Source organism: Sabulicella glaciei (genome assembly GCF_026183895.1).
Lineage (GTDB): Bacteria > Pseudomonadota > Alphaproteobacteria > Acetobacterales > Acetobacteraceae > Roseococcus > Roseococcus glaciei.
In genome coordinates this window covers 56,064-111,384 of record NZ_JAPFQI010000007.1, presented here as the reverse complement: position 1 = coordinate 111,384, position 55,321 = coordinate 56,064, and the positions used below count along the sequence as shown (strand labels likewise).

55 protein-coding genes (2 of these 55 only partly in view) are annotated in these 55,321 nt (G+C 71.3%); 28 read left to right on the top strand and 27 right to left on the bottom strand.

Annotated features, from left to right (window positions below):
* Positions 1-671, bottom strand: partial view of a peptidylprolyl isomerase gene (locus OF850_RS11255; RefSeq protein WP_301590196.1) — the 5' portion only. It extends 382 nt beyond the left edge of the window; the window shows 671 of its 1,053 coding nt (coding positions 1-671); the start codon lies at positions 669-671; the stop codon falls past the left edge of the window.
* A 173-nt stretch (positions 672-844) separates the two neighbouring features.
* On the opposite strand from OF850_RS11255, the gene secA reads away from it, so the two are divergent.
* Together secA and OF850_RS11245 are read left to right on the top strand one after the other, a co-directional pair.
* Positions 845-3,574 carry a preprotein translocase subunit SecA gene (secA, locus tag OF850_RS11250; RefSeq protein WP_301590195.1) on the top strand — a complete coding sequence of 910 codons (2,730 nt, stop codon included), beginning with the start codon at positions 845-847 and terminating at the stop codon, positions 3,572-3,574.
* 4 nt (positions 3,575-3,578) lie between these two features.
* Positions 3,579-4,253 (top strand): class I SAM-dependent methyltransferase, encoded by a 675-nt coding sequence (locus tag OF850_RS11245; protein WP_301590194.1) that lies wholly within the window; start codon positions 3,579-3,581, stop codon positions 4,251-4,253.
* A gap of 18 nt (positions 4,254-4,271) precedes the next feature.
* On the opposite strand, the gene OF850_RS11240 is transcribed toward OF850_RS11245, so the two are convergent.
* Both OF850_RS11240 and OF850_RS11235 read right to left on the bottom strand, forming a co-directional pair.
* Positions 4,272-5,135 (bottom strand): hypothetical protein, encoded by an 864-nt coding sequence (locus OF850_RS11240; protein ID WP_301590193.1) that lies wholly within the window; start codon positions 5,133-5,135, stop codon positions 4,272-4,274.
* A 198-nt stretch (positions 5,136-5,333) separates the two neighbouring features.
* Positions 5,334-5,966, bottom strand: a complete 633-nt coding sequence (locus OF850_RS11235) for a DUF1194 domain-containing protein (RefSeq protein ID WP_301590192.1) — start codon at positions 5,964-5,966, stop codon at positions 5,334-5,336.
* Positions 5,967-6,019: 53 nt separating this feature from the next.
* Between OF850_RS11235 and OF850_RS11230 the strand changes: the two genes are divergently transcribed.
* The 4 genes from OF850_RS11230 to OF850_RS11215 all read left to right on the top strand — a co-directional run bounded on the left by OF850_RS11230 (position 6,020) and on the right by OF850_RS11215 (position 9,985).
* The gene (locus tag OF850_RS11230) at positions 6,020-6,982 is read left to right on the top strand and encodes a Bug family tripartite tricarboxylate transporter substrate binding protein (protein ID WP_301590191.1); all 963 of its coding nucleotides are present in this window, start codon (positions 6,020-6,022) and stop codon (positions 6,980-6,982) included.
* A gap of 79 nt (positions 6,983-7,061) precedes the next feature.
* The gene (locus OF850_RS11225) at positions 7,062-7,484 is read left to right on the top strand and encodes a CBS domain-containing protein (protein WP_301590190.1); all 423 of its coding nucleotides are present in this window, start codon (positions 7,062-7,064) and stop codon (positions 7,482-7,484) included.
* A gap of 122 nt (positions 7,485-7,606) precedes the next feature.
* Positions 7,607-9,283: a thiamine pyrophosphate-dependent enzyme gene (locus tag OF850_RS11220; RefSeq protein ID WP_301590189.1), complete on the top strand. Its 1,677-nt coding sequence runs from the start codon at positions 7,607-7,609 to the stop codon at positions 9,281-9,283.
* 36 nt (positions 9,284-9,319) lie between these two features.
* Complete coding sequence (locus OF850_RS11215; protein ID WP_301590188.1) at positions 9,320-9,985, top strand: DUF1194 domain-containing protein; 666 nt, start codon at positions 9,320-9,322, stop codon at positions 9,983-9,985.
* Positions 9,986-10,237: 252 nt separating this feature from the next.
* Here the strand turns inward: OF850_RS11215 and OF850_RS11210 are convergent, their stop codons facing one another.
* Positions 10,238-11,050: a glutaredoxin family protein gene (locus tag OF850_RS11210; protein ID WP_301590187.1), complete on the bottom strand. Its 813-nt coding sequence runs from the start codon at positions 11,048-11,050 to the stop codon at positions 10,238-10,240.
* A gap of 11 nt (positions 11,051-11,061) precedes the next feature.
* Between OF850_RS11210 and OF850_RS11205 the strand changes: the two genes are divergently transcribed.
* Positions 11,062-11,535: a MerR family transcriptional regulator gene (locus OF850_RS11205; protein ID WP_301590186.1), complete on the top strand. Its 474-nt coding sequence runs from the start codon at positions 11,062-11,064 to the stop codon at positions 11,533-11,535.
* Positions 11,536-11,670: 135 nt separating this feature from the next.
* Here the strand turns inward: OF850_RS11205 and OF850_RS11200 are convergent, their stop codons facing one another.
* The 5 genes from OF850_RS11200 to pdxH form a co-directional block, all read right to left on the bottom strand.
* A complete protein-coding gene (locus tag OF850_RS11200; protein ID WP_301590185.1) occupies positions 11,671-12,378 on the bottom strand; it encodes a pirin family protein in 708 nt (235 codons plus the stop codon).
* 96 nt (positions 12,379-12,474) lie between these two features.
* Complete coding sequence (locus tag OF850_RS11195) at positions 12,475-12,705, bottom strand: hypothetical protein (RefSeq protein WP_301590184.1); 231 nt, start codon at positions 12,703-12,705, stop codon at positions 12,475-12,477.
* 52 nt (positions 12,706-12,757) lie between these two features.
* Positions 12,758-13,636, bottom strand: coding sequence for a universal stress protein (locus tag OF850_RS11190; RefSeq protein WP_301590183.1), 879 nt, complete (start codon positions 13,634-13,636; stop codon positions 12,758-12,760).
* A 41-nt stretch (positions 13,637-13,677) separates the two neighbouring features.
* Positions 13,678-15,108 (bottom strand): bifunctional aminoglycoside phosphotransferase/ATP-binding protein, encoded by a 1,431-nt coding sequence (locus OF850_RS11185; RefSeq protein ID WP_301590181.1) that lies wholly within the window; start codon positions 15,106-15,108, stop codon positions 13,678-13,680.
* Positions 15,105-15,686: a pyridoxamine 5'-phosphate oxidase gene (pdxH, locus tag OF850_RS11180; RefSeq protein ID WP_301590180.1), complete on the bottom strand. Its 582-nt coding sequence runs from the start codon at positions 15,684-15,686 to the stop codon at positions 15,105-15,107. The genes OF850_RS11185 and pdxH overlap by 4 nt, the downstream gene beginning before the upstream one ends.
* A 102-nt stretch (positions 15,687-15,788) precedes the next feature.
* On the opposite strand from pdxH, the gene fabI reads away from it, so the two are divergent.
* Positions 15,789-16,619 carry an enoyl-ACP reductase FabI gene (gene fabI / locus OF850_RS11175; protein WP_301590178.1) on the top strand — a complete coding sequence of 277 codons (831 nt, stop codon included), beginning with the start codon at positions 15,789-15,791 and terminating at the stop codon, positions 16,617-16,619.
* A gap of 61 nt (positions 16,620-16,680) precedes the next feature.
* Here fabI and OF850_RS11170 read toward each other — a convergent pair whose 3' ends face one another.
* Complete coding sequence (locus OF850_RS11170; protein WP_301590177.1) at positions 16,681-17,487, bottom strand: transglutaminase-like domain-containing protein; 807 nt, start codon at positions 17,485-17,487, stop codon at positions 16,681-16,683.
* A gap of 176 nt (positions 17,488-17,663) precedes the next feature.
* Between OF850_RS11170 and OF850_RS11165 the strand changes: the two genes are divergently transcribed.
* Complete coding sequence (locus OF850_RS11165) at positions 17,664-18,701, top strand: PRC-barrel domain-containing protein (protein ID WP_301590176.1); 1,038 nt, start codon at positions 17,664-17,666, stop codon at positions 18,699-18,701.
* 42 nt (positions 18,702-18,743) lie between these two features.
* Here the strand turns inward: OF850_RS11165 and OF850_RS11160 are convergent, their stop codons facing one another.
* Together OF850_RS11160 and OF850_RS11155 are read right to left on the bottom strand one after the other, a co-directional pair.
* Positions 18,744-19,859, bottom strand: coding sequence for an NADH:flavin oxidoreductase/NADH oxidase (locus tag OF850_RS11160; protein ID WP_301590175.1), 1,116 nt, complete (start codon positions 19,857-19,859; stop codon positions 18,744-18,746).
* Complete coding sequence (locus OF850_RS11155; RefSeq protein WP_301590174.1) at positions 19,856-20,665, bottom strand: DUF2272 domain-containing protein; 810 nt, start codon at positions 20,663-20,665, stop codon at positions 19,856-19,858. Before OF850_RS11155 ends, OF850_RS11160 begins: the two co-directional genes overlap by 4 nt.
* A 54-nt stretch (positions 20,666-20,719) precedes the next feature.
* On the opposite strand from OF850_RS11155, the gene OF850_RS11150 reads away from it, so the two are divergent.
* Positions 20,720-22,186 (top strand): FAD-dependent oxidoreductase, encoded by a 1,467-nt coding sequence (locus tag OF850_RS11150; protein ID WP_301590173.1) that lies wholly within the window; start codon positions 20,720-20,722, stop codon positions 22,184-22,186.
* Here OF850_RS11150 and OF850_RS11145 read toward each other — a convergent pair.
* The 4 genes from OF850_RS11145 to aroA form a co-directional block, all read right to left on the bottom strand.
* The gene (locus OF850_RS11145; protein ID WP_301590171.1) at positions 22,141-22,863 is read right to left on the bottom strand and encodes a response regulator transcription factor; all 723 of its coding nucleotides are present in this window, start codon (positions 22,861-22,863) and stop codon (positions 22,141-22,143) included. The genes OF850_RS11150 and OF850_RS11145 overlap by 46 nt on opposite strands.
* Positions 22,864-23,176: 313 nt before the next feature.
* Positions 23,177-24,862, bottom strand: coding sequence for a 30S ribosomal protein S1 (gene rpsA / locus OF850_RS11140; RefSeq protein ID WP_301590170.1), 1,686 nt, complete (start codon positions 24,860-24,862; stop codon positions 23,177-23,179).
* 210 nt (positions 24,863-25,072) lie between these two features.
* On the bottom strand, positions 25,073-25,702 hold the full coding sequence (gene cmk / locus OF850_RS11135; protein ID WP_301590169.1) for a (d)CMP kinase: 630 nt from the start codon (positions 25,700-25,702) through the stop codon (positions 25,073-25,075).
* Positions 25,699-27,042, bottom strand: a complete 1,344-nt coding sequence (aroA, locus tag OF850_RS11130) for a 3-phosphoshikimate 1-carboxyvinyltransferase (RefSeq protein ID WP_301590168.1) — start codon at positions 27,040-27,042, stop codon at positions 25,699-25,701. The genes cmk and aroA overlap by 4 nt, the downstream gene beginning before the upstream one ends.
* Before the next feature lie 88 nt (positions 27,043-27,130).
* Here aroA and OF850_RS11125 point away from each other — a divergent pair, with 88 nt between their 5' ends.
* The 8 genes from OF850_RS11125 to OF850_RS11090 all read left to right on the top strand — a co-directional run bounded on the left by OF850_RS11125 (position 27,131) and on the right by OF850_RS11090 (position 34,306).
* Positions 27,131-27,454 (top strand): TIGR02300 family protein, encoded by a 324-nt coding sequence (locus OF850_RS11125; RefSeq protein WP_301590167.1) that lies wholly within the window; start codon positions 27,131-27,133, stop codon positions 27,452-27,454.
* A gap of 62 nt (positions 27,455-27,516) precedes the next feature.
* Complete coding sequence (locus OF850_RS11120; RefSeq protein ID WP_301590166.1) at positions 27,517-28,017, top strand: invasion associated locus B family protein; 501 nt, start codon at positions 27,517-27,519, stop codon at positions 28,015-28,017.
* Positions 28,014-29,207, top strand: a complete 1,194-nt coding sequence (rlmN, locus tag OF850_RS11115; RefSeq protein ID WP_301590165.1) for a 23S rRNA (adenine(2503)-C(2))-methyltransferase RlmN — start codon at positions 28,014-28,016, stop codon at positions 29,205-29,207. Before OF850_RS11120 ends, rlmN begins: the two co-directional genes overlap by 4 nt.
* Positions 29,204-30,361: an MFS transporter gene (locus OF850_RS11110; RefSeq protein ID WP_301590164.1), complete on the top strand. Its 1,158-nt coding sequence runs from the start codon at positions 29,204-29,206 to the stop codon at positions 30,359-30,361. The genes rlmN and OF850_RS11110 overlap by 4 nt, the downstream gene beginning before the upstream one ends.
* Positions 30,362-30,815: 454 nt before the next feature.
* Positions 30,816-32,051 carry an argininosuccinate synthase gene (locus OF850_RS11105; RefSeq protein WP_301590163.1) on the top strand — a complete coding sequence of 412 codons (1,236 nt, stop codon included), beginning with the start codon at positions 30,816-30,818 and terminating at the stop codon, positions 32,049-32,051.
* A gap of 150 nt (positions 32,052-32,201) precedes the next feature.
* Positions 32,202-32,897, top strand: a complete 696-nt coding sequence (locus OF850_RS11100; RefSeq protein ID WP_301590161.1) for a potassium channel family protein — start codon at positions 32,202-32,204, stop codon at positions 32,895-32,897.
* A 46-nt stretch (positions 32,898-32,943) separates the two neighbouring features.
* Positions 32,944-33,540, top strand: a complete 597-nt coding sequence (locus tag OF850_RS11095) for an FMN-binding negative transcriptional regulator (protein WP_301590159.1) — start codon at positions 32,944-32,946, stop codon at positions 33,538-33,540.
* Position 33,541: 1 nt separating this feature from the next.
* Entirely contained in the window at positions 33,542-34,306 is a 765-nt protein-coding gene (locus tag OF850_RS11090; protein ID WP_301590157.1) for a short-chain dehydrogenase/reductase, read from the top strand.
* On the opposite strand, the gene OF850_RS11085 is transcribed toward OF850_RS11090, so the two are convergent.
* The 3 genes from OF850_RS11085 to OF850_RS11075 are packed head-to-tail and all read right to left on the bottom strand — an operon-like array spanning position 34,296 to position 36,104.
* On the bottom strand, positions 34,296-35,057 hold the full coding sequence (locus tag OF850_RS11085) for an alpha/beta fold hydrolase (protein ID WP_301590156.1): 762 nt from the start codon (positions 35,055-35,057) through the stop codon (positions 34,296-34,298). The genes OF850_RS11090 and OF850_RS11085 overlap by 11 nt on opposite strands.
* On the bottom strand, positions 35,054-35,335 hold the full coding sequence (locus OF850_RS11080; RefSeq protein WP_301590155.1) for a PGPGW domain-containing protein: 282 nt from the start codon (positions 35,333-35,335) through the stop codon (positions 35,054-35,056). Before OF850_RS11080 ends, OF850_RS11085 begins: the two co-directional genes overlap by 4 nt.
* 31 nt (positions 35,336-35,366) lie before the next feature.
* On the bottom strand, positions 35,367-36,104 hold the full coding sequence (locus OF850_RS11075; RefSeq protein ID WP_301590154.1) for an aspartate/glutamate racemase family protein: 738 nt from the start codon (positions 36,102-36,104) through the stop codon (positions 35,367-35,369).
* 28 nt (positions 36,105-36,132) lie between these two features.
* Here OF850_RS11075 and OF850_RS11070 point away from each other — a divergent pair, with 28 nt between their 5' ends.
* Positions 36,133-37,263: a M20/M25/M40 family metallo-hydrolase gene (locus OF850_RS11070; RefSeq protein ID WP_301590153.1), complete on the top strand. Its 1,131-nt coding sequence runs from the start codon at positions 36,133-36,135 to the stop codon at positions 37,261-37,263.
* A gap of 26 nt (positions 37,264-37,289) precedes the next feature.
* On the opposite strand, the gene OF850_RS11065 is transcribed toward OF850_RS11070, so the two are convergent.
* Positions 37,290-37,841 carry a sugar O-acetyltransferase gene (locus OF850_RS11065; RefSeq protein ID WP_301590152.1) on the bottom strand — a complete coding sequence of 184 codons (552 nt, stop codon included), beginning with the start codon at positions 37,839-37,841 and terminating at the stop codon, positions 37,290-37,292.
* Positions 37,842-37,927: 86 nt separating this feature from the next.
* Here OF850_RS11065 and OF850_RS11060 point away from each other — a divergent pair, with 86 nt between their 5' ends.
* Entirely contained in the window at positions 37,928-39,379 is a 1,452-nt protein-coding gene (locus tag OF850_RS11060) for a M81 family metallopeptidase (protein ID WP_301590151.1), read from the top strand.
* A 15-nt stretch (positions 39,380-39,394) separates the two neighbouring features.
* Here OF850_RS11060 and OF850_RS11055 read toward each other — a convergent pair whose 3' ends face one another.
* The 5 genes from OF850_RS11055 to OF850_RS11035 form a co-directional block, all read right to left on the bottom strand.
* Positions 39,395-39,694, bottom strand: coding sequence for a hypothetical protein (locus OF850_RS11055; RefSeq protein ID WP_301590150.1), 300 nt, complete (start codon positions 39,692-39,694; stop codon positions 39,395-39,397).
* 80 nt (positions 39,695-39,774) lie between these two features.
* Entirely contained in the window at positions 39,775-40,743 is a 969-nt protein-coding gene (locus tag OF850_RS11050) for a Bug family tripartite tricarboxylate transporter substrate binding protein (RefSeq protein WP_301590149.1), read from the bottom strand.
* A 53-nt stretch (positions 40,744-40,796) separates the two neighbouring features.
* Positions 40,797-41,786 carry a Bug family tripartite tricarboxylate transporter substrate binding protein gene (locus OF850_RS11045; protein ID WP_301590148.1) on the bottom strand — a complete coding sequence of 330 codons (990 nt, stop codon included), beginning with the start codon at positions 41,784-41,786 and terminating at the stop codon, positions 40,797-40,799.
* Complete coding sequence (locus tag OF850_RS11040) at positions 41,783-42,802, bottom strand: Bug family tripartite tricarboxylate transporter substrate binding protein (RefSeq protein ID WP_301590147.1); 1,020 nt, start codon at positions 42,800-42,802, stop codon at positions 41,783-41,785. Before OF850_RS11040 ends, OF850_RS11045 begins: the two co-directional genes overlap by 4 nt.
* Positions 42,803-42,806: 4 nt before the next feature.
* Positions 42,807-43,766, bottom strand: coding sequence for a Bug family tripartite tricarboxylate transporter substrate binding protein (locus OF850_RS11035; RefSeq protein ID WP_301590145.1), 960 nt, complete (start codon positions 43,764-43,766; stop codon positions 42,807-42,809).
* A 114-nt stretch (positions 43,767-43,880) separates the two neighbouring features.
* Here OF850_RS11035 and OF850_RS11030 point away from each other — a divergent pair, with 114 nt between their 5' ends.
* From OF850_RS11030 to OF850_RS11010, 5 genes are all read left to right on the top strand, one after another.
* Positions 43,881-45,638: a glucan ABC transporter ATP-binding protein/ permease gene (locus OF850_RS11030; protein ID WP_301590144.1), complete on the top strand. Its 1,758-nt coding sequence runs from the start codon at positions 43,881-43,883 to the stop codon at positions 45,636-45,638.
* 121 nt (positions 45,639-45,759) lie between these two features.
* Positions 45,760-46,197 carry a CBS domain-containing protein gene (locus tag OF850_RS11025; RefSeq protein ID WP_301590142.1) on the top strand — a complete coding sequence of 146 codons (438 nt, stop codon included), beginning with the start codon at positions 45,760-45,762 and terminating at the stop codon, positions 46,195-46,197.
* 251 nt (positions 46,198-46,448) lie between these two features.
* A complete protein-coding gene (locus OF850_RS11020) occupies positions 46,449-47,429 on the top strand; it encodes a TRAP transporter substrate-binding protein (protein WP_301590141.1) in 981 nt (326 codons plus the stop codon).
* 3 nt (positions 47,430-47,432) lie between these two features.
* A complete protein-coding gene (locus tag OF850_RS11015) occupies positions 47,433-47,969 on the top strand; it encodes a TRAP transporter small permease (protein ID WP_301590140.1) in 537 nt (178 codons plus the stop codon).
* 9 nt (positions 47,970-47,978) lie between these two features.
* Complete coding sequence (locus OF850_RS11010; protein ID WP_301590139.1) at positions 47,979-49,274, top strand: TRAP transporter large permease; 1,296 nt, start codon at positions 47,979-47,981, stop codon at positions 49,272-49,274.
* A gap of 21 nt (positions 49,275-49,295) precedes the next feature.
* Here the strand turns inward: OF850_RS11010 and OF850_RS11005 are convergent, their stop codons facing one another.
* Positions 49,296-50,150 carry an SAM-dependent methyltransferase gene (locus OF850_RS11005; protein ID WP_301590138.1) on the bottom strand — a complete coding sequence of 285 codons (855 nt, stop codon included), beginning with the start codon at positions 50,148-50,150 and terminating at the stop codon, positions 49,296-49,298.
* Entirely contained in the window at positions 50,147-50,476 is a 330-nt protein-coding gene (locus OF850_RS11000; RefSeq protein WP_301590136.1) for a hypothetical protein, read from the bottom strand. Before OF850_RS11000 ends, OF850_RS11005 begins: the two co-directional genes overlap by 4 nt.
* A gap of 77 nt (positions 50,477-50,553) precedes the next feature.
* Between OF850_RS11000 and OF850_RS10995 the strand changes: the two genes are divergently transcribed.
* The 3 genes from OF850_RS10995 to OF850_RS10985 all read left to right on the top strand — a co-directional run.
* Positions 50,554-51,486, top strand: coding sequence for an ArsR/SmtB family transcription factor (locus OF850_RS10995; protein WP_301590135.1), 933 nt, complete (start codon positions 50,554-50,556; stop codon positions 51,484-51,486).
* A 14-nt stretch (positions 51,487-51,500) separates the two neighbouring features.
* Positions 51,501-54,995 (top strand): methionine synthase, encoded by a 3,495-nt coding sequence (metH, locus tag OF850_RS10990; RefSeq protein ID WP_301590134.1) that lies wholly within the window; start codon positions 51,501-51,503, stop codon positions 54,993-54,995.
* A 79-nt stretch (positions 54,996-55,074) separates the two neighbouring features.
* Positions 55,075-55,321 carry the 5' portion of a cation diffusion facilitator family transporter gene (locus OF850_RS10985; RefSeq protein WP_301590133.1) on the top strand. Its footprint extends 641 nt past the window's final position, so only the first 247 of its 888 coding nucleotides appear in the window; the start codon lies at positions 55,075-55,077; the stop codon falls past the right edge of the window.

Here is a 55,321-nt window from a genome sequence, read left to right as displayed (position 1 = left end):
TTGCTGCGCCCCGCCGGATCGGTGGAGCGGCGCCGCGCCACCTCCTCGAAATTCGCCCCGCGCTGGATCTCCCCGATGATCGCGCGGGCCTCGGCCTCCTCGCGCACCAGGATGTGGCGGGCGCGCACCTCCTCCTCGGCCGGGCGGCCGGCGCGGTCGCGCTCCCAGCGGGCGCGCAGCGCCTCGTCGGTCAGCTTGGGCAGGATCTCGCGGCGCAGCAGCGCATCGCGCAGCTCCCCTTCCTCGAAGGCGCGGACGCGGCGGCGCACCTCCTCGTCGCGCTCCAGCCCCTCGCGGCGGGCGGCGGCGACCAGCACGCGGTCGGTCACGGCGCGGTCCACCAGCTGCTGAAAGACCGGCGGCGGCAGCAGGGCGCGCAGCGTCGCGGGGGGCACGTTGCGCAGCTCCGCCGGCAGGGCCTCGGCGGCGGTTTCCATCACCTCGCTCAGCCGGATCTCCTGCCCGTCCACCCGGGCCAGCACCGGGTCCGCCTCGGCGGGGCTGGCGGCGGGGGCCGGGGTGGCGGAGGTCGGGGCGGGCGCGGCGGTGGCGGGGCTGCTGCGCTGGGCCGGGGCAGGGCTGGTCGGGGCGCCGGCTGGGGCCCCGGTCTGGGCCAGGGCGGGCAGCGCGCAGGCAGCCAGAAGGAGGGCGACGGGGGGGAGGCGCGTCATGGCTTGGGAATCCGGGATCGAGGGCGGACAATGGCAGGGGGCCATCCCTCCCACAACCCGGAGCGCCGGTCGGGGGTTTGCCCATCGTTGACCCCCGGCCCCCCAGAGCCTACCTGTTCCCGCAAACGGCCCGCGCCCGACCCGGCGCCGCGCCCGGAGAGATACCTGCCCCCATGTTTGCTCGCCTCGCCCGTGCCATCTTCGGCTCCACGAATGACCGCGCACTGAAGCGCCACGAGAAGCGGGTCCCCGCCATCGCCGCCTGGGAGCCGAAGCTCGAGGCCCTGAGCGACGAGGCGCTGCGCGGCAAGACCGCCGAGTTCCGCGAGCGCCTGGCGAAGGGCGAGGCGCTGGACGACATGCTGGAGGAGGCCTTCGCCACGGTGCGCGAGGCGGCGCGCCGCGTCATCGGGCTGCGCCACTTCGACGTGCAGATGATCGGCGGCATGGTGCTCCACGAGGGCAAGATCGCCGAGATGAAGACCGGCGAGGGCAAGACCCTGGTCGCGACCCTGCCCGTCTACCTCAACGCCCTGCCTGGCAAGGGCGTCCACGTCGTCACCGTCAACGACTACCTGGCCACGCGCGACAGCGAGTGGATGGGCCAGGTCTACGGCTTCCTCGGCCTTTCCACCGGCGTCATCGTCCACGGCCTGACGGACGAGCAGCGCCGCGCCGCCTATGGCTGCGACATCACCTACGGCACCAACAACGAGTTCGGCTTCGACTACCTGCGCGACAACATGAAGTACCGGCTGGACGAGATGGTCCAGCGCCCCTTCCACTACGCCATCGTGGACGAGGTGGACTCGATCCTGGTGGACGAGGCGCGCACGCCGCTCATCATCTCCGGCCCCACCGACGACACCTCCGACCTCTACCGCCGCGTGGACGCGGTGATGGCCGAGTTCGTCAAGGACGAGACGCGCTTCGAGAAGGACGAGAAGCAGCGCACCGTCGCCATGACGGAAAAAGGCGGCGAGGATATCGAGCGCCTGCTTTCCGAGGCGGGCGTGCTGGAGGAGGGCAACCTCTACGACGCGCACAACGTCTCCGTCGTCCATCACGTCAACCAGTCGCTGCGCGCCCACGTGCTGTTCCGCCGCGACGTGGAATACGTCGTGCGCGACGACAAGATCGTCATCATCGACGAGTTCACCGGCCGCATGATGGAAGGCCGGCGCTACTCCGACGGGCTGCACCAGGCGCTGGAGGCGAAGGAGGACGTGACGGTCCAGCCCGAGAACCAGACGCTCGCCTCCATCACCTTCCAGAACTACTTCCGCCTCTACCCCAAGCTGTCCGGCATGACCGGCACCGCCGCCACCGAGGCGGACGAGTTCGCCGAGATCTACAAGCTGGAAGTGCTGGAGATCCCCACCAACGTCCCCGTCGCCCGCGTGGACCAGGATGACGAGGTCTACCGCACGGCGGAGGAGAAGTACGACGCGGTGATCAAGCTCGTCGGCGAGTGCCGCGAGCGCGGCCAGCCCTGCCTCGTCGGCACCACCTCCATCGAGAAGTCGGAGCGGATCTCGGAACTGCTGAAGAAGCGCGGCATCCCGCACTCGGTGCTGAACGCCCGCTACCACGAGCAGGAGGCGACCATCGTCGCCCAGGCCGGCCGCGCCGGCGCCGTCACCATCGCCACCAACATGGCCGGCCGTGGCACCGACATCAAGCTCGGCGGCAATGCCGAGATGCTGGCCCGCGCCGAGGTGCCGGAAGGCGAGGGCGAGGCCTACGAGGCCGCGCTGGCCCGCCACAAGGCCGAGGTCGCGGCGGCGCAGGACCAGGTGAAGCAGGCGGGCGGCCTCTTCGTCATCGGCACGGAGCGGCACGAGAGCCGGCGCATCGACAACCAGCTTCGCGGCCGCTCCGGCCGCCAGGGCGACCCCGGCAACAGCCGCTTCTTCCTGAGCCTCGAAGACGACCTGATGCGGATCTTCGGCTCCGACCGCATGGGCGGGATGCTGACCAAGCTCGGCCTCAAGGAAGGCGAGGCCATCATCCATCCCTGGATCAACAAGGCGCTGGAGAAGGCGCAGAAGAAGGTCGAGGCGCGCAACTTCGACACGCGCAAGAACCTGCTGAAATACGACGACGTGATGAACGACCAGCGGCGCGAGGTGTACTCGCAGCGCCGCCTGTTCATGGAGTCGAACGACCTGTCCGAGACGGTCGAGGAGATGCGCCGCGAGACGATCGACGGCATGGTCAACCGCGCCATCCCCGAGAACGCCTATCCCGAGCAGTGGGACCTCCAGGGCCTGGAAACCCAGGTGCGCGACACGCTCGGCCTCGACCTGCCGGTGGAAGCCTGGGGCAAGGAGGAGGGGATCGACGACACGGCGATCCGCGAGCGGATCAACGCCGCCGCCGACCAGCTCGCCGCCACCAAGGCCGCCAATCTCGGCCCCGACTTCATGCGCATGGTGGAGAAGTCCATCCTGCTGCAGATCTTCGACCAGGTGTGGAAGGAGCACCTGCTCCAGCTGGACCACCTGCGCCAGGGCATCGGCTTGCGCGCCTACGGCCAGCGCGACCCGCTGAACGAATACAAGCGCGAGGCCTTCTCGCTCTTCAACGTGATGCTGGAGGAGCTGCGCGAGCGCACCACCTCCCTGCTGCTGCGCCTGGAGTTCCAGCCCAACCAGCCCCTTCCCGAGCCGGAGCCGGTGCGCGTGACCGACATGCGCCACGCCGAGCCGGAGCTGCTGGTGGGCGCCGCGGCGATGGAGGACGTGCCCCCGATGGGCTACGGCGCCGCCACCCTGGCCGAGCCGCGCGTCACCCCCGGCGTGGACCCGGGCGACCCCGCCACCTGGGCCACGACGCCGCGCAACGCGCCCTGCCCCTGCGGCTCCGGCAAGAAGTACAAGCACTGCCACGGCCGGGCGTGAACGGGTGAGCGGGCTCTGGGCCGAGTTCCTCACCAACGGGGGGCGCAGTGTCCACAAATGGGCCCACTACTTCCCGGCCTATGAGCGGCACCTCGCCCGCTACGTGAACCGCCCCTGCCGCATGCTGGAGATCGGCTGCGCCCATGGCGGTTCGCTGCAGCTGTGGAAGCGCTGGCTCGGCCCGCTGGCGCAGATCGTGGGCGTGGACATCCAGCCCGGCTGCGCCGCCTATGCGGAGCACAACATCGCCATCCGCATCGGCGACCAGGGGGACAGCGACTTCCTCGCGAAGCTGCACGAGGAGTTCGGCCCCTTCGACGTCGTCCTGGACGATGGCTCGCACCGGCAATCCGACATCGCCACGTCCTTCGGCTTCCTCTACCCCCGCATGGCGCGCGACGGCGTGTACATGGTCGAGGACCTGCACACCGCCTACTGGCCCGAATATGGCGGCGGTCTCCGCAACCCCGCCTCCTTTCTCGAGACGTGCAAGCATCTGGTGGATGAGCTGAACGCGGTCTGGACCAAGGGCGCGCTGCCGCCCACGGAATTCACCCACACGACCCTGTCCATGCATTTCTACGACAGCATCGTGGCCTTCGAGCGCGGCGCCACCCCGCCCCGCGTCGGCCCGCAGATCCCGCCCGTCGAGGTCAAGGAACTCCGGCCTCCCGCCTGACGCGGCCCCTCCTTCGCCTCAGGTCCTGCCTTGCGCCACCAACTGGCGCGCACGGACCCGCAGCGGATCGTCGAGCGAGGGGAGGAAGCGCTTGATGCCGAAGAGCTGCGGGTCGGCCAGCACCTGCTGCATCTCCTCCTCCGTCGCGATCTGCTCCTCGGTTTCCGAGGTCGCAATCACGTGCTTGGCGCGGCGGAGCGTGCGCTTCCCGCAAAGGAACTCGACGCAGATCGAGAAGGCGTACTCCTCGATTGGGTAGATGGCCGCCATGTCGCGCATGTCCGCGAGGCTCCGATGCGCCAGCAGCGGATAGACCAGTTCGAAGAAGAGATCGGCGCGGAAGAAGCACCCCTCCGCCCGTGACTTATGGAGGCTGTCCATTCTCATGGCGCGCAGCATCGGCGCCAGCAGCGGGTCCGCGCGGATGGCGTCGTAGAATTCCGGCGTCGTTTCCGCGTCGATGAATTCCTGCCCGTCGCGTGTCTCGAAGGTGGCCGGCGTCTTCCATGGCTTTCCGAGGCCCAGGTCGTGGTCCCGGATGTGCCGGGCGATGCCAGGCTTGATGAGAAGATCGGAGGAGGTGTGGAAATAGACGTAGTCGAAGCGGCGCCCATCCGCCATCGCCGCCAGCACGGCCTGGAAATAGGCGTGCGCCACCTTGCCCCACTGGGTCGGGATGGCCGGGTTCAGGAAATGCAGGTTCCCGATGCCCGCGAGGTCGATCCCGGCCTGGCTGCGGCTTTCCTCGAACGAGGCCGCGCAGCCGGCATTGATGTTCACGTAGTGGAGCACGTCGCCATCGAAGGCGATGTTGTAATTCTCGACCTGATCCAGCAGCAGATCCGGGCGCTCGTGCCAGTTCGAAACGACAAGGATGGTCATTCACCGCTCCGCGAGAGGGAGATGAGGCACCCCGGCCGGCGCCCTGAGGAAAAGACGAAAGACGTGCCGCAGGCTCCGCAACCCTGGGCTGGACCTCCTCGGCACCCTTCCGGCAAGGCGCTCAGGGCCACGCTGCTCGCCCCGATGGGCGGTGATGGCCGTTTTGTGAGGGCGGAGCAACCTCCCGGGCTCCGCCCCTCACGCCAGCAACGGCGCCCCGCGCATCTCCCGCAGCAGCTTGCGCCGGATCGCCTCCGCGAAATCCCCGTAATCCGCGCATTCCATCGCGAAGCAGCCGGTCCCGCCGATCACCTCCGCCTCGTAATGCGCCAGCAGGTCCGCTTCCTCGTTCAGCACGGCAAGGCCGTTGATCACCGCCCCCGCCGCCACCCCCAGGTCCCGCACCGGCCCCGGCGGCCGCCCCCGGTTGGAACGCCCGTCGCCCGAGACATCCACCACCAGGCGCGGCGCCTCGGCCGGACAGCGCGCCAGCAGGGCCAGGGCGGCGACCAGCGCCTCGCCGATGGCAGTGGCGGCGGCGCGGGGCTGGCGCGGCGCCTCCTCCAGCGCGCGGGCCAGCGCCTCCGCCTCGGCCGGGCCGGCGATCCGCATCCAGGGCACGGCCACCTCCTGGGCCTCAGACCAGAACAGCACCGCGACGGCCACGGCTCCGCGCGGCCCGGCCGCCGTCGCCGCCTGCACCCCTTCGTCGCGAAAGGCGGCGGCCAGCCCGCCCAGCATCAAGGCGAACTCGTCGAAATCCACGCTGGCCGACACGTCCACCGCCAGCACCAGGGCAAGGTCCACCGCTTCCATCAGGGGCAAAGACATGTTGCGGCGCGGCGTGACGCATTCTTTACTTGGGTGAAACGGGAGTCATGACGATGCAACGACGCGCCCTCCTTGCCCTGCCCGGCCTGGCCCTGGCGGCGCCTGCCCTGGCCCAGTCGCCCTGGCCCAACCGCCCGGTGCGGGTGATCGTGCCCTTTCCGCCCGGCGGCTCCACCGACGCCATGTCGCGCACGGCGGCGCAGAAGCTCAGCGAGAGGCTGGGCCAGCCCTTCGTGGTGGAAAACCGGGCCGGCGCCAATGGCGCGGTGGGCGGGCAGGCCGTCGCCCAGGCCGCGCCGGACGGCTACACGCTCTGCGCCTCCGCCTCCATCCAGATGCTGGGGCGCCTCGTCATGCGCAATCCCGGCTACGACCCGATGACGGACCTGACGCCCATCATCCGCACCGGGCGCGGCCCCCTCCTGCTGCTGATGACGGCGAACCGGCAGCCCAACACCCTCCAGGAACTGCTCGCCGCCGTGCGCGCCAACCCGCAGAACTGGAACTTCGCCGTGTCCTCGCTCGGCGCGGCCGGCCACCTCGCCACGATCGAGTTCATCCGCCAGGCCGGGGTGGAGATCACCCAGGTGCCGTATCGCGGCACGGCGCCGGCCATCACCGACGTGGTGGCGGGCAACGCCCAGCTGGTCTTCGAGCCGATCCTGGCCACCTGGCCCCCGGCGCGCGACGGCCGCGCCAAGGCGTTGGCCATCACGGCGGCGGAACGGTCCCAGGCCGCCCCCACCGTGCCCACGGCGACGGAAGGCGGCATGCCCAACCTCGACATCCAGTCCTGGTGGGCGCTCTGGGGCCCGCGCGGCCTGCCTGCCGAGATCAGCAACCGCATCGCGGAGATCCTCCAGCCCGCGATGCGCGAGCCGGACGTGGTGGCGCGCATCGGCGGCCTGGGCATCGAGCAGGCCGGCGAGGCGGGGGCCGACTTCGCCGCCTTCATCCGCCGCGACTTCGAGCGGTCGCAGGAGCTGCTGCGGGTGGCGAACTTCCAGCCGGACTGAGCCTCGGCTTGCGGCGGCGCAAGCCGCCGCGTGATCATGCCGTGCTATATTCCTCGGACCACGCAGAGGAGGCGCATCCATGATCGAGCATTGCACCATGGCGGAGGTGGTCCGCCACGGCAGCCCCCTGGTCCTCCCCGCCGGCACGACGGTGCAGGAAGCCTGCACCGCCCTGCACGAGCGCCACGCCGGCGCCGTGCTGGTGATGGAGGAGGGCCGGCTGAAGGGCATCTTCACCGGCCGCGACGCCGTGGCTTGCCTGGCGCGCGGCCTGGACCCCGAGCGGACCCTGATCGGCCAGGTGATGACCGCCGATCCCTGCTGCCTGCCGCCCGACGCCACCGCCATCGACGCGCTGCGCCTGATGAACGATGGCGGCTTCCGCCACCTGCCCATCGTGCGCGACGGCGAGGTGGTGGGCCTCGTGTCCCGCTACGACCTGCGCGGCACCCCGCAGCGCCGCCTGGACGAGGAAACGGGGTTCTTCGAGGTGCTGCGCTAGGGCATCTTCGGGCCGAGCGGGATCGCTTGGCGGCTCGGAGGATGCGTCCAGCCTCCCAGGGGGCGACATCGCTTGCCCATCGTTCTAACCTCCGCCCCGCCAAGCGATCGGAGGAAGCGGCGATGCCGGATGGTGCGGGAATGGTGAAGCGGACGGGCGGGCAGCTTCTGGCCGACGCGCTGGTGGCCCAGGGCGCGAGCCATGTCTTCGCGGTGCCGGGCGAGTCCTACCTGGACCTGCTGGACGGGCTCTATGCCCGCCGCAACGAGATCCAGCTCATCACCTGCCGCTTCGAGGCCGGCGCCGTCCACATGGCGGAGGCCGTGGGCAAGATGACCGGCAAGCCCGGCGTCGCCGCGGTCACGCGCGGCCCCGGCGCCTGCCACGCCAGCATCGGCGTCCACGTCGCCATGCAGGATTCCACGCCGCTCGTCCTGCTGGTCGGCCAGATCCCCATCGAGGAAACGGATCGCGAAACCTTCCAGGAGGTGGATTACCGCCGGATGTTTTCGCCGCTCGCCAAGTGGGTCACGCAGATCGACGACGCGAAGCGCATCCCGGAGATCATGGCCCATGCCTTCGACGTGGCGGTGAGCGGCCGCCCCGGCCCCGTGGTCGTCGCCATCTCGGAGGAGATGCAGAAGGACGCGGTGTCCGTGCCCGACCTCGGCATCGCGCGCGTCCTGCCGCCGCACCCGGCGCCGGAATCCATCCCGGCGATGCTGGAGATGCTGAAGAAGGCCCAGCGCCCGCTGGCCATCCTCGGCGGCGGCGCGATGTGGAGCGAGGAGGGACGCGCCGACATCGCCGCCTTCCTCCAGGCCAACGACATCCCCACCGCCGTGTCCTTCCGCCGCCAGGGCCTGTTCGACGGCACCTCGCCGCTCTTCGCCGGCGACCTCGGCGTGGGCGCCGATGCCGGCCTCGTCCAGAAGGCCAAGGAGGCCGACCTCCTCCTCGCCTTCGGCACCCGCATGGGCGAGCCGGTGAGCCAGGGCTACACGCTGCTCGACATGGCCGGGCGCACCCCCATCGTGCAGGTCTATCCCGACCAGGCGGAGATCGGCCGCGTCTACCGCGTGGCGCTCGGCATCACCGCCGACGTGAACCGCTTCGCCCGCGCCATCCGCGACGAGCGCGTGGCGGGCAACTGGTCCGAGTGGCGGCAGTCCGTCCGCGCGGCGCGCGAGGCCCAGGCCCAGGCGCCCGAATACGAAGGCCCGCTCAACCTCGCCCGCGCCCTGCAGGCGCTGGAGCAGGTGCTGCCCGACGACACGATCTTCACCACCGACGCCGGCAACTTCGCCACCTGGCCGACGCGCTTCATGCACCTGAAGCCGAAGCAGGAATTCCTCGGCCCGACCAACGGCGCCATGGGCTATGGCGTGCCGGCCGCGATCGGCGCCGCCGTCGCCTATCCGAACCGGCAGGTGATCGGCTTCGTCGGCGATGGCGGCTTCATGATGACGGGGCAGGAGATCGCGACGGCGTTCCACCACAAGGTCGCGCCGATCATCATGGTCTTCAACAACGGCATGTACGGCACGATCCGCATGTACCAGGAGCGCGTCTATCCCGGCCGCGTGTCCGGCACGGAGCTGACCAACCCGGACTTCGCCCGGTTCATCGAGGCCTTCGGCGGCCATGGCGAGGTGGTGGAAGCGACGGACGAGCTGGTCCCCGCCTACAAGCGCGCCGCCGCCAGCGGCAAGCCGGCCATCATCGAGGTGCGGATGAACCCCGAGCAGGTGACCAACCGCGCCACCATCGCCGACCTGCGGGCCCAGGCGAAGAAGTAACGCAGCGGGGCACGCGGCGGCGCTAGGCTCCACGCCATGCGCCGCCGCCCTCTCCTTGCCGCCCCTTTCCTGCTCGCCGCCGGGGAGGCGGTGGATCTGCTGCTGGTCCTCGCCGTGGACGCTTCCGGCTCCATCTCGCCGGAGGAGTTCCTGTGGCAGCGCGAGGGCTATGCCGAGGCGCTGACCAGTCCCGCCGTCACCTCCGTCATCGAGGGCAAGCCGCACGGCATCGGCGTCGCCATGCTGGAATGGGGCGCGCCTGGCGGGGCGGAGGTGGTGGTGCCCTGGCACCGCGTGACGGGCCGCGCCTCCGCGCAGCGCCTCGCCGACGCGGTGCTGGCCGCGCCCCGCTCCCGCCAAAGCTGGAACGCCCTCGGCGACGCCTTGCTCGCCGCGCACGGCCTGCTGCGCGAAGCGCCCTTCACGGCTTCGACGCGCATCGTGGATGTCTCGGGCGACGGCCCCGACCTCCGCTCCCGCGTTCCCGCCGCCGAGGCACGCGACCGGCTGGTGGAGGAGGGAATCACGGTCAACGCCCTCGCCATCGCCGCCGAGGGCCAGGTGACCAGGGGCGGGCAGCCCCTGGCCGATCACTACCGCGCCGAGGTCATCGGCGGCCCCGGCGCCTTCGTCCTGTCCGCCGAGGACCGCCGGGACCTGGCCCGCGCGTTGCGGATCAAGCTGGTGCGCGAGATCGCCTAGTGTGTTGCGTGCCGAACCCGTGGTTGGCGCGGGATGAAGGCGGCCCGGTTCAGACGGCCGCCCTGAGCGGAGCCTGCGGCGGCCGCCGCCGCCTCCGGGATCTCCGCTGCAACAGCGTCGCGCTGGATGCCTTGGCAGCGCGACGTTCCCGACGGCGTCGTCCAGCACGAGGATGGGCTGGGCCGTCGCGATGACGAGAACTGGCAGGCGCGAGCCCGCGGCCACCCGGGAAGCCTCGAGCGGCGCTGCGCTTCACATCGCGTGGCCCGCGCCGGCCACCAGGCCGAAGGCGGCGAGCGCCATCCACACCGCCATGGCGATCATCATCAGGTTCTCGGTCAGCGAGACGAAGCCGAGGGGGACGTTGCTCGACCCGCCCACGCAGGCGCACTTGAGTTCGCGCCGGTCCACGTAGACGGCCTTGAACACCGAGGCCGCGCCGATGGTACCGATGAAGAGCGCGATCGGCACCGACAGCCAGGTGAGCGCACCCGCGACCATCAGCAAGCCGGCCAAGCCCTCCGCAAAGGGGTAGATGTAGGAGTAGGGCACCCACCGCTTGGCGAGCAGGTCGTAGTTGAGGAACATGGTGGCGAAGCCCTCGATGTTCTGGAGCTTCAACAGCGCCAGAACGACCATCGAGAAGCCGATGAACCACTCCGCTGCGCGCAGCGTGAAGGGGCTGCCCGCGACGGCATGGCTCGCCGCCATCGCCGTCAGCGCGGTCATGGCGAAGAGTGCGACGACCGGCCGGTAGCTGGTCGCCTTCGGGTCCGCGACAGGCTTGCCGAGGAACCTGCGCAGATCGTCATGCCCGCCGATGCGCGCGCCGCCGATGAAGATCTGCGGCGTGGTCGCAACGCCATGCTGCGCCTTGAAGGCGTCGGTCTGCTCGCGCGTTGTGAGGTGGTGGTCCTCCACCTCGTAGCCGGAACGCTTCAGCAGATCCTTGGCCTTGAGGCCGTAGGGGCAGGTGTGCTGCGGCATCACCATGCGGTGGATGACCGCCTTCTTCGCCGTCCCGGCGCGGCTTGATGGGGGGGAGGGGATGGTTGTGGCCGACATGTTCGGATTCCTTGAAGTCCGGTCGGCCCGGATATAGGTTCTGTACCATGGTACGGAGTCAAGGGGGCCGGCTGCCCTCCGGCGGCAAACCCGATCAGGCCGGATCACTGACCATCGGCGAGCTTGCCGCTGCTGGCGGCGTGGGCGTCGAAACGATCCGCTTCTATCAGCGCAAGGACCTGCTCAGGACCCCTGTCCGAGGAGGCGGCATCCGGCACTACGAAGAAGCGGATCTGCGCCGCCTGCGGTTCATCAGGCAGGCCCAGGCGGCGGGCTTCACCCTGGAGCAGATCAGGGAACTTCTGGACCTGGATGCCGGCGAGGATCGCAGCCGTGCCCGCGAGCTTGCGAAGGCCCGCATCGAGGCGCTCGACGGCAAGATCGCCAATCTCCAGCGCGCCCGGGACGCCCTCCGGCGACTGGCGAGGGAGTGCGCCGAGGGGAGCGCCGGGCCCTGTCCCATCCTCGCTTCCTTTGACATTTGAGGCTGGCGGGGCATCCACGCCGGCTGTCCGCATCACAGTCGCGATCCCCAAGCTCCGCCCAGGCCCGCATCACCCTTCAGGCCCCACGAAACCCGACTCGCGGATCTCGTGGGGACACCAGCCAGGCGGTGGCGCTCAGGCCGAAACCTCGACCATGACGATCTCGGCCTCCTCCTCCGCCACCAGGACGATCTCGTCCTCGTCGCGGATGGCGGCGCCGTCGCGGCGGTTGAGCGCCGCGCCGTTCACCGTGACGCTGCCCTTGGCGGGCACGAGATAGGCGGCGCGGCCCTCGGGCAGGCGGAAGCGCAGCTCCTGCCCCGGCGCCAGCGTCGCGGCCATCACCGCGGCATCGGCGTTGATGGGCAGCGCGCCCGCCGCCGCGTCGCCGGGGCGGCCGCCGGCCAGCACCTCGAACCGCGCGTCGCGCCCCGCCTTCGGGAAGGACTTGGCGCCCCAGTTCGGCTTCGCGCCCCCCACATCCGGGATGATCCAGATCTGGAAGATGCGCGTCGTTTCCTCCTCGCGGTTGTACTCGCTGTGGGTCACCCCGGTGCCGGCGGACATGATCTGCACGTCGCCCGCCTTGGTGCGCCCCTCATGGCCCAGGGAGTCGCGGTGGGTGATCGCCCCTTCGCGCACATAGGTGATGATCTCCATGTCGCGATGCGGGTGCGGGTCGAAGCCGGTGCCGGGCGCGATCTCGTCGTCGTTCCAGACGCGCAGCTTGCCCCACCCCATGCGCGAGGGATCCATGTAGTGGCCGAAGGAGAAATGGTGCTTGGCCTTGAGCCAGCCGAAATCAGCGCCGCCCAGGCTCTTGAAGGGTCGGATGTCGATCATGGTGGTGGTTCCCGGGCGCCGGTCTGTGGCTGCCCTTGGCCCATCCATATGGCGAATGAGGTGGCCGCTGCCATCGCGCCGCCCCGATGGCCTTCATCACCGCAGCTGATGAAGGAGGCGCCGCCCCTGCTCGGTCACCGTGACGCGCAGCGTCCCCGCCTCGTCCCGCCGGCAGGCGGCGAGGCCCTGCTCCATCGCGTCCTCCCACACGGTGAGGCGCGGGCAGGAGGTGCGCCAGGCCTCGATCGCCGCCGCGTAGCTGCGCGGCTCCCGGTCGAGCCAAAGCAGGAAGTCGCGCACCAGGCCGGAGATGTCCGTGTGGGACATGGCAATCCTCCACCTTTCCGGCGCGCGGCGTCCGATCAGGCCGCGCCGCGCCTCACCGGCACATCAGCACGGGCATGTCCGCATTCTCCAGCACGTGCCGCGTCACCCCACCCAGGATCAGCTGGCGCAGCCGCGAATGGCTGTAGGCGCCCATGCACAGCAGGTCCGCATTGAAGTCGCGCGCCGCGCCCAGCAGCCCGGCGCCGACATCCTTGGTCAGCGGCTTGAACTGCACCGCCTCGGCCTCGATCTCGTGCCAGTGGAGATAGGCGAGCACGCCCTCCACCTTCGGCCCGCGCCGCTGGTACTCGTCGGCGTAAAGGACCCGCCGCGCCTGGGCCTGGTGCAGCCAGGGCAGGGCGGCGGCCAGCGCCGTGGCGCTCTCGGCGCTGCCGTTCCAGGCGCAGCACACGCGGTTGCCAATGCTCGTCGGCGCCTCGCGCGGGGCGATCAGCACCGGGCGGCCGGAATCGAACAGCACGGCGTGCAGCGCGTCGGAGGAGGACACGTCCTCGTCCGCTTCCGGATGCGGCACCACCGCCATGTCGTAGAGGCGCGACTGCTGCGCCACGATGTCCTCCTCGCGCCCCGCGATGGACTCGAAGGACAAGGTCGGGCCGCTGGATTTCAGCGCCGTCTCGGCGGAATTGGCGATCGCCACGTCGCCCGAGGTGGCGGCGAAGCGCTCGAACAGCGAGCGCACGCGGCTGGCGCGGTCGCCGCTCTCGCGCTCGGTCGCGGCCATCATCTCCTCGATCATCGCGCCGGACAGGCCTTCGCCGGCCAGCGGTGCGACATCGCGCGCATCCACGCGCACGTGCAGGCAATGCACGTGCGCGTTCCAGACGCGCGCCACCATCAAAGCGGTGGCCAGCGCCGCTTCCCCGGCGGCGGTGCCGGTCAGCGGCAGCAGCAGGCGGCGATAGGCCATGGCTCAGTCCCCCAGCAGATTCGTTTCACTTCGTCCGATGCTTATGCCGGTCCGGTGCTGGGAAGGTCCAGCGCCTTGAGCGCGGCGCGCAGCGGGTCGGCCTCCGCCGGCAGCACCGTCCAGCGCATCGGGCCGGGGTCGCGCTTCGCCGCATCCTCCAGCACCGCCACCGTGGCGTCGGAGGCATCGCCGCGTCTCGCCGCGACCCGCGCCCGCAACACGTCGAGCGGGGCGTCCAGCCAGAAGCCCATGAAGGAAACGCCGCAAGCCGCGATCGCGTCGCGCTCCTCCGCGCGCCCGAACACGGCATCCGCCACCACCGCATGCCCGCCCTCCAGCGCCGCGCGCGCCATGCGGCGCATCTCCGCGAAGACCGCGTCGCTGGCCTCGGCGGTGTAGGCCGGGGCGGGCAGCCCTTGTTCGGGCAGGACGCCGTGCATCCGCTTGCGGATCTCGTCCGATCGCAGCACCAGCGCCCCCGGCGCGGGGCCGAGCAGCGGGGCGAGGCGCCGCGCCAAGGTGGATTTCCCCGTCCCCGGCAGGCCGCCCACCGCCACGAGGCGGCCGGGAACCGGCCGCAGCGCCGCCTCGGCGAATCCGAGCAGCGCTTCCCAGGCCCCGCCGCGCCGCCGCTCCACATGCGCGCGGATCATCGCCCGCAGCGACAGCCACAAGGGCAGCGCGGCGACGAGCCCGGCATCGTCGCCGCGCGCCACGTAGCGGTTCAGCACCGCATTCGCCGCGTCCCGCCCGTGCCGCATTTCCAGGTCCATCAGGAGAAAGGCGAGGTCGTAGCCCACATCCACCGTCGCCAGCGCCTCGTCGAATTCCAGCGCGTCGAAGGGGCAGGGGCGGCCCTCGATCATGCACAGATTGCCCAGGTGCAGGTCGCCATGGCAGCGCCGCACCCGCCCCTCCGCGGCGCGCCGCGCGAGGGTGGGGGCCAGGCGTCGGTGCAGCGCCTGCGCCGCCGCATGCCACGCCTCCACCCGATCGGGCGGCAGCCCGGCATCCAGCGCGGTCTGCCGGTTCTGCGCGATGACGCCGTCCAGCGCGCCATCGCCCGGCTGGGGCGGCGCGGCCTCGTGCAGCGCCCAGACCGCATCGGCCAGGGCGGCGGCGTCGGGCATGGGCGCGCAATCCAGAAAGGCATCGGGCGGCAGCCGCGCCATGCGCAGCACCCATTCGACGGCCTCGCTCTCGCCGCCCAGCCGCAGCGCGCCATCCGCCCCGCGCGTGAGCGGCTCCACGCCGCGATACATCCCCGGCGCGTGCGGCGCGTTCAGCGCCATCTCGCGCCGCAGCAGCCGCTCGCGCTCCCCGAGGCGGGTGAAGTCGAGAAAGCCGAGATCCACCGCCTTCTTCATCTTGAAGGCGTCGCCGCCGGCCAGCGCGACCAGCGAGACATGCGTCTCCCGCACCGAATCGGCGAGGCCGCGGAGGAAGCGCTCCGCCTCCTCCTGCCCGCTCACGGAAACAGCGCCTCCTCGCCCCACGCGCCCGTGCCCTCGCGCGAGAAGACGCGGCGCTCGTGCAGGCGGAAGGGCATGTCGCGCCAGAATTCGATGCGGTCGGGCACCAGGCGGAAGCCCGACCAGTGCGGCGGGCGCGGGATCTCGCCCAGGCCGAAGCGCGCCGTGTGTTCCGCCACCGCCTTTTCCAGCGCCCAGCGCCCTTCCAGCGGACGCGACTGGCGCGACGCCCAGGCGCCGATGCGCGACCCGCGCGGGCGCGAGGCGAAATACGCATCCGCCTCCGCGTCGCTCACCATCTCCACCGGGCCTTCCACGCGAACGGAACGGCGCAGCGACTTCCAGTGGAAGCACAGCGCCGCGAAGCGATTGCCCAGCAGCTCGCGCCCCTTGCGGGATTCGAGGTTGGTGTAGAACACGAAGCCGCGCGCATCCTGCCCCTTCAGCAGCACCATGCGCGCCGAGGGACGTCCCTCCGGCGTCGCGGTGGCGAGGCACAGGGCGTTGGGGTCGTTCGGCTCGCTGCGCTCCGCTTCCGACAGCCACTCGGCGAAGATCGCGTGGGGGTCCTGGGTCATGCGGCCCTTCCTGGGAATGGTCCGGGTCTTGCCCGGCCATGGGGCATGTGCCACCACCTCCGCGCTCCCGCAACGACCCCGCAGCCACTTCACGGACCCGCGATGACCGAATCTCCCATCCCGACCGGAACGCTCATGCAGGGGCGGCGCGGCCTCATCATGGGCGTGGCGAATGACCGCTCCATCGCCTGGGCCATCGCGCGCGCCTGCGCGGCGCAGGGCGCGGAACTCGCCTTCACCTACCAGGGCGAGGCGCTGGAGAAGCGCGTGCGTCCCCTGGCCGGGTCGGTGGGCAGCGACCTCGTCCTGCCCTGCGACGTCGGCTCGGACGAGGACATCGACCGCGCCTTCGGTGAGATCGAGAAGCGCTGGGGCAAGCTGGACTTCCTGGTCCACGCCATCGGCTTCGCGGACAAGCAGTTCCTGCGCGGCCGCTTCCTCGACACCCCGCGCGAGGCCTTCCTGCAGGCGCTCGACATCTCCTGCTATTCCTTCGCCGCGACCGGCCGCCGCGCCGCCGCGCTGATGGGGGAAGGGGGCTCGCTGCTCACCCTGTCCTATCTGGGCGCGGAGAAGTGGGTGCCGCACTACAACGTCATGGGCGTCGCCAAGGCCGCGCTGGAAGCCAGCGTGCGCTACATGGCCGCCGATCTCGGCCCGCGCAACATCCGCGTGAACGCCATCTCCGCCGGGCCGATCAAGACGCTCGCCGCCAGCGGCATCGGCGATTTCCGCTACATCCTGAAGTGGAACCAGTACAACGCGCCGATGCAGCGCAACGTGGGGCTGGAGGAGGTGGGCGGCGCCGGCCTCTACCTGCTTTCCCCGCTCTCCACCGGCGTGTCGGGCGAGGTGCACCACGTGGATTGCGGCTACCACATCGTCGGCATGAAGAACCCCGAGGCGCCCGACCTGACGATCGAGAAGGGCTGAAGCCCTCTCGGGCCGAGCGGAATCGCCCGGCGCCCCGGACGATGCGCGCCGACGACGGCTCTCACCGCACCTCCTCGGTTTCCACCCGGAAGCCGGCGAGGCTGTGCGCGCCGAAGCTCGTCACCATCGCCGTGTCTGCCGCGTCGCGCCCGCGCGCCATCAGGATCCGGCCGATGCGCGGGCGGTTGTGCCGCGCGTCGAAGCTGTGCCAGGCGCCGCCGAGATACGCCTCGAACCACGCGCTGAAATCCATCGGATAGGGCGCGGGCGGCACGCCGATATCGCCCAGGTAGCCCGTGCAGTAGCGCGCCGGGATGTTCATGCAGCGGCACAGCGTGATGGCGAGGTGGGCGTAGTCGCGGCAGACGCCGCAGCCCATTTCCTGCGCCTCCCCCGCCGAGCGCGTGGCGTCGGCCTGATCATAGTTGAAGGCGATGCGACGGTGCGCGTGGTCGCAGATCGCCTGCACCCGCGCCCATCCCGGCGGCGTGTTGCCGAACATCCCCCAGGCGAGGTTCGACATCCGGTCCGTGTCGCAATACCGGCTGCCGTGCAGGAAGGGCAGCGTGTCGTCGGGCAGATCCTCCACCGGATGCTGCGCCGCATCGGGCAGAACCGGGTCGGGCGCGCCGCTGTCCCGCACCCGCACTTCGGAGCGGAAGGTGATCCGCCCGGCGGGGGCCACGAGGCGGTGCGCCGCATTGCCGAAACCGTCGCGGAACTCCCGGACCGGCACGGGCGGGTCGAGCCCGAGGCGCTGCTCCCCCAGCAGGTCGGGCTGGCGCGAGGGGTGCAGGCTCAGCAGCAGGACCATCGGCGTGGGCTGAGGACAGTCCAGCGTGATCTCGAATCCGGCCCTGATTTCCATGCGCAGCCTCCTGCGGCGCGGGCCATTCGACGCCCGTGCCGACTATGGCGAAACTTGGGCGAAGATGAAGGGTTGTTCATTTCATTCCAGTTGATGCGATTCGTCGCACGACTTGGCCTGGCCCATCCGGTGCAACGCAGCACGAGCGGCCAGGACCCCCCGAGGAGGAACGAGACATGACCCAGCGCATCCCCGCATCGCTTGTTGCCCTGTCATTGCTGGCGGCCGGCCCGGCCTTCGCCCAGGGCACGGCCCCCGCCCAGGGCCGCGGCAATGCGCCGGCCCAGTCCGCACAGCCGTCGCAGTCCCAGCCAGCCCCGGCGAACCAGCAGGCCCAGCCCCCCGGCCAGGCAGCGCAGGCGCAGAGCCAGGGCCAGGCCGGAGCGGAGAACTGCCAGGCCGAGGTGAACGCCTTCGGCCGCACCATGGAGGAGGAGGGGTTCTGGCTGGACGGCTACCGCCAGGGCATGGCCACCACCCCGGCCGCAGCCGGCGCGATGCCGCGCGGCACCGCGGTGCCGCCGGGCACCGCGCCCAACATGGGCCAGGGCGCGGGCGGGCGCAGCGACACGAGCACGGCGACGACCGGCCAGCAGGCGGCCCCGGCCGCGCAGCAGCAGGCCGCCCCGCGCGACCCCATGGCCCGCATGGATTGGAGCGCCGCCCCGGTGCAGTCGCTCCGCACCCTCTACGCCGCCGCGCACGTGCTGGCCGCCAATGGCAGCGACGCGGCCTGCCGCACCGTGCTGGCCGAGGCGCGCCAGCTCTACGGCGCCTACACCGCGCAGATCCGCCAGGCCGGCATCGAGCCCGGCGAGATCCGCAGCTACCGCCAAAGCCAGCTGGCCCTGGCGCGGCCGGTCACGGAGATGGGCCACGGCATGCGGGTGGACGAGATCACCGGCACCGATGTCCGCAACCCGCAGGACCAGCGGCTGGGCACGGTGCAGGACGTGGTCCTGGATCCGCGCAGCGGGCAGATCGCCTACGCGGTCCTGGGCCGCGGCGGCTTCCTTGGCATCGGGCGCGACTACGTGGCCGTGCCCTGGTCGCAGATGCGCGCCACGCCGGGCATGCGGAGCTTCGTGCTCGACGTCACGGAGCAGCGGCTGGAGCAGGCGCCGCAGGTGGAGCGCAACGCCTTCGCCAACGAGGCCGACTTCACCCGCCGCCGCGGCGAGATCGACCGCTTCTGGAGCGGCCGCGCCGGATAAGGCAGGACCCGTCCCGGCGCCGCGCGGCGCCGGGCGCGCGGGTCACAGCGCGGGAAGCGGCTCGCCCACCCCGCGCTCCAGCCCGCCGAACACGCCCAGCGCGCCCCAGCCGCGCTCGTATTGCGGCGGGATGCGCAGCGAAGCCTGTTCGCCCAGCGCGACGGCGGCATGGAGCACCCAGTAGGGGTCGCGCAGGAAGGCGCGGGCCAGCAGCACCATGTCGGCCTTGCCGTCCTGAAGCGCCGCCTCGGCCTGCCGCGCCTCGGTGATCAGCCCCACCGCCATCACCGCGACCCCGGCGCCGCGCCGCACCGCCTCCGCCCCCGGAAGCTGGTAGCCCGGGCCGAGCGGGATCTTCTGCCGCGGATCCAGCCCGCCCGAAGTCACGTCCACGAAGTCGCAGCCGCCCTCCTTCAGCCGCCGCGCCAGTTCCACCGTCTCCTCCGTGGTCCAGCCGCCCTCCACCCAGTCGGTGTGGGACAGCCGCACCCCCAGCGCGATCTCGTTCCCGAGGGCGGCGCGCAGCCGCCCCATGGTTTCGCGCACGATGCGGGTGCGGCCGTCGAACCCGCCGCCCCAGCCATCGTTGCGGCGGTTCGCCAGCGGCGACAGGAACTGGTGCAGCAGGTAGCCATGGGCGCCGTGCAGCTCGACCACGCGATAGCCGGCGCGCACAGCGCGTTCCCCGGCCGCCACCGTCGCGGCGATCGTCTGCTCGATCTCCTCCTCGCTCATCGCGCGCGGCTCGGCATAGTCGCCGAAGGCCGCCGCGCTGGGCGCCACCGCTTCCCAGCCCGGATCGGCGGCGCCGCTGTCCCAGGCCGGCAGGCGGCTGCCCTTGCGGCCGCTATGCGCCAGCTGGATCGCCGGCACCGCGCCCATGGCCGCGATCGCCCCGGCCAGCCGCGTGTGTCCGGGCACGTGTTCCTCGCTCCAGATGCCGAGGTCGCGCGGGCTGATCCGCCCCTCCGGCACCACCGCCGCCGCTTCCGTCATCACCATGCCCGGCCCGGCCACGGCGCGGGACACGAGATGGGCGAGGTGCCAGTCGGTCGGGCGGCCATCCTCGCCGGCGCAGTACTGGCACATGGGCGACACGCCGACGCGGTTGCGGAAGGAAACGCCACGCAGCGTCCAGGGGGAAAGCAGCAGGCTCACGATCGATTCTCCTGATGCCAGGGCGGCAGGCGCCCCAGCCGGTTCTCCATGATCACGAGGGCAGGGCGCGGATTCGGCAAGACCCGCCCCGCGGGGTCGGCGGGCACCCGCACCAGCGTCACCGCGTCGTCCACGTTGCCGCCCACCGCCTCCACCATCCCCGGCGCCACGCCCACCACCACGTCGCAATGCATGGGGCGGAACCGCCCGCGCTCCGCCGCGCGCAGGCTCCAATGCGCGAGCGGGGAGGAGGAGCGGTCGCGGCACAGCAGGTCGCCGGGGCGGGGCGCGTGGAGCGCCGGGTCGCGCGGCACGAAGGCGGCCAGCGCCGGATGCGCGGCCCAGACCGCGTCCAAATGGTCCAGGTAGCGCGAATGGGAGGCGGAGGGCGCGAACTCCACCGTGTCCACCCCCGCCGCACCCACGAGCCAGGAGATGAAGGCCGCCGACCAGTAGGGCTCGGCCCAGAGCGGCGTCGCCTCGCCGCGCAGCGCCCCGGCGTAGAGCACGCGGTTGCGCGGGATGGCGTTCTCCGCATCCGGCACGGACCGCCAATAGGCGAGGACGCGCGGAAAGCTTTCCGGGTCGCTTTCCCGCGCCGGAAAGGTCGGGACGCAGGCGCCGGCGACCGGCTCCCCCGCCTCGCCCGAAACGCGGCAACCCCATTCGCGCCATTCCTCCAGCGCGAGGCGCAGCAGCCTGTCCCGAGCCGCCGCCGGATAGGGCAGGGGCGGCGGGGGCGGGGGCGGCGCCACCGGCGCGGCGCAGGCGGCGAGGAGCAGGAGGAGGGGAAGGAGTCGGAGCACGGACGGGGCATGCAATGGGACGACAACAGGGGCAAGACCGCGTAAGACCGGGCCATGCCCAACGAGACCCGCCCCGAGGGCGGACGCCACTTCTTCCAAAGCCCGGTCTTCGCCGCCGGGCCGCGAATCCGCCGTGCCCCCACGGGCGAAACCTGGCGCGAGGCGGCGCGCGACATCCCGGTCCATGCGCGCTGCGACGTGCTGGTGGTGGGCGGCGGCCCGGCCGGCGTGGCCGCCGCCGTCGCTTCCGCCCGACTCGGCGCCCGCACCCTCCTGCTGGAGCGGCACAACCACCTGGGCGGGCTGTCCACCGGCGGCCTCGTCATCTGGATCGACCGGATGACCGACTGGACCGGCCAACGCGTCATCCGCGGCTTCGCGGAGGAATTCCTGTCCCGCCTGCCCCCCGGCGCCGTGTCCGGGCCGCCCCCCGCCGCCTGGGGCGCGCGCGACGCCGCCTCGGCCGCCTGGTGGGGCCAGCGCACCGCCGCCTTCCATGGCACCGTCACCCACTCCCCGACCTGCGACCCTGAGGGGATGAAGCTGGCGGCGCAGGAGATGGTGCTGGAATCCGGCGCCGAGATCCTGTTCCACGCCTGGGGCGCCGAGCCCCTGCTGCGCGACGGCGCGGTGGCCGGCGTGGCCTTTGAAAGCAAGCAGGGCCGCCGCGCCATCCTCGCCGCCTGCACGGTGGACGCGACGGGCGATGGCGACCTCTACGCCCGCGCCGGCGCGCCCTTCGACGCCGACGTGGACCCGGACGACATCCATGGCTGCATGAACACCTCCTGGCTGTTCGGCGGCGTGGACATGCCGCGCCACCTGCGCTGGCGTGCCGAGCGCCCGGCGGAATGGAGCGAATTCCTTCGGCGCGGGCGCGAGAAGCTGCGCTTCTTCGACAAGGCCTTCGTGTCCTGGCGCGACGACGTGGCGCTGTTCATGGGGCCGCGCCTCGCCGGCTTCTCGGCGGTGGAGGTGGACGACCTTTCGGAGGTGGAGATCCGCTCGCACCGCCTCATGGCCGCGCATCTGGCCGCCTATCGCGAAGCGGCGCCGGGCTTCGAGGGCGCCTACCTCATGCTGTCCGCGCCGCAGCTCGGCGTGCGCCACGCCCGCCGCCTGCGCGGCGTTTCCGCCGTCCGGCGCGAGCACTGGGACGGCCGCGTCGCCCCGGACGAGATCGGCGTGTCACCCAGCCTCGCCCCGAAATTCGCCAATGTTTCCGTCCCCTATGGCGCCCTGGTGCCGGAAGCGCTGGACGGGCTGCTGGCCCCCGGGCGGCACCTGAGCTGCGATGCCTCCAGCCATTCCTTCCTGCGGGAGATCCCGCAATGCTGGCTGACCGGCCAGGCGGCCGGGGCCGCCGCCGCGCTTTCCGTCGCGGCGGGGGTGGCGCCGCGCCGCTTGCCGGTGGAGCGTCTGCAGGCGGCGCTGGCGGGGCAGGGCGTGCATTTCTCGCCCCGCCGGGAGGAGCCTCAGAATGCCGAGGCCATCGCCCTTTCCGCCTCGGCGGGGCGATAGGCGGGCGCCGGCTCGCGCACGATGTAGCCGCGGCCCCAGACCGTGCCGATCACGTTCTGGGCGCCCGATTGCTGGAGCTTCTTGCGCAGCTTGCAGACGAAGACGTCGATGATCTTGGCGTCCGGCTCGTCCATGCCACCATAAAGGTGGTCCAGGAAGTTCTCCTTGGACAGCACCGTGCCCCGGCGCAGCATCAGCAATTCCAGGATGGCGTATTCCTTGCCCGTCAGGTGGACCGGGCGCCCCTGCACCGCCACCTCCTTGGCCGACAGGTCGAGCGAAAGCGCCCCCATCTGGATGCGCGGCTGGCTGAAGCCCTTGGAGCGGCGGATCATCGCCTGCATCCGCGCCGCCAGCTCGTCCGGGTCGAAGGGCTTGGCGAGGTAGTCATCGGCCCCCGATTGCAGCGCCTTGACCTTCGCCGCCGTCTTGCTGACCGCGGAAAGCACCATGACGGGCGCCTCGATCCGCGCGCCGCGGAGCCGCGTCACCACCTCGAACCCTTCGATGTCGGGCAGCATCACGTCCACGATCACGGCGTCGTAATCGTAGAGGCGGGCGAGTTCGAGCGCCTCTGCGCCGCAATCCGCCACGTCCACGATCATGCGGTGCTGCTGCAGCTGGAAGCTGATGCCCCGGGCGGCGCTGTGGTCGTCTTCAACAAGAAGGATACGCATCTTGGGTTTCTCCACACGTTCTGCGTGTAGGAACCTAACCGCCCTCTTTCTTTTCCCATAGTGGGAACCACCGAAAATTGTGCTTTTAAAAAGAAATCGCCGGGAAATTGACCGTCATTCGCTAAAAAAATACCGACTTCATGAACGGGAAGCAAATCCGTCCCGGGCGGAGTAAGGTTTTCCCGGCGGGCGAGACCCTAGCCCCAGAGGCTTCAAACGCTGGGATGCTGTCTCACAGGCTGCGAGGGGGCCGCCCACGAAAAAGGGGCGGACCCGAAGGCCCGCCCCCCATTTCCCGTGCTGGGAGGGAGGATCACTCCTCCCCGGCCAGCTCCCGACGGCGGCGGATGGCCGCGCCCAGGATGTCGCCCAGCGAGGCGCCGCTGTCGGCCGTGCCGTACTCGCGAACGGCCTCGCGCTCCTCCTCGATCTCCTTGCCCTTGATGGTCAGGGAAAGGCGGCGGGCGGCGCGGTCCACGGCGGTGATCTTGGCGTCCACCTTCTCGCCCACTGCGTACTTCTCCGGCCGCTGGTCCTGGCGGTCGCGCGCCAGTTCCGCCCGGCGGATGAAGCCCGTCAGCACGTCGTCAACCTTCACCTCGATGCCATTGGCCTCGATCTTGGTGACGGTGCAGGTGACGATCTCGCCCTTGCGGACGCGGTCCAGCACCTCGGCGGCCGGGTCGGCCTCGAGCTGCTTGATGCCCAGCGAGATGCGCTCCTTCTCGACATCCACGTCCAGCACCTTGGCCTTCACCACGTCGCCCTTCTTGTAGGACGTCATGGCCTGCTCGCCGGGGAGGTCCCAGGACAGGTCGGACAGGTGCACCATGCCATCCACGTCGGGGCCGACGCCGATGAACAGGCCGAACTCGGTGATGTTGCGGATCTCGCCCTCGATCACGCTGCCCAGCGGATGGGCCTGGATGAACAGTTCCCAGGGGTTGCCCTGGGCCTGCTTCAGGCCGAGCGAGATGCGGCGCTTCGGCTCGTCCACGTCCAGGATCATCACGTCCACCTGCTCGGAGGTGGCGACGATCTTGCCCGGATGGACGTTCTTCTTGGTCCAGGACATCTCGCTGACGTGCACGAGGCCCTCGACCCCCGGCTCCAGCTCCACGAAGGCGCCGTAGTCGGTGATGTTGGTCACGCGGCCGCTGTACTTGGCGCCGACCGGGTACTTGAGCGCCACGCCGTCCCAGGGATCGGCCATCAGCTGCTTCATGCCCAGCGAGATGCGCTGCGTGTCCTGGTTGAACCGGATCACCTGCACCTTCACCGGCATACCGATGGTGAGCGCCTCGGAGGGGTGGTTGATGCGGCGCCAGGCGATGTCCGTGACGTGCAGCAACCCGTCCACGCCGCCCAGGTCCACGAAGGCGCCGTAGTCGGTGATGTTCTTCACCACGCCGTCCAGCACCATGCCTTCCTTGAGGCCCTGCACCAGCTCGGCGCGCTGCTCGGCGCGCGTCTCCTCGAGAACCGCGCGGCGGCTCACGACGATGTTGCCGCGGGCGCGGTCCATCTTGAGGATCTGGAAGGGCTGCTTCTGCCCCATCAGCGGGCCGACGTCGCGCACCGGGCGGATGTCCACCTGCGAGCCGGGAAGGAACGCGACCGCGCCGCCCAGGTCGACGGTGAAGCCGCCCTTGACGCGGCCGAAGATCACGCCGTCCACGCGCTGGTTGGCGGCGAAGGCCTTCTCCAGCGTGGTCCAGGCCTCCTCGCGGCGGGCCTTCTCGCGGCTCAGCACGATGGAGCCGTCGCGGTCCTCGTAGCGCTCGACGAACAGGTCGACCACGTCGCCGGGGTTCACCTCCGGCCGGGCGCCCTGCGGCGCGAATTCCTTGAGCGGGACGCGGCCTTCGCTCTTGAGGCCCACATCCACCACGGCCACGTCGTCATCGATGCGGATGACCCTGCCGGTGACCACGGAACCGGCGAAGCCGGTGTTGGCGCCGAGCATCTCGTCGAGGAGAGCGGCGAAATCTTCTGCCATGAAGCGGTTTTGTCCTGGGTCCGAGAAACGGGGCCGAACTTGCCCCGCGACTGGTGCCTGCGCCCCCCGGGATCGAAGCATCCGGGGCACGTCCTGCCGTTCCGCGCCCTCAGGCGTCGCGTCGGCCGATGAAGGGGCGTGTCACGGTTCGCCCCGATCCGGCCGCAAATGGATGCGGCGGCCGTTAAATCGGCGCATTCCTTGCAACAGTCAAGCGGAAAGCTTGCTTTTCCCGGTAATCAGTGCCAGCGCCCGCCGGAACGCGGCCTCCGCGTCCAGGTCGGTCGTGTCCAGCAGCAGCGCATCCCGCGCCGGGACCAGCGGCGCCACGTCGCGCGCGGCGTCCCGCGCATCGCGCGCCGCCATCTCCGCCTCCACCGCCTCCAGGGTCGCGTCCTGGCCGCGGCCCAGCATCTCCAGGTGGCGGCGCCGCGCCCGCTCGCGCGGATGCGCCGTCACGAAGAGCTTCACCTTGGCCTCGGGGAACACCACCGTGCCGATGTCGCGCCCGTCCAGCACCGCGCCGCGCTCCTGCCCGAAGCGGCGCTGGAACTCCAGCAGCGCCGCGCGCACGCCCGGAATGGCCGCGACCTTGCTGGCCGCCTCGTCCTGGGCGGGGCCGCGCAGGTCGCCGCGCGCCGTGTCCTCGGGCATGAGGGCCTGCGCCGCCGCCTCGGCCGCCGCCGGGTCGGCCGGATCGGCGCCGGCATCCAGCACGCGGCGTCCCACGGCGCGGTACAGCAGCCCCGTGTCCAGGTAGGGCAGGTCCAGGTGCTGCGCGAGGCGCCGCGCCAGCGTTCCCTTGCCGGCCGCCGCCGGCCCGTCCACCGCGATGATCATCCGATGCTCCCCGCCCCGGCCGCGCCGTTCATCAGCGAGGTGAAGCCGGGAAAGGAGGTGGCGATGAAGGCGCCGTCATCCACCCGCATCCCGTCGCGCGAGGCCAACCCCAGCACCAGCCCCGACATGGCGAGGCGATGGTCCATGCGCGTCCGCACCGTCCCGCCGCCGGGCGGCTGCCCGCCGCACCCCTCGACGACGAGGTCGTCCCCCTCCACCGCGCAGCGCACCCCGGCCGCCTCCAGCATCTCCGCCGTGCCGAGCAGGCGGTCGCTTTCCTTCACCCGAAGCTCGGCCAGGCCGCGGAACCGGCTCTGCCCCCGCGCGCAGGCGGCGGCGACGGCCAGGACCGGGTATTCGTCGATCATGGAGGGCGCACGCTCCGCCGGCACCTCCACCCCGCGCAGCGCCGAACCCTCGGCCACGAGGTCGCCCACCGGCTCGCCCCCTTCCGTGCGCGGGTTTTCGATGGTCAGCGTCGCCCCCATCTCGCGCAGCGTGTCGAACAGCCCGGTCCGCAGGGGATTCAGCCCGACATTCTCGATGACGAGGCGCGAGCCCGGCACCAGCAGCGCCGCCACGGCGAAGAAGGCGGCGGAGGACGGGTCGCCCGGCACGGCAACCGGCGCCGCCACCAGTTCCGGCTGGCCGTCCAGCTCGATCACCCGGCCCGCGCCTTCCGCCGCCACGCGCACCGTCGCGCCGAAATGCCGAAGCATGTTCTCCGAATGGTCGCGCGTCGCCTCGCGCTCCACCACCCGCGTCGTGCCGGGGGCGCAGAGCCCGGCCAGCAGGCAGGCGCTCTTCACCTGGGCCGAGGCGACGGGCAGTACGTAATCCAGCGGCAGCGGGTCGCGCGCGCCCTCGATGGCCAGCGGCAGGCGGCCGCCCTCCCGCCCGCGGAAGACGGCGCCGGTCGCGGCCAGCGGCTCGGTCACGCGCTTCATCGGGCGGCGGCGCAGGCTGGCATCGCCCGTCATCACCGCGAAGATCGGATGGCCGGCGAGCAGGCCGCAGATCAGCCGCGCCGCCGTGCCGCTGTTGCCCATGTCCAGCACGTCCTCGGGCTCGGTCAGGCCGCCGATGCCGCGGCCGGCCACGCGCCAGCGCCCCTCGCCCAGCCGCTCCACCTCCGCGCCCAGGAGGCGCATGGCGGCGGCGGTGCGCAAGACGTCCTCGCCTTCCAGCAGGCCGGTGATCGCCGTCTCGCCCACCGCCAGCGCGCCGAACATCAGCGCGCGGTGGCTGATGGACTTGTCGCCCGGCACGGCGATGCGCCCCGTGAGCGGGCGGGCGGCGGGGCGGGCGGAAACCGGGCTCGGGACGGCGTGGTCGGGCATGATGGGGCCCGGTTTGACACCGCCGCGCGCGCCGTGGCAATGCGCCCCGCCCGCGCCGAGCGCGTGGAATCAAGGATTGGAAGGCTCCATGGCCAAGCCGGAACTCGGTCTGAAGCGTGTCTGCGTTTCCTGCAGCACGAAGTTCTACGACCTCACCAAGCAGCCCGCGATCTGCCCGAAATGCGGCGCCGAGCAGCCGGCCGAGCAGCCCCGCCTGCGCCGCCCCGCCGCCCCCCTGCCGGAGGACAAGGTCAAGAAGCGCGGCGCCGCGGCCGAGGCCGACACGGACGAGGTGGAGCTGGACGACGTGGATGCCGAGGCGGGCATCGAGGACGCGGACGAGCTGGAAGACGAGGACGAGACGATCGACGCCGACATCGAGGTCGAAGGCGAGCGCGACGAGGAGGGCTGACACGCCCTCCGAACAGGCCGGGCGCGGTTGTCGCCCGGCCCCGGCGGTTTTATCTACCCGCGATGCGCATCCTCCTCGCCGCCGCCCTGCTGATCGCCGCCAGCCCCGCCCTGGCCCAGAATCGCCCGGCCGCGCTGGGCGAGTTCGGGTCCTGGACCGCCGCCACCCACCAGGAAGGCGGGCAGAAGGTCTGCTACGCCTTCGCCCGGGCCCGCTCGGCCGAGGGGGCGGGGAATCGCGACGCCAACAGCCTCATGCTAGTCGTCACCCACCGCGCCAACGGGCGCGACCAGGTGGCGGCCCGCGTCGGCTATTCCTACGCCCGCGGCGCCGAGCCGAAGCTGACGGTCGGCTCCAACGAGCTTCCCTTCTACACCGCCGGCGACAACGCCTTTGCCCGCAACGGCCGCGCCGTGGTGACCGCCCTGCGCGGCGGGCGCGACGCGGTGCTGCGCGGCCCCGGCCCCAACGGGCGCGGCACGGCGACCGACACCTTCCCCCTCAACGGCTTCTCCGCGGCCTATGACGCCATTTCCCGCGAATGTCCGGCGGGGCGCCGATGAACGCCTTCCCCCCGCATAGCCGCATCCTCCCCGCCGCCGACGAGATGACGGAGGCGGAGCGCGCCCGCATCCTCGCGAAGGCCGCGCTCTTCGCCCCGCCGCCCCTGCTGGACGAGGCGGGCCGCCGCGATCTGGTCGGCCTGTCGCGCGACGAACTCGCGGCCGAACTGGCCGAGATCGGCGAGAAGCCCTTCCGCGCCAAGCAGCTCTGGCACTGGATCTACCACCAGGGCGAGCGCGACTTCGCGAAGATGACCACCATCGCCAAGCCGCTCCAGGCGAAGCTGGCCGAGCGCTTCACCGTCGGCCGCCCCGGCGTGGCCGCCGAGCAGACCAGCACGGACGGCACCCGCAAGTGGCTCTTCGAGGGGCGCGACGGCCAGAAGGTCGAGACGGTCTACATCCCGGAGGAGGATCGCGGCGCCGTCTGCATCTCCACCCAGGTGGGCTGCACCCTGTCCTGCCGCTTCTGCCACACCGGCACGCAGAAGCTGGTCCGCAACCTGTCCGCCGCCGAGATCGTCGGCCAGTTCATGGCCGCGCGCGATTCCTACGGCGAATGGCCCACCCCCAAGGGCGAGGAGGGCCGCATGCTCTCCAACATCGTCGTGATGGGCATGGGCGAGCCGCTCTACAATTACGAGGAAGTCGCCAAGGCGCTCACCATCATCATGGACCACGAGGGGATCGGCCTGTCCCGCCGCCGCATCACCCTGTCCACCTCCGGCGTCGTGCCGATGATGGATCGCTGCGGCGCGGAACTCGGCGTCAACCTCGCCGTCTCGCTCCACGCCGTGCGCGACGAACTGCGCGACGAGATCGTGCCGCTGAACCGCAAGTACCCGATCAAGGAGCTGCTGGACGCCTGCCGCCGCTACCCCGGCGCCTCCAACGCCCGGCGCATCACCTTCGAATACGTGATGCTGCGCGGCGTGAACGACAGCGAGGCCGAGGCGCACGAGCTGGTCCGCCTGCTGCGCGGCCTCCCGGCCAAGGTGAACCTGATCCCGTTCAACCCCTGGCCCGGCAGCCCCTACAAGACCTCGACGCCCGAGGCGCTCGGGCGCTTCGCCGCCATCGTGAACGACGCCGGCTATTCCTCGCCGATCCGCCGCCCGCGCGGGCGCGACATCCTGGCCGCCTGCGGCCAGCTCAAGACCGAAAGCGAACGGACGCGACGCGGGGCGTGAGCGCCGCCGCCGCCCCCATGGGCTTGCTGGCCCTGGGGGGCTTCGCCACCGGCTTCGGCATGCGGCTGCTGGACCCGCTGCTGCCACTGATGGCGGCGGGGTTCAACACCACCGTCTCCGCCGTCGCCGTGCTGATCGCGGCCTTCATGCTGCCCTACGGCGCCGGGCAGATCCTCAACGGCCCGCTGGGCGACCGCTTCGGCAAGCCGCGCGTCGCCAGCCTGGCCCTGCTGCTCTACGGCAGCGTCACCATGCTGGCCGTGCTGTCCGCCACGCTGGGCGAGCTGACGGCGATGCGCGCCCTGGGCGGGCTCTTCGCCGGGGCGGTGATCCCGCTGCTGATGGCCCATGTGGGCGACAGCGTCCCCTACGAGGAGCGCCAGGGCGCCATCGGCCGCTTCCTCACCGGCAACGTCATGGCGACCATGCTGGCCGGCCCTATCTCCGGCATGTTGGGCGAGGCGCTGGGCTGGCGCGCCTCCTTCCTGGCCAGCGGGATGCTGGCCTTCGGGGTGGGGTCGCTGCTGCACTGGCGGCTGGTGCGCGGAATGCCCACCCCGCCGCGTTCCGCCCTTTCGGCCTTCGCCGGCTATGCGCGGCTGCTGCGGGCCAAGGCGGGGCGGCGGCTGATGCTGGTGGCGGCGCTGAACGGCTCCCTCCTGTTCGGCGGGGCCTTTCCCTTCATCCCCTCCTTCCTGATCGAGGAGTTCCGGCTTTCCGCCGGCGGGGCGGGCCTCGTCGCCGCCGGCTTCGGCGTCGGCGCCCTGCTCTACACCCGCATCGCCAAGCGCCTCGTCGCCCGCTTCGGCGAGAACGGGCTGCTGCGCCTGGGCGGCCTGTCCCTGGCCGTGCTGCTCTCCGCCATCGCCCTGTCGCCGCACTGGGGCGTGGTGCTGGCGGCGCAGCTTTGCATCGGCCTGGCCTTCTTCATGTTCCACGGCGTCCTGCAAGCCCGCGCCACCGAAGCGCTGCCCGAGGCGCGGGGCACGGCGGTGAGCGCCTTCGCCATGGCGCTGTTCCTGGGGCAGACGGTGGGGAGCTTGGTGTTTGCGGGGCTGATCGCCTGGGTGGGGTATCGGTGGGGGTTCGGGGTGGCTAGCTTGGGTATTTGTCTATTATTCGCTTACGCAGGCCGAAGCGAGAAAGAAGCTTAGTCTCTGAGATTCGAATTCTCCAACCGCTCATCAATGGCGATTGATGTAAGTTGCCGAAGAACCGTGAGAGGAATATGAATCACTGCGTCTACTCCGCGCTCTTTATAATGACTCTCACGCATGTAAATAGAAATTTTTCCATCTTTTGCAACGCTCACAGAGTAAACGCTCGCGTTGTGGTCACAACTGTTGCTTGTTCTTGGGCCGGATTTAGCCGTAATTTTGGTCTGCATCTCTTTGAGTGTGCTTTTTCTTTCCTCTTTTAGCATAGGATTTTCTTTCTATTAGAAGGGTCTAAGATTCTAATAATGGCATAGATTTTGGTGAACGACAATGCAGATGTGGAGAGCGCTAGTTGTGGGTGCGAACCGAGTACCATGAGCGGCTTGCCCCTCCGCCGAACCCCTGGCATCCCTCCGCCTGACATTCGGTGACAGAAGGCCTAGCCCACCCCATGCGCGTCAAAGGCGTCAAGAAAGTCGTCCTCGCCTACTCCGGCGGGCTCGACACCAGCGTGATCCTCAAGTGGCTCCAGACCACCTATGGCTGCGAGGTGGTGACCTTCACCGCCGACCTGGGCCAGGGCGAGGAGCTGGGCCCGGCGCGCGACAAGGCCAAGCTGCTCGGCATCAAGGAAGAGAACATCTTCATCGACGACCTGCGTGAGACCTTCACGAAGGACTTCGTCTTCCCGATGTTCCGCGCCAACGCGCTGTACGAGGGACTGTACCTCCTCGGCACCTCCATCGCCCGTCCCCTGATCGCCCAGCGCCAGATCGAGATCGCGGAGCAGGTGGGCGCCGACGCCGTCTCCCACGGCGCCACCGGCAAGGGCAACGACCAGGTCCGGTTCGAGATCAGCTATTACGCGCTGAAGCCCGACATCAAGATCATCGCCCCCTGGCGCGAATGGGACCTCGCGAGCCGCACGAAGCTCATCGAGTTCGCCGAGCAGCACCAGATCCCCATCGCCAAGGACAAGCGCGGCGAGGCCCCGTTCAGCGTGGACGCCAACCTCCTGCACAGCAGCAGCGAGGGCAAGATCCTGGAGGAACCCTGGGACGCGCCGGACGAGATGGTCTGGCAGCGCACCGTCTCCCCCATGGAAGCGCCGGACAGCCCGACCGAGATCACGGTCCAGTTCAAGCGCGGCGACGCCGTCGGCATCAACGGCGAGGCGCTGTCCCCCGCCGCGCTGCTCACGAAGCTGAACGCGCTGGGCAAGGAGAACGGCATCGGCCGCCTCGACCTCGTGGAGAACCGCTTCGTCGGCATGAAGTCCCGCGGCTGCTACGAGACGCCGGGCGGCACCATCCTGCACTACGCCCACCGCGCCATCGAAAGCATCACCCTGGACCGCGAGGCGGCGCACCTCAAGGACTCGCTCATGCCCCGCTACGCGGAGTGCATCTACAACGGCTTCTGGTTCTCGCCGGAACGCCGCATGCTCCAGGCGCTGATCGACAGCAGCCAGGAAAGCGTGGAGGGCGAGGTGCGGCTGAAGCTCTACAAGGGCAACGTCATCGTCACAGGCCGCCGCTCGCCGCACAGCCTCTACTCCATGAAGCACGTCACCTTCGAGGAGGACCAGGGCGCCTACGACCAGTTCGACGCGCAAGGGTTCATCAAGCTGAACGCGCTCCGCCTGCGCCTCGGCGCCATGGCGGGCCGGCGCGGCGGCGCGCTGTGACACGCCGCTTCTGGCCTGGGCCGCTCCGCGGCAGGGGCGGCACGGCGGCATCGGGGCCTCGCCCTGGTCGCGCGTGAGCACGGGTGGCGGACCAGGCTCCGCCACCTCTACACCGCCGCGTCGCCCCCGGCGCGGCGCTTCCGCTACGGGTTGCTGATCCTGGACCTCGCCAGCATCGTCTGGATCGTCCTCGCCTCCTTCCTGCCCGTCGGTCCCCTCGTCTTCGCGGTGGACATGGGCTTCGGCCTCGTCCTCCTGGGGGAGTTCGTCGCCCGCCACGCCATCCGCGACCGCCCCTGGCACACCGCGCTGCGCCCGCTGGAGGTGGCGGATTTCGTCGCCATCCTCACCCTGCTGCTGTCGCCGGTGCTCCACCACTTCCTGGGCTTCCTGCGCGTGTTGCGGATGCTGCGCCTGCTGAACTCCGCCCGCATCGCCAACTCCCTGCGCGAGGACTGGACCCTGTTCCGCCAGAACGAGGAAGCGGTGATGGCCGCGACCCAGCTGGTCGTCTTCCTGTTCATCATGACCGGCATCGTGTTCGAGTCGCGCGGCCTGCTGCGGCCGGATGTCGAGAATTACGGCGACGCGCTGTATTTCGTCGTCACCACCCTCACCACCACGGGCTTCGGCGACTTCGTTCCCCGCGACACGGGGGGGCGGATGCTGGCGGTGTTCATCATGCTGGCCGGCGTCACCCTGTTCCTGCGGCTGGCCCAGGCGCTGTTCCGCCCGCGCAAGGTGCGCCACCCATGCCCGACCTGCGGCCTCCAGCGGCACGAGGCGGACGCGGTGCACTGCAAGTCCTGCGGCACCCTCGTCAACATCCCGAACGACGAGAGCTGAGCCGCCCGCCTGGACGCGCCCCATCGCCGGGCGCATCCTCCCCGCCATGTACAACCCGCCGCATTTCCGCGAGGACCGGCTCGAGATCCTCCTGCCCATCATGCAGGCGCCGCGCATGGCGCTGCTGGCCTGTCAGGGGCCGGATGGCGTGCCGAGCCTGTCGCACCTGCCGCTGCTGACCGATGGCGCGACCGTGGTCGGCCACCTCGCCCGCGCCAACGGACAGGTCGCGGCGCTGCGCGCGGCGGGGCGCGCGGTCGCCGTCTTCACCGGCGCCGAGGGCTACGTCTCCCCCAATTCCTACGCCTCCAAGGCCGAGCACCACCGCGTCGTCCCCACCTGGAACTACGAGGCCGTCCATGCCGAGGGCCCGGTGGAGCTGATCGACGACGCGGAGCGCCTGCGCGGCATCGTCGCCCGCCTGACCGACCATCACGAGGCCCGCAGCGCCGCCCCCTGGAGCGTGGACGACGCCCCCGCGCCCTTCATCGCCGGCCAGCTCAAGGGCATCGTCGGCGTGGTGCTGCGGGTCGAGGTGCTGACCGGCAAGCGCAAGCTGTCGCAGAACCGAACCGAGGCGGACCGCGCGGGCGTGCTGCGCGACGCCGCCCCGGACCTCGCCGCCGCCATGAGGACCGCCTGACATGGACATGGGACTGAAGGGACGCCGCGTCGTCGTGACCGGCGCCAGCCAGGGCATCGGCCGCGCCTGCGCCGAGGCCTTCGCCGCCGAGGGCTGCGACCTCGTCCTCGCCGCCCGCCAGCCGGAGGAAGCGGCCGCCGACCTCCGCGCCCGCTTCCAGGTCCGCGTGGAAGCCGTGGCCGCCGACCTGTCCCGCCCGGAGCAGCGGCAGCGCCTGTTCGACGCCGCGCCCGACGCCGACATCCTCGTGAACAATGCCGGCGCCATCCCCAGCGGCGGCATCGCCGACCTTTCGATGGAGGATTGGCAGGCGGCCTGGGACCTCAAGGTCTTCGGCTATTTCCACCTGACGCAGCTTTTCCTGAAGCCCATGCGGGCGCGCGGCTCCGGCGTGGTGCTCAACGTCATCGGCATGGCCGGGCGCGCCTGGAAGCCGGCCTACATCGCCGGCACGGCGGGCAACGCGGCCCTGATCGCCTTCACCTCGGCGGTGGGGGCGGAGGCGCAGAAGGACGGGGTGCGCGTGCTGGGCATCAACCCCGCCGTCACCCGCACCCCGCGCATGGAGCGCCAGGCGCGCTGGCGCGCCGAGCAGGCGCTGGGCGACGCGGATCGCTGGCCGGAAATGGTGCAGGGCCTGCCCTTCGGCCGCCCGATCGAGCCGGCGGAGATCGGCGCGCTGGCCGTCTTCGCCGCCAGCCCCCGCGCCGCCTACCTGAACGGCACCGTGCTGGACCTGGACGGCGGCGGCCAGTTCAAGGGCTGATCCCGGCCGCCCGCAGCAGCTCCGCCGGGTCACCCTGCATGGGCAGGAGATGCCCGCGCCCCGGCAGGAAGACCGGCTCCACGCCGAGGAACTCGCCCAGCCGCCGCGTCGCCGCCGCCGAGACCAGCCCGTCCTCCGCCCCCGCCAGCAGCCGCACGGGGCAGGGGGGGCGCCCATGCCGCGCCTTCCGCATCGCGAAGGAAGCGCGCCAGGATTCCTCCTGCCCCACGGATTGCGCCCGCACCACGAGGGAGTCCGGCGCATCGGGCGTCAGCAGCAAGGCGCGGCACGTCCCGGGGTTCAGCATCGGCGCGAGAAGGCTGCCCGTCCGCAGCGCGTCCCAGGTCGCGCGGGGCCGGCGCCGGAGGACGCGCAGCGCCTCGCGCGCCCATTTGTCGCGCGGCGGCGGGGCCAGCAGCACCAGCCCCGCGAGGGGCGCGCGCTCCGCCGCCAGGAGGCCCAGCAGCGCCCCCATGGAATGCCCCACCAGCACGGGTGGGCGGGGCAGGGTCGCCACCACGCGCAACACGTCGTCCAGGTAGTCGTCCAGCGTCCAGTCCTGCAGCCGCTCCCGGCCCCCGCTCGCGCCATGGCCGCGCAGCGACAGGGCAAGGCAGCGCCCGGGACAGGCGCCCATCACCTCCCGCCACATCGCGGCCTGGCCCAGGGCCCCGTGCACCAGCAGGAATTCCGGCGCCTCGACGCCGAGCCGTTCCAGCGCCGGCGCCTCGGCCCTCGCGGCGGCCCTCACCGCCGCCGCACGATGCCGCGCATGCGCGTCACCTGCCGGTCGGTCCAGTCCAAGGCCTTCTGCTCGCGCGCCTCCACCGCCGGGATGAGGGCCGGCCAGCGCGCCTGGATCACGCGGACGCCGCGATGCGCCCAGACATACTGGTCGCGCAGGACGAACACGCCCAGCGCAACGAACAGGAATCCCGGAAGGACAGGCAGCACCAGCCCCACCGGCCCCATGGCCATGGAGGCGAAGCCGACCGCCTTGCGCCGCCGGCACGGCCGCAATTCGATCATGCGGGGGATCTGGACCCTGCCGGAACCCCGATCAAGCGGAATCGCGCAGCAGTGCCGCCAGGGCCGGGGAAAGCCCGACGCTCTCCCGCCCCTCGCAGGCGGCAAAGGAGCCGGTCCGCGCCCGCCCCGGCGCCAGCGCCACCAGCGCCTCGGCCAGCTTCACCGCGCAGGCGATCCCGTCCAGCAGCGGCACGGGCGATGCGTCGCGCAGCCGCCGCGCCATCCCCGCCAGCGCCGCGCCGCCCAGCACCACGGCATCCGCCCCCTCGCGCGCCGCCTGGGCGATCCCGGCCAACACCTTTCGCTCCACCTCGGCCGGGTCGCGCACCGCGTCCCCCGGCGTCGCATCCACCCCGACCAGCGAGGCGCAGCGCCCCGCCAGCCCGTGCTGGGCAATCCGCTCGCGATAGGTTTCGACGCCGCCAAAGGTGACGAGGCCGAAGCGGCCACCCAGCAGGCAGGCGGTGAAGCAGGCCGCCTCCGTCATCCCCACCACGGGGCAGGGCATCATCTGCCGCGCCGCCTCCAGCGCCGTGTCGTGGCTCACCGCCAGCACGACGGCGTCCACCTGCCCCGCATGCTCCGCCAGCAGCTCCAGCAGCGCATGTCCCGCGATGGCGTTCTCCGCGCGCGTCGCGATCACCGCCGGGCCGAAGCGCGGCGTTGCCGGAACGATCTCCGTGCCGGCCGACGCCGCCTCCCGCGCCGCCGCGGCGCAAAGCTCCGTGATCGCTTCAGTGGTGTTGGCGTTGGCGAGAAGCAGGCGCATCGTGCTCCCATCCAAACAGGGAATCCCGATGGACGCCAAGCTCGACCTCCCCTTCGACGCCGACGCGATGCTGGAAGGGCTGCGCGCCTGGGTGGAGTGCGAAAGCCCCACCCACGACGCCGCCGCCGTGAACCGCATGATGGCGCTGGCCGGCCGCCACCTCGCCCTCATGGGCGCCAGCGTGGAGACCATTCCGGGCCGCATGGGCTTCGGCGACTGCGTGCGCGCCCGCTTCCCGCACGAGAGCAAGGAGAAGGGCATCCTCGTCCTCGCCCATCTCGACACGGTGCATCCGGTCGGCACGCTGCAGAACGGCCTGCCCTTCCGGCGCGAGGGCGCGAAGGCCTACGGCCCCGGCATCCAGGACATGAAGGGCGGCACCTACCTCGCGATCGAGGCGATCGGCCAGCTGATCAAGGCGGGCATCCCCACCTCCCGCCCCGTCACCGTGCTGCTCACCAGCGACGAGGAAGTCGGCTCCCCTTCCACCCGCGACCTGATCGAGGCGGAAGCCGCGCGCCATGCCGTGGTGCTGGTGCCCGAGCCGGCGCGGCCCGATGGCGGCGTGGTCACCGGGCGCTACGCCATCGCGCGCTTCAACCTGCGCACCACGGGCCGCCCCTCCCACGCGGGCGCGCGGCTGGGCGAGGGCCGCTCCGCGATCCGCGAGATGGCGAAGCAGATCGTCGCCATCGAGGAGATGACGACCGAGGCCTGCACCTTCTCCGTCGGCGTGATCCATGGCGGGCAGTGGGTGAACTGCGTCGCCACCCATTGCGACGCCGAGAGCCTGTCCATGGCCAAGCGCCAGGAAGACCTGGACGCGGCGGTGGAGCGGATGCTCGCGCTGCGCTCCACCACCAACGACGTGCAGCTTTCGGTGAAGCGTGGCGTCACCCGCCCGGTCTGGGAGCCGGATGGCAAGGTGCTGGCCCTGCACGCCACGGCGGAGAAGCTGGCGCAGCGGCTGGGCTTCGCCCTGCCGCACCAATCCTCGGGCGGCGGGTCGGACGGCAACTTCACCGGCGCCATGGGCATCCCGACCCTGGACGGGCTCGGCATCATCGGTGCCCTGGCCCACACGCTGGAGGAGCACGTGGAGGTCGAATCCCTGGCCAGCCGCGGCAAGCTCTTCGCCGGACTGCTGCAGGTGGTCTGACGGCGCAGCGCCGTCCGGGGCTGGCCTCAGCCCCGGATGCGCGCCGGATTGCCGAAGGCGGTGGCGCCGGCGGGCACGTCGCGCGTGACGACGCTGCCCGCCCCGACCAGCGCGCCATCCCCGATCGTCACGCCGGGCAGGATGATCGCGCCGGCCCCGATCCAGACATCGCGCCCGATGCGGACGGGACGCCCGAATTCCAACCCGGCGGCGCGCTGCGCGGCGTCGCGCGGATGATCCGCCGCCAGGATCTGCGCGCCCGGCCCGATCTGGGTCCGGTCGCCGATCGAAACCTCCATCACGTCGAGGATCACGCAGTTGAAGTTCAGGAAGACCCCGGCGCCCAGGCGGATGTTGAAGCCGTAGTCGCAATGGAAGGGCGGCCGCACCACCGTTCCCTCGCCCACCGCGGCGAGGCGCTCGGCCAGCGCGGCGTGAAGCTCGGCAGGCGCGTGGCCGAGCATGGCGTTGTAGCGCGCCATCCATTGCCGCGCGGCGCGGTGTTCGGCCTGCAGCTCGGCATCGCTGGCGTCGTAGAAGCCCCCCGCAAGCATCTTCTGCTTCTCCGTCGGCGCCATGGTTTCCCTCCCGTCGTCGCGATCCCCTCGGGGCGAATCGCCATGTGGGCATTCCAACTTCGCAAGCCCCGGCCTAAACCATTCCCATGCCCCGAATCGCCGTCGCCCGCCTCTGGTTCGAGGGCAACAGCTTCGCCCCCGCGCCCACGCCGCTCTCCGCCTTCCAGGGGCGCGAGTGGCTGGAGGGCGAGGCGGCGCTCGCGCGCTACGCCGGCACCGCCACGGAACTCGGTGCGGTGGCCGCCTGGCGCGACGCGCATCCCGACTGGGAGATTTCCGTGCTGCGCTGCGCGGCCGCCCAGCCCGGCGGCCCCATGGCCGACGACGCCTTCGCCCTGTGGCTCGGCCAGGTGGAGGCGGGCCTCGCGGGGGGCGGGTTCGACGGGTGCTACCTGTCGCTGCACGGCGCCTGCGTCACCGAATCCGACCCGGAGGCGGATCTCACGATCATCCGCCGCGCCCGCCTCGCCCTGGGGCCGGAGGCGCGTCTCGTCGCCTCCTTCGACTTCCACGGCAACATGTCGCCGCGCATCGCCGGGCTGCTGGACGGCGCCAGCGTCTACCGCACCTATCCCCACACCGACATGGACGAAGCCGCCACCCGCGCGCTGCGCCTGCTCGCGCGCGGCCTCGCGGGGGAAAGGCTGCATGGCTGCATCGTGAAGCACGGGCGCGTGCTGCACTCCTTCCACATGCGCCACGAATCCGGCCCCATGGCCGAGGTGTGGCAGGAGGCGGCGGCGCTGGAGGACGGCACGGTGCTGGAGGCCGCGCCCTTTGGCGGCTTCGCCTGGGGCGACTCGCCGCATGCCGGCCCGTCCGGCATGGCCTGGGGCACGGAGGAAGCGGCGGCGCGCGCGGCGGCGCGGGGCGTGCGCGACAGCATCGCCGCGCGCGAATCCCGCTTCGCCGTTTCCCTGCCCACGCCCGAGGCGGCGCTGGACACGGCCCTGGCCGCGCCCCCCGGCCTCGTCGCCCTGCTCGACCCCGCGGACAACCCGCTTTCCGGCGGCGCGGCCGACACGCCCGGCCTGCTGCGCCTGCTGGTCGAGCGGCGCGACGCCCTGCCCGAAACGGTCTTCGCCTTCCTGCACGACCCCGAATCGGTGGCCGCGGCGGAAGCGGCCGGGGAGGGGGGGCGCTTCCGGCGCGACCTCGCCGCCCGGCTCACCCCCGATTTCGGCCCGCCCGTCCCCTTCGAGGGCGTGGTGGAGCGGCTGACCCATGGCCGCTTCCTCAACACCGGCCCGATGGAGCACGGGGCGCCGGTGGATCTCGGCCGGACGGCGCTGCTGCGCGCCGGGCGGCTTCGGGTCGTGCTGACATCGCGCAAGGAAGCGGCGGTGGACCCGCAATTCTTCGCCCTGCACGGCATCGCGATGGAGGAGGTGCGGCTTCTCGCCAACAAGGCGAAGAACCATTTCCGCGCGGCCTTTGCCGGGCGCTGCGCCGCCATCGTGGAGTGCGACGCCCCCGGCCCGGCCTCGCTCGACCTCGCGGCGCTGCCCTTCCGCCACGTCCCGGCGGAGTGGCGCTGAAGGGAGGAACGAACTCTAGCCCCGGTTGATCTCCATGCGCCGGGCCACGCGCTTCAGCGCCGCGGCCAGGATCTGCTTCTTCATCGCCGCGTGCTCCTCGTTCGGCCCGCCTTGCGCCTCGGCCTTGCCGCGCTTTGCCCGGCGCGCGTCGCGCACCGTGCCGCGCAGCCGGTCATGCTCCTCGCGCAGGCGCGTCGCCAGCAGCACCACCTCGTCCGGGGGCAGCGCGGCCAGCTCGGGATAATGGCTCGGCGCCACCAGGGCGCGCTGCGCCTCGCTCAACACCCTGGTCTCGGCGGCCCGGGTCATGGCCATCGGCGGTCCTCCTGCTTGCATGGGCCGGCCGCGCGCCGCTCAGCGAGCCACGCGCGGCGCCGCGAAACGCCGTGCGGCGACTACTCCAGCCGGACGTTGGCGCGGCGCACCACTTCCTGCCACTTCTGGTTCTCGGCGGCGATGTAGCGGTCGAAGCCCGGCCCATCGAGGAAGGAGGGCTCGGCGCCGATCTCGCGGAAGCGGGCCACCACCGCCGGGTCGGCGCAGGTTTCGCGCAGCACGGCGGTCAGGCGGTCCAGGGCGGGGCGCGGGGTGCGCGCCGGGGCCTGCATGCCGAACCACGCCACCGCCTCGAAATCCGGCACGCCGGACTGGCCCACCGTCGGCGTCTCCGGCACGGCGAACCAGCGCTCGCGACTCGTCACCGCCAGGATGCGCACGCGCCCCTCGCGGATATGTGGGATGTAGGAGGGCAGGTTGTCCACCGCGACCTCGATCCGCCCGGCCAGCAGGTCGGGGATCAGCGCGCCCGTGCCGCGATACGGGACGTGGCCGATATCCACCCCGGTGCGGAACTTCAGGAACTCGCCGCACATGTGGCCGGAGGTGCCGTTGCCCGGCGTGCCGTAGTTCAGCTTGCCCGGCTCGCGCTTCGCCAGCTCCAGCAGCTCCTGCAGGGTGTTGGCGCGCACGGAGGGGTGCACCACCACCGCGTTGGTCACGTTGTTGATCAGCCCGATGGAAGCGAGGTCGGTCTGCGGGTTCCAGGGCAGGCGCGGATACAGGAACTGGTTGATGCTGGCCGTGCCGATCGTCGCCAGCAGCAGCGTGTGCCCGTCTGGGTCCGCCTTGGCGACCATGTCGGTGCCGAGGTTGCCGCCCGCGCCCGGTCGGTTGTCCACCACGACGGACTGGCCGAGCAGCGCGCCCATGCGCTCGCTCACGATGCGCGCCGTCACGTCGGTCGCGCCGCCGGCGGTGAAGGGCACGATGATGCGAATGGAGCGGCTGGGCGCCCAATCCTGCGCCGATGCGGCGGCGGGCAGCAGCAGCGCGGGCAAGGCGAGGGCGGAACGGCGGGACAGCATGGCGAAGACCTCCGGTTTGTTGGCCGCGCCTATAGCCCGCCCGGCCCTGCCGGTCACTCCGCCCGGATTCCCGCCTTGCCGATCACCTCGCCCCATTTGCGGATCTCCGCCGCGGTGAAGGCGGCAAAGGCCTCCGGCGTGGTGCCGCCCTCCGGGGTCAGGTCGGGGCCATCGGCGCCGAACTCGGCCAGCCGGGCCCGGAAGCCGGGGTCACGGGTGATGGCGTCCAGCTCCGCCCCGACCCGCGCGATGGCGGCCGGCGGGTTGCGCACCCCCGCCTGCACCCCGAACCACGCCGTCGCCTCGAAGCCGGGCAGGGTTTCCGCCACCACCGGCACCTGCGGCAGGACGGCCGAGCGGCGCGCCCCCGTCATCGCGATCCCGGTGATCCGGTCCTCGCGGATAAAGGCGAGGGCGGAGGGGATGTTGTCCATCCCGCAATCCAGCCGTCCCGCGATCAGCTCGGTCAGCATGGGGCCGGAGCCGCGGAAGGGCACATGCGTCATCCGCAGCCCGGTGATCTGTGCCAGCAACTCCATGCAGACATGCGGGGAGGAGCCGAACCCCGCCGTGCCGTAGGAAATCTCCCGCCCCCGCGCCGCCTGGAGGAAGCCGGCCATGTCGCGCGCGGGAAAGCCGCTGGACACCATCAGGACGTTGGGCACGCGGGTGACGAGGCCGACCGCCGCCACCTCCTCCGGCCGCCAGGGCATGCGCGCGCCATGCACGGCGAAGTTCATCGCCCCGGTGCCGATGGTGGTGAAGAACAGCGTGTGCCCGTCTGGCTCGGCGCGCATCGCCGCCTCGCCGCCCAGGTTGCCGCCCGCGCCCGGGCGGTTCTCCACCACCACGGGCTGGCCCAGCCGCGCGCCCAGCCGTTCCGCCACCATGCGGCCGACCAGATCCGTCGTGCCGCCGGGCGGGAAGGGAATCATGAGGCGCATCGGGCGCGTCGGCGCCCAGGCCTCCCCGCCCCCCTGCGCCCGCGCGAGGCCCGGAAGGGCCAGCGCGGGCAGGGCGGCCAGGGCGCGGCGGGGGATCATCCCTCGACCGAGGCGCCGGAGCGCCGCACCACGTCCGACCACTTCGCCACCTCGTTGCGGATAAAGGTGTCGAAGGTTTCCGGCGTCGAGCCGCCGCCGGGGGCGAGGTCGGCGCGCATCCCGCCGAGTTCCTCGAAGCGGCGCCACACGGCGGCGTCGGCCAGCACCGCCTCGCACTCGCGGTTGATGCGGGCGATCGCCTCGCGCGGCATCCGCGCCGGGCCGACCAGCCCGAACCACGCCGTCGCCTCCACGGAGGGCAGTCCCGCCTCCTCCGTCGTCGGCACGTCCGGCATGGCCGGGGTGCGCGTCTTGGTGGTGACGGCGAGCGGCCGCAGCCGCCCCTCGCGCAGGTGGTTCACGACGGAGGGGAGGTTGTCCACGCCGACCTGGATGCGCCCGGCGATCATCTCCTGCAGCATCGGCCCGGCGCCGCGGAAGGGCACGTGCAGCAGGTCCACCCCGGTGGCGAGCTTCAGCAGCTCCCCCGTCATGTGCAGCGAGGTGCCGACGCCGGAGGAGCCGATGTTCATCTTGCCCGGGTTGCGCTTCGCCAGCTCCACCAGCTCGCCCAGCGTGTTCGCCTGCACGCCCGGATGGACGAAGATCGCGTTGGGCACGCGCGTCACCAGCGAGATGCCGACGAAGTCCTCCGGCTTGTAGGGCATGCGCTGCCCATAAAGCTGGTAGTTGATCGCGCCGGAGGAGATGGTCTGCATCAGGATGGTGTGGCCGTCCGGATCCGCCTTGGCGACCATGTCGGCGCCGAGGTTGCCGCCCGCGCCCGGCCGGTTCTCCACGATCACCTGCTGGCCCAGGCGCTGCGACAGCGGCTCCGTGATGATGCGCGCGGCGATGTCGGTCGTGCCCGCCGGGGTGAAGCCGACCACGAGGCGGATCGGCCGGTTGGGCGACCACTGCCCCTGCTGGGCACGCGCGATCCGTGGCGTCGCGAGGGGCGCCGCGAGGGCGGCGGCGGCGGCGGGCAGGAGGTGGCGTCGGGTCAGGCGCGTCATTCGTTCACTCCACGGAAATGCCGGCGGCGGTGATCACCGGGCGCCAGGCGGCGGCCTCGTCCTGGACGAAGCGGGAAAAATCGGCGGGGCTGCCGCCCATGGGCTCCACCCCTATCTCGGCAAGGCGGGCGCGCACCGCGGGCTCGGCCAGCATGGCCTGCGCCGCCTCGTTCAGCCGTTCCACCACCGGGGCGGGGGTGGCGCGCGGCACCTGCAGCCCGAACCAGACCGTGGCGGCGAAGCCGGGCAGGTTCGCCGCTTCCGCCACGGTGGGCACATCGGGCAGGGCCGGGCTGCGGCGCGGCCCGGTGACGGCGAGGGCCCGCAGCGTCCCGTCGCGCACCATGCCGATGGCGGTGGGCAGGTTGCCGAAGGCGATGTCGATCCGCCCGGCCAGGAGCTCCGTCAGCATCTGCGCGCCGCCGCGATAGGGCACGTGCAGGATGTCGATCCCGGCCCGGTGCTTCAGCATCTCGCCGGTCAGGTGCAGCGAGGAGCCCGCGCCGGAGGAGCCGAAGGAAAGCGCCCCCGGCTTCTCCCGCGCCGCCGCGACGAAGCCCGCGAGGTCGGGAAACGCCGCGCGCGGCGCCACGGTCGCGACGTTGGGCAGGGCGAAGAGCGCCGCGACCTCGGCGAGGTCCTCGGTGCGATAAGGAAGGTGGCGGTAGACTAGCGGGTTCGTGGCGGCGGTGCCGATGGAGGCCAGGAACAGGGTGGACCCGTCCGCCTCGCCCCGCGCCGCCTCGGCGGCCGCGACGCCGCCCGCGGCCCCGGCGCGGTTCTCCACCACCACGGGGTGTCCCAGCCGCGCGGCCATGCGGTCGGCGGTCAGCCGCGCCAGGAGGTCGGTGGTGCCCCCGGCGGGGAAAGGCACGATCAGCCGCGCCGGCCGGCCGCCCTGCGCAAGGGCGGGAGCAGCGCACAGCCATGGCAGGGCGAGCGCCATGCGGCGACCCACTCCCATCGGACGTCTCCCTGGTTCGTATTCCTTGCCAACAAAGCTGGCCCAGCGACGTTTGCCGTGCAAGGCCCATGGCGTTACCACGCGCAGAGGGTGCCCTACGACCCGGGTGAGGCGATGGAATTCTTCCGGCTATACTGGCGTGTCCTGGCCCAGTTGAAGGGCGACCGCTGGGTGGCGATGGGCCTGTCAGCCTCCGCCATCGCGCTGGCGGGGCTGCAATTCCTCGAACCGGTGCTGTTCGGCCGGGTCGTGGACCTGCTGAGCCGCGCCGACCGCATCCCCGAGGAGGTGGTCTGGACCGAGTCCTTCGTCCTGCTCGGCGTGTGGGGCGCGGTCGGCATCTCGGGTATCGTCGCCAACGTCGCCGTTGCGCTGCTGTCGGACCGGATGGCGCACCGCAACCGGCTTTCGGTGATGAGCCGCTACTTCCAGCACGTCCTCGCCCTGCCGCTGGAATTCCACGGCGACGTGCAGTCCGGGCGGCTGATGAAGGTGATGCTGCGCGGCACGGACAACCTCTTCGGCATCTGGCTCTCCTTCTTCCGCGAGCACCTGACGACCCTCGTCTCCATGCTGGTGCTGCTGCCGCTCACCCTCGTCCTCAACTGGCGTCTGGGGCTGATGCTGATCGGCCTCGTGGTCGTCTTCACGATCCTCACCACCCTCGTCATCAGCAAGACGCAGCGCGCGCAGGAAAGGGTGGAGGGGCTGCACACGGAGCTGGCCGGCAACGTGCAGGACGCCCTGGCCAACGTGGTGGTCGTGCAGTCCTTCACCCGCCTTTCCTCCGAGGCGAAGATGTTCGGCGACATCGTGCGCCGCGTGCTGGACCAGCAATTCCCCGTCCTGAACTGGTGGGCGCTGGTGAACGTGATGACGCGCGCCGCCTCCACCGTCACGGTCATCATGATCTTCATGGTGGGGACGTGGCTGAACCTGAACGGCCTCGCCACGGTGGGCGAGATCGTCTCCTTCATGGGCTTCGCCACGCTGCTGATCGGCCGGCTGGAAGGCGCGGTGGCCTTCGTGTCGCACATGATGTTCCAGGCCCCCTCCATCGCCGAGTTCTTCCAGGTGCTCGACACCGTCTCCACCGTGCCGGAGAAGTCCGACTCGCAGGACATGGGCCGCGCCGAGGGCTGGGTGGAGTTCGACCAGGTCGGCTTCGGTTATCCCCGCTCCCAGAAGATCCTGCACGGCGTGTCCTTCCGTGCCGCGCCAGGGCAGACCTTCGCCCTGGTCGGCTCCACCGGCGCGGGCAAGACCACCTCCATGCAGCTGCTCCAGCGCCTCTACGACCCGCAGGAGGGGCGGATCCTGCTGGACAACGTGGATCTGCGCGACATCCCGCTGGAATCGCTGCGCCGCAACATCGGCGTGGTGTTCCAGGAATCCATGCTGTTCAACAGGACCATCCGCGACAACCTGCTGGTGGGCCGCCCCGACGCGACGCAGGAGGACGTGGAGCGTGCCTGCCGCATGGCCGAGGCGCACGACTTCATCATCCGCCAGCCCCAGGGCTACGACACGATGGTGGGCGAGCGCGGCGCCTCGCTGTCCGGCGGGCAGCGCCAGCGCCTCGCCATCGCCCGCGCCCTCTTGAAGGACCCGCCCGTCCTGATCCTGGACGAGGCGACCAGCGCGCTGGACGCCGCGACCGAGGCCAAGGTGCAGAAGGCGCTGAAGGCGCTGATGGCCGGGCGCACCACCTTCATCATCGCCCACCGCCTGTCCACCGTGCGCGACGCGGACGAGATCATGGTCTTCGACCAGGGCCGCATCGTCGAGCGCGGCTCCTTCGCCCAGCTCGTGCACGAAGGCGGGCGCTTCGCCGAGCTGGTGCGGACGCAGCTGACCGGCACCACCGTCTGAACCTTCCCTCCTTCTCCGTGGTGCACTGCACGCAGAGATTGAATGCCTGGGCTTATTTTGGTTGCAGAAGCGGCCGCGCCGCCGCACCATCAGCGGACTTCACCCGATGGAGCGGCGAAGCATGATCATCGCGAACATCCTGAAGTCCAAGGGCAGCCAAGTCATCTCGGTGCGGACCCATGACGGGGTCGCCAGCATCACCCGCACCCTGGCGCAGCACCGCATCGGCGCCGTCCTGGTGGTGGAGCGGGACAACGGCGTCCTGGGCATCGTGTCCGAGCGCGACATCGTCCGCGCCCTCGCCAGCCTGGGCGAGGGGGTGACGCGCATGACGGCGGGGCAACTCATGACCCGCGTCCTGTTCACCGTCTCGCCGCGCTCCACCGTCACGGACGCGCTGCAACTCATGACCGACCGGCGCATCCGCCACCTGCCGGTGCTGGAGGAGAACGGCTCCCTGTGCGGGCTCGTTTCCATCGGCGACCTCGTGAAGGCCCGCATCGCCGAGGCGGAGCACGAGGCCGAGGAACTGAAGCACTTCGTCACCCACATGGGCTGACCGGGATCGGGCCGGGCCGGGGCCGCCGCGCCCCGCCCGCGCGAATCTCACGTTGACACTTCGTGAGTGACCCCTCAGCGCTTCCGCCGGGGACGCGAGAAGGGGAGCGTGCATGGTCCTGCCGCCGCGCTGGGCAAGAACGGCCCATCGCCTGGGCAGGCGCGGCGTGCGCATCCGCGTGCCGCGCCGCGGGACCCCTTGATGCCCGCCCCCGTGCCGCCGACCATCCCCCACCAATGGAGACAAGTCCGATGATGAATCGCCGCTCCCTGCTGGGCGCCTCCGCGCTCCTGCCGCTTTCCGCCGGGGCCTTCGCCCAGGCGCGCTGGCAGATGGCCACCCCCTATCCGGACGGGAACTTCCACACGCGCAACGTGCGTAGCTTCCTGGAGGAGGTGCAGGGGGCGACGGGCGGCCGCGTGCAGGTGCAGCTGCACAGCAACGCCTCGCTCCTGCCCATGCCGCAGATCAAGGCCGGCGTGCAGCGCGGCCAGGTCCAGCTCGGCGAGATCCTGCTCAGCGCCTATGGCAACGAGGACCCGTTCTTCGAGGTGGACGGCATCCCGCAGCTCGTCACCACCTTCGCCGAGGCGCGGCGGCTGATGGAGGCGGCGCGGCCCTTCATCGAGGCGCGGTTCGGACGCCAGGGCCTGGCCCTGCTCTACATGGTGCCGTGGCCGCCCTCGGGCTTCTACACCAACTTCCCGGTCGAAACGCTGGAGAACCTGCGCGGCACCCGCATGCGCACCTTCAACGTGATGACCAACCGCTTCGCCACGCTGGTCGGCGCCACGCCGACGCTGGTGCAGGCGGCCGAGATCCCGCAGGCCTTCGCCACGGGGGTGGTGAACTCCATGGTCACCTCCGCGACCACGGGCGTGGACACCTCCGCCTGGGACTATGCGCGCCACTTCACCCCGGTGGGCTTCACCTTCACCCGCAACGCGGTCTTCGTGAACCGTCGCGCGCTGGAAGGGCTGTCCGCCGCCGACCAGCAGGCGGTGCGCGCCGCCGCCGCCGCCGCCGAGACGCGCGGCTGGCAGATGGCCGAGCAGGCGAAGGACCAGGCGGAGGCGACCCTCGCCCAGCGCGGCGTTTCCGTCACCCCTGCCAACCCCGCCGTCATGGAGGCCATGGGGCGCGTGAGCGACGAGATGGTCCGCGAATGGCTGGCCCGTGCCGGCGAGGACGGGCAGCGCGTCATCCAGGCCTACCGCGCCGCGCGGAGCTGACGCGTGCTGCGGCGCTCGCTCGACTTCCTCTACCGGGCGAGCGCCGTGCTCGCTGCCCTGGCCCTTCTCGCCATCTTTCTTTCGATGATGGCGCAGGTGGCGCTGCGCGGGATGGGGCGGCAATTTCCCGGCGCGGACGACTTCGTCGCCTATCTCTGCGTCGCCACCACCTTCTTCGCCCTGGCCCACACCTTCAAGCGCGGCGAGCTGATCCGCGTCGGCCTCGTGATCGATCGCTTTGGCCCCGCGGCACGCCGCTGGATCGAGGTCGGGGTGCTGGTGCTGGCCGCGCTGCTCTGCGCCTACATCACCTTCTGGACCTTCTCCGAGGCCATGTTCTCGCGCGAGATCGAGGAGGTCGCCCAGGGCACCGTCCCCTTCCTGCTCTGGATCCCCAAGCTGGCCATCCCGCTCGGCGCCGGCATCCTGCTCACCGCTGTGCTCGACGAGCTCGTCTCCGTCCTGATGGGCCAAAGGCCCGGCTACGTCGTGGCGGCCGAGGAACGCGCCGCGCGCGGCGACTTCTCGGCGGAGGCCTGAGCGGTGGGGATGCTCGAGATCGCGCTGCTGCTGCTGGTGCTGCTGTGCCTGCTGCTCGCCTCCGGGCTCTGGATCGCGCTGGCCCTGGCCGCGACGGGCTGGGTGGCGATGACCATCGTCCATCCCTCGCCGGGGCTCTTCCTCGCCTCCGCCTTCTGGGAAAGCACGGGAAGCTGGACGCTGGCCGCCCTGCCCATGTTCATCTGGATGGGCGAGATCCTGTTCCGCACCCGCCTGTCGGAGGAGCTGTTCAACGGCCTCGCCCCCTGGGTGCGGCGCCTGCCAGGGCGTCTGCTGCACGTGAACGTGCTGGCCTGCGGAATCTTCGGGAGCGTGTCCGGCTCCTCCGCCGCCACCTGCGCCACGGTCAGCAAGATCGCCCTGCCGGAGCTGAAGCGCCGCGGCTATGACGAGCGCACGGCGATCGGCTCCCTCACCACCTCGGGCACGCTGGGCATCATGATCCCGCCCTCCATCATCATGGTGGTCTATGCGGTGGCGGCCGAGGTTTCCATCGTGCGCGTCTTCATCGCCGGCATGATCCCGGGGATGCTCGTGATGGGGCTGTTCTCGCTCTACATCGTGGTCTGGGCGCTGCTGAACCCGGCCAAGCAGCCACCACCGGAACCGCGCCTTTCCTTCGTGCAGAAGGTGCGGCAATCCTCGCAGCTCATTCCCTGCGGCCTGCTGATCGTGGGCGTCATCGGCTCTATGTTCGCCGGCCTCGCCACGGCGACGGAGGCGGCGGCCTTCGGCGTGCTCGGCGCGCTGATCCTCGCGGCGCTCACCGGCACGCTGTCCTGGAGTTCCTTCCGCGACAGCCTCGCCGGCGCGACGCGCCTGTCCTGCATGATCATGTTCATCCTGGCCGGCGCCGCCTTCCTCACCAAGGCGATGGCGCTGACCGGCATCCCGGCGGCGCTGGCGACGGCGGTGGCCGAGGCCGGGCTCGGCCCCTACGCCATCATCGCCATCCTCACCGTGGTCTACCTGATCCTCGGCACCGCGCTGGACGGCGTGTCCATGATCGTGCTGACCACCAGCGTCGTGGTGCCGATGGTGCAGCAGGCCGGGTTCGACCTCGTGTGGTTCGGCATCTTCATCGTGCTGCTGGTCGAGCTGGCCGAGATCTCGCCGCCGCTGGGCTTCAACCTCTTCGTCATGCAGACCATGACCGGCAAGGAGCAGACGGAGATCGCCTGGGCCTCCTTGCCCTTCTTCTGCATGCTGGTCCTGACCGTCGCGCTGGTGACGCTGTTCCCGGCGCTGGTGACCTGGCTGCCGGATGCGGTGCTGAGCCGGTAGCGCGGCCCGCGGGGGCGGCGCCTAACCCGGCCTCCGCGCCACCATCACCCGGTACTCCACGAAGCCCTCGGTCTGCAGCGTTTCCAGCCACAGCCCGCCGATCTCCGCCTCCAGCCGGACGCCGAGGCCGAGCAGGCGCAGCAATCGCCGCTGCCGCCGCAGCGTGGCGATGCGCCCGCGCAGCTCCGCCATGCCGCGCACCAGCAGCAGCGGGTTCAGCGCGCGCTCCGCCACCACTTCCAATCCCGCCGCTTCCAGCGCCGCGCGCCACCCGTCGCGCCCAGGCGCCACCGGGCAGCGCCAGAAGGCGCGGAACCCCGCCAGCCGCGCCCGCGCCTCCTCCGGCATCGCGGCCACCGGCATGTCGTCCACCACGAGGAGGAACCCGCCCGGCTCCAGCGCGGCCGCGAGGTTGCCGATCGTCGCCGCCGGGTCGGCGGAATGGATCAGGCTCTCGATGCCGTAGATCAGGTCGTATCGCCCGGGCGGCGGCGCGTCGTAGGAGCGCAGGAGGATGCGTGCCTGCCCCTCCAGCCCCGCCGCCGCGATCGCTGCGTTGCCGCGCCGCCGCTGCTCCGGGCTCAGCGTCAGCCCGGTCCAGTCGCCTCCGAGACTTGGAGCGAGGTCGAGCATGGTCGCGCCGTAGCCGCACCCCGCGTCGAGCACGCGCGGCGCCGGCGGCAGGGCCAGCCCCTCCAGCATCAGCCGGTGGATGACGAGGGGGGAGGGCGGTCCGCCCGCCGGGTCGCGCAGGGCGCGGTGCACCGGATGCGCCTCCTCCCCGGCGGCGCGCCGCGCCTTGAAGAAGGAAATCCCGTCCAGCCAGCGATAATAGCGGGCGACGCGCCTTGCCTGGCGCTCGGCGGCGGGAGTCACGCGGCCTCCCTGAAACGGGCGGCGGCCAGCGCATCCCCGCGCAGCGCCTCGCGCACCGCCTCGGCCGCGTCCGGCGAAACGGCCACCGCGTCGAACCACGGGCAGCGGCCGCGCACCCGGTCCTGAAACAGCCGGTCCAGCGCTTCGGCTGCGGCGCTCCGGCCGCCGCAGCAAGCGCAGCCCGCCGCGTGACGCTCCTCCTCCAGGGCCAGCGCCATCACCGCGACCGCGCCGGGCAGGGGGGCTTCGCCGATCCAGGCCCAGGCGCGCCCCGGGGGCGGGGCGCCGAAGGAAACGGGGATGCGGGCATCCAGGGTCCAGGCCATCGCGCCACCTTACCGGATATGGCCGCCAGGGCCAATCCGATGCTGGACATAAGGATATGTTTATGCGATGAGGGCGCATGGACGAGCTGCTCTCCCAACTCCGCGCCGCCGCCGAACCCACGCGGCTGCGCCTGCTCGCCCTGTGCGCCCGCGGCGCCTTTTGCGTGTCGGAGATGTGCCAGATCCTCGGCCAGTCCCAGCCGCGCCTGTCCCGGCACCTGAAGCTGCTGGCCGAGGCCGGGCTTCTGCAACGGATTCCCGAGGGCGCCAACGTTTATTTCCAGCTCCCCGCCGGGGCGGAGGTGGCGCGCCTCGTCCTCGCCCGCCTGCCGGAGGACGACCCGCTGCTGCAAAGCGACCGCCGCCAGGCCGCCCGCATCGCGGCCGAGCGCGCCCGCGCCGCCAGCGACTCCTTCCAGCGCGAGGGGATGGAGTGGGACGAGATGCGCGCCCTCGGCCTGGACGCCGAGGCGCTGGAAACGGCGATGCTCGACGCCCTGCCACCGCGCATCGGCACGCTGCTCGACATCGGCACCGGCACGGGCCGCCTCCTCGAGCTCGCCGCACCGCGCGCCGGCCACGCCCTCGGCCTCGACGCCAGCCGCGACATGCTGGCCCTCGCCCGCGCCCGCCTGTCCGAGCGCGGCCTCGCCGACCGCACCTTCGTCCGCCAGGCCGACATGTACCGCCTGCCCATCGCCGATGCCTCGCAGGACGCGGTGACGCTGCAGATGGTGCTCCACTATGCCGAGGACCCGGCCGCCGCCCTGGCCGAGGCGGCGCGCGTCCTCAAGCCCGGCGGCGTGCTGCTCGTGGCCGACCTCGCCGCGCATGGCCGCGCCGATCTCCTGTCCCGCTTCGCCCATCGCTGGCCCGGCTTCGACGACGCGGAGCTGGCCGGCTGGCTCGGCGCCGCGCGCTGCGCCCTGTCCTCCACCCGCGACATTCCCGGCCCGCTCGCCGTCCGCCTCTGGGCGGCCGAACGCCTGCCTGCCTTCAACGCCGCCTGACACACGGAACGCCCATGTCCCGACCGCACCTCCTCGAAGCCCTTCGCGACCGCGTCCTCCTGTGCGACGGCGGCATGGGCGCGCGCGTCCAGCAGATGACCCTGGACATCGAGAAGGATTACTGGGGCCAGGAGAACTGCACCGACATCCTGTGCCTGTCCCGCCCCGACATCGTGCGGGAGATCCACCACTCCTACTACGAGGCGGGCGCCGACATGGTGCTCACCAACACCTTCGGCGGCTCCCCCGTCACGCTGGGCGAGTTCGGCCTGGAGGCGCGCGCCTTCGAGCTGAACAAGGCGGCGGTGGAGATCGCGCGCGAGGCCGCGGAGGCCTTCGCCGACGGGCGCCATCGCTGGGTGGTGGGCGACATCGGCCCCGGCACCAAGCTGCCGAGCCTCGGCCACATCGCCTACGACGATCTGGAGGAGGCGCTGACGATCCAGTGCCGCGGCCTCATCGCCGGCGGCGCCGACGCGCTGCTGACCGAGACCAACCAGGACACGCTCTACATCAAGGCTGCGGTGAACGCCGCGAAGCGCGCCCGCGCCGAGGCGAAGCGCGACCTGCCCATCTTCGTGCAGGTGACGGTGGAAACCACCGGCACGCTGCTGGTCGGCCCCGACATCGCCGCTGCCGCCGCCGTGGTCCATGCGCTGGACGTGCCGCTGATCGGGCTGAACTGCGCCACCGGCCCGCAGGAGATGGCGGAACACATCCGCTGGCTGTCGCGCAACTGGCCCGGCCTGCTTTCCGTCCAGCCCAATGCCGGCCTGCCGGAACTGGTGGACGGCAAGACCCACTACCCGCTGGCGCCGGAGGAGATGGCCACCTGGATGGAGCGCTTCGTCGCCGAGGACGGGTTCAACCTGATCGGCGGCTGCTGCGGCACCTCCACCCCGCACATCGCGGCGCTGGACGCCATGCTGCGCAAGCGCGCGGGCGAGGCGCGCCGCCCCGCGCCGGCGAAGCGCACCCATCACTGGGTGCCCTCCGTCGCCAGCCTGTATTCGGCGGTGAGCCTGCGGCAGGAGAACAGCTACTTCTCCATCGGCGAGCGCTGCAACGCCAACGGCTCCAAGGCGTGGCGCGAGCGCCAGGCGGCGCATGACTGGGATGGCTGCCTCGCCATCGGGCGCGAGCAGGTGGGCGAGGGCTCCAACTCCCTCGACATCTGCACCGCCTTCGTGGGCCGCGACGAGATGGCCGAGATGAACGAGGTCATCACCCGCTTCACCGCCAGCGTGAACGCGCCGCTGGTGATCGACTCGACCGAGACGCCGGTGATCGAGGCGGCGCTGAAGCGCCATGGCGGCAAGCCCATCATCAACTCGATCAACTTCGAGGATGGCGAGGACGCGGCACGCGACCGCATGATCCTCGCCAGGAAGTTCGGCGCCGGCGTCATCGCGCTCACCATCGACGAGGTGGGCATGGCCAAGACCGCCGAGGACAAGCTCCGCATCGCCGAGCGGCTGGTGGACTTCGCCTGCAACAAGCACGGCCTGCCGCAAAGCGACCTGCTGATCGACCCGCTGACCTTCACGGTCGCCACCGGCAACGAGGACGACCGCAAGCTCGGCCAGTGGACGCTGGAAGGCATCCGCATGATCCGGGAGAAGTTCCCGGACATCCAGATCATCCTCGGCCTGAGCAACATCTCCTTCGGGCTCAACCCGGCCGCGCGCCACGTCTTGAACAGCGTCTTCCTCGACCACGCGGTGAAGGCCGGCATGACGGGCGCCATCGTCCATGTCAGCAAGATCAAGCCCCTCCATGCCATCCCGGCAGAGGAGGTGCAGGTGATGGAAGACCTGATATTCGACCGTCGCCGCGAGGATTACGACCCGCTCCAGAAGGTGCTGGAGATGTTCGCCGGCCGGAAGGCCGCCGACGCCGCCGCCAAGAAGAAGGCCGAGACGGTGGAAGGCCGCCTCAAGGACCGCATCGTGGATGGCGACCGCAAGGGCCTCGACGACGAGCTGGCCGACGCGCTGGCCAAGGGCATCACCCCGCTCGCCATCATCAACGACATCCTTCTGGACGGGATGAAGGTCGTCGGCGAGCTGTTCGGCGCCGGCAAGATGCAGCTTCCCTTCGTGCTGCAATCCGCCGAGACGATGAAATCCGCCGTCGCCTATCTGGAGCCGCACATGGAGCGGGTCGAGGGGCAGGAGAAGGGCATCATCGTGCTCGGCACGGTGAAGGGCGACGTCCACGACATCGGCAAGAACCTCGTGGACATCATCCTCACCAACAACGGCTACAAGGTCGTGAACCTGGGCATCAAGGTGCCGCTGGCCGACATCGTCACGGCGGCCAAGGAACACAAGGCGCACGCCATCGGCATGTCCGGCCTCCTCGTGAAGTCCACGGTCGTGATGCGCGAGAACCTGGAGGAGATGAGCCGCCAGGGCATCGAGATCCCGGTGCTGCTCGGCGGCGCGGCGCTGACGCGCAACTACGTCGAGGATGACTGCGTCCGGGCCTATGCCTGCGGCCGCGTCGCCTATGCGCGCGATGCCTTCGACGGGCTGCACCTGATGGACAAGGTGGTGGGCAACGGCTTCGACGACTACCTCGCGGCGCTGCAGGCCAAGCGCGGCGGCAAGGCGCGCAACGAGAAGCGCGTGCTGGGCCAGGCGGACCCGCGCGGCTTCGCGCCGGTGGACGTGAACTACGCCCAGGGGCGCCGCCGCGCGCAGACCGCCGGCCTCGCCGTGCCGAAGCCGCCCTTCTGGGGCGCGCGGGTGATGGAGGCCGACCCGAAGGCGCTGGTGCCCTTCGTGAACGAGCGCTCGCTCTACCAGTTCCAGTGGGGCTTCCGGAAAGCCGGGCGCTCGCTCGAGGATTTCCTGGGCTGGGCGAAGCAGGAACTCCGCCCGGTGCTGAAGCGCATGCTGACGATCGCGGAGCAGGAGAAGATCCTGAAGCCACAGGCCATCTACGGCTACTGGAAATGCGCCGGCCAGGGCAATGACCTGATCCTGTTCGAGGAGGACGGCGTCACCGAGGCCGCCCGCTTCACCCTGCCGCGCCAGCCCAAGGAGGATGGCGAGTGCATCGCCGACTTCGTGCGCGACGTGGAGGACGGCGAGCGCGACGTGATCGGCCTGCAGGTCGTCACCATGGGCCAGCGCGCCAGCGAGGTGGCGCGGCAGTGGTTCGAGGAGAACCGCTACCAGGACTACCTCTACCTGCACGGCCTCGGCGTCGAGATGGCGGAGGCGCTGGCGGAATACGTCCACAAGCGCATCCGCGCCGAGCTCGGCTTCGCGGCCGAGGACGAGCGCGACATCGAGAAGATGCTTTCCCAGGGCTATCGCGGCGGCCGCTACTCCTTCGGCTACCCCGCCTGCCCGCGGCTGGAGGACCAGGCGCCGCTGCTGAAGCTGCTGGGCGCCGAGCGCATCGGCGTGGACCTGTCCGACGAGTGGCAGCTCCATCCGGAGCAGAGCACCAGCGCCATCGTGCTCCATCACCCGCGCGCCAAGTACTTCTCCGTCTGATCGGGTCCGCGCCCCCGGCATTTCGCCGGGGGCGTTATCCGCGCTAGGAGGGTCCCCCGAACCGCAACGGGATTCCCGAGTGAGCCGAGCCGTCAACACCGCCTGGGGCAGCGTCGCCGTGGCCATCGCCGTGCTGGCGCTGAAGGCCGTGGCATGGTGGCTCACCGGCAGCGTCGCCCTCTTCGCCGACGCGCTGGAAAGCGTGGTGAACGTGGCCGCCGCCCTCGCGGCCCTGGCGGCGGTGCGCTACGCCGCCCTGCCGGCCGACGCCAACCATCCCTACGGCCATCACAAGGCGGAATATTTCTCCGCCGTTCTGGAAGGCG

Coding starts and splice junctions, on each gene's coding strand:
- secA (WP_301590195.1), top strand. CDS start 845: ATGTTTGCTCGCCTCGCCCGTGCCATCTTCGGCTCCACGAATGACCGC.
- OF850_RS11240 (WP_301590193.1), bottom strand. CDS start 5,135: ATGACCATCCTTGTCGTTTCGAACTGGCACGAGCGCCCGGATCTGCTG.
- OF850_RS11235 (WP_301590192.1), bottom strand. CDS start 5,966: ATGTCTTTGCCCCTGATGGAAGCGGTGGACCTTGCCCTGGTGCTGGCG.
- OF850_RS11230 (WP_301590191.1), top strand. CDS start 6,020: ATGCAACGACGCGCCCTCCTTGCCCTGCCCGGCCTGGCCCTGGCGGCG.
- OF850_RS11225 (WP_301590190.1), top strand. CDS start 7,062: ATGATCGAGCATTGCACCATGGCGGAGGTGGTCCGCCACGGCAGCCCC.
- OF850_RS11220 (WP_301590189.1), top strand. CDS start 7,607: ATGCCGGATGGTGCGGGAATGGTGAAGCGGACGGGCGGGCAGCTTCTG.
- OF850_RS11215 (WP_301590188.1), top strand. CDS start 9,320: ATGCGCCGCCGCCCTCTCCTTGCCGCCCCTTTCCTGCTCGCCGCCGGG.
- OF850_RS11210 (WP_301590187.1), bottom strand. CDS start 11,050: ATGTCGGCCACAACCATCCCCTCCCCCCCATCAAGCCGCGCCGGGACG.
- OF850_RS11200 (WP_301590185.1), bottom strand. CDS start 12,378: ATGATCGACATCCGACCCTTCAAGAGCCTGGGCGGCGCTGATTTCGGC.
- OF850_RS11195 (WP_301590184.1), bottom strand. CDS start 12,705: ATGTCCCACACGGACATCTCCGGCCTGGTGCGCGACTTCCTGCTTTGG.
- OF850_RS11190 (WP_301590183.1), bottom strand. CDS start 13,636: ATGGCCTATCGCCGCCTGCTGCTGCCGCTGACCGGCACCGCCGCCGGG.
- pdxH (WP_301590180.1), bottom strand. CDS start 15,686: ATGACCCAGGACCCCCACGCGATCTTCGCCGAGTGGCTGTCGGAAGCG.
- fabI (WP_301590178.1), top strand. CDS start 15,789: ATGACCGAATCTCCCATCCCGACCGGAACGCTCATGCAGGGGCGGCGC.
- OF850_RS11170 (WP_301590177.1), bottom strand. CDS start 17,487: ATGGAAATCAGGGCCGGATTCGAGATCACGCTGGACTGTCCTCAGCCC.
- OF850_RS11165 (WP_301590176.1), top strand. CDS start 17,664: ATGACCCAGCGCATCCCCGCATCGCTTGTTGCCCTGTCATTGCTGGCG.
- OF850_RS11150 (WP_301590173.1), top strand. CDS start 20,720: ATGCCCAACGAGACCCGCCCCGAGGGCGGACGCCACTTCTTCCAAAGC.
- OF850_RS11145 (WP_301590171.1), bottom strand. CDS start 22,863: ATGCGTATCCTTCTTGTTGAAGACGACCACAGCGCCGCCCGGGGCATC.
- rpsA (WP_301590170.1), bottom strand. CDS start 24,862: ATGGCAGAAGATTTCGCCGCTCTCCTCGACGAGATGCTCGGCGCCAAC.
- cmk (WP_301590169.1), bottom strand. CDS start 25,702: ATGATCATCGCGGTGGACGGGCCGGCGGCGGCCGGCAAGGGAACGCTG.
- aroA (WP_301590168.1), bottom strand. CDS start 27,042: ATGCCCGACCACGCCGTCCCGAGCCCGGTTTCCGCCCGCCCCGCCGCC.
- OF850_RS11125 (WP_301590167.1), top strand. CDS start 27,131: ATGGCCAAGCCGGAACTCGGTCTGAAGCGTGTCTGCGTTTCCTGCAGC.
- OF850_RS11120 (WP_301590166.1), top strand. CDS start 27,517: ATGCGCATCCTCCTCGCCGCCGCCCTGCTGATCGCCGCCAGCCCCGCC.
- rlmN (WP_301590165.1), top strand. CDS start 28,014: ATGAACGCCTTCCCCCCGCATAGCCGCATCCTCCCCGCCGCCGACGAG.
- OF850_RS11105 (WP_301590163.1), top strand. CDS start 30,816: ATGCGCGTCAAAGGCGTCAAGAAAGTCGTCCTCGCCTACTCCGGCGGG.
- OF850_RS11095 (WP_301590159.1), top strand. CDS start 32,944: ATGTACAACCCGCCGCATTTCCGCGAGGACCGGCTCGAGATCCTCCTG.
- OF850_RS11090 (WP_301590157.1), top strand. CDS start 33,542: ATGGACATGGGACTGAAGGGACGCCGCGTCGTCGTGACCGGCGCCAGC.
- OF850_RS11080 (WP_301590155.1), bottom strand. CDS start 35,335: ATGATCGAATTGCGGCCGTGCCGGCGGCGCAAGGCGGTCGGCTTCGCC.
- OF850_RS11075 (WP_301590154.1), bottom strand. CDS start 36,104: ATGCGCCTGCTTCTCGCCAACGCCAACACCACTGAAGCGATCACGGAG.
- OF850_RS11070 (WP_301590153.1), top strand. CDS start 36,133: ATGGACGCCAAGCTCGACCTCCCCTTCGACGCCGACGCGATGCTGGAA.
- OF850_RS11065 (WP_301590152.1), bottom strand. CDS start 37,841: ATGGCGCCGACGGAGAAGCAGAAGATGCTTGCGGGGGGCTTCTACGAC.
- OF850_RS11060 (WP_301590151.1), top strand. CDS start 37,928: ATGCCCCGAATCGCCGTCGCCCGCCTCTGGTTCGAGGGCAACAGCTTC.
- OF850_RS11055 (WP_301590150.1), bottom strand. CDS start 39,694: ATGGCCATGACCCGGGCCGCCGAGACCAGGGTGTTGAGCGAGGCGCAG.
- OF850_RS11050 (WP_301590149.1), bottom strand. CDS start 40,743: ATGCTGTCCCGCCGTTCCGCCCTCGCCTTGCCCGCGCTGCTGCTGCCC.
- OF850_RS11045 (WP_301590148.1), bottom strand. CDS start 41,786: ATGATCCCCCGCCGCGCCCTGGCCGCCCTGCCCGCGCTGGCCCTTCCG.
- OF850_RS11040 (WP_301590147.1), bottom strand. CDS start 42,802: ATGACGCGCCTGACCCGACGCCACCTCCTGCCCGCCGCCGCCGCCGCC.
- OF850_RS11035 (WP_301590145.1), bottom strand. CDS start 43,766: ATGGGAGTGGGTCGCCGCATGGCGCTCGCCCTGCCATGGCTGTGCGCT.
- OF850_RS11030 (WP_301590144.1), top strand. CDS start 43,881: ATGGAATTCTTCCGGCTATACTGGCGTGTCCTGGCCCAGTTGAAGGGC.
- OF850_RS11025 (WP_301590142.1), top strand. CDS start 45,760: ATGATCATCGCGAACATCCTGAAGTCCAAGGGCAGCCAAGTCATCTCG.
- OF850_RS11020 (WP_301590141.1), top strand. CDS start 46,449: ATGATGAATCGCCGCTCCCTGCTGGGCGCCTCCGCGCTCCTGCCGCTT.
- OF850_RS11010 (WP_301590139.1), top strand. CDS start 47,979: ATGCTCGAGATCGCGCTGCTGCTGCTGGTGCTGCTGTGCCTGCTGCTC.
- OF850_RS11000 (WP_301590136.1), bottom strand. CDS start 50,476: ATGGCCTGGACCCTGGATGCCCGCATCCCCGTTTCCTTCGGCGCCCCG.
- OF850_RS10995 (WP_301590135.1), top strand. CDS start 50,554: ATGGACGAGCTGCTCTCCCAACTCCGCGCCGCCGCCGAACCCACGCGG.
- metH (WP_301590134.1), top strand. CDS start 51,501: ATGTCCCGACCGCACCTCCTCGAAGCCCTTCGCGACCGCGTCCTCCTG.